Source organism: Bacillus sp. FSL E2-8900 (assembly GCF_037966225.1).
GTDB lineage: Bacteria > Bacillota > Bacilli > Bacillales > Bacillaceae_G > Bacillus_A > Bacillus_A cereus.
In genome coordinates this window covers 4,354,691-4,411,929 of sequence record NZ_CP150193.1, presented here as the reverse complement: position 1 = coordinate 4,411,929, position 57,239 = coordinate 4,354,691, and the positions used below count along the sequence as shown (strand labels likewise).

The window sequence follows — 57,239 nt, the reverse complement described above, 5'->3', positions numbered from 1 at the left end:
GAAAGAAACAGGAACTGGTCTAGGTTTAGTAGTTACAGAAAAAATTATTAAAGACCACAACGGTAAAATGAGTTTTGAAAGTGAAGTTGGGGTTGGAACGACGGTTGAAGTTATGTTACCACTGCATTAACTACAAAAAACATCACTTATTTGGAAGTGATGTTTTTGTGTTCTTCTTAGGTAGACGTTCTAAAAAAGAGGACGATAACGAAAAATAATATATTGATAGTGTAAAAAGAAAATAATGGATGTTTTACTATGAAAAATATATAATGGCTTTGTCTGTTATTTGTTGTAGTTCATTTATATTTCTATTTGTTGACCCGAATTTCGGGTCTTTTTTTATGAAATGAATTGCTATATATCAGTAATTAGAAAAATAGAATATACAGCACTTGCAGCATGAATATAAAGAGCGGTTGTATCCTCCCCAAAAAATAGGTTTCCAGCTGTAATACTGGTAGCACCAGTAAAGTCGGTGCTATCAGTAGGTTCGTTTTTCGGCACAACGAAAGCATTTACGTAGGTACATGTGCTTTCTCATTTATCTATTTTTCTGTGGTCGATTTATTGTGTATATAAATTTAAAAAATGATAGTGTTAGAGCCACCATTTCTCCTGCGGAAGCAAAATAACATCCACATCAAAATTCTCTTTAAACCAATCATACATCAATGTCTCTTTCACTAAATATTCAGAGGCAGAGTGTGACACACCAATTAGAGACATATTCGTTTCTTTTACATAATCCATAATGAGCGAGTATTTATGTCTGCCGTAATCATTGTCGATATGGCAATGGATTTCTCCTGTAATATATGCTTCAGCACCTTTTTCTTCTGCTTCCTTCATTAAAGATACAACATCGCCACATCCAGCGATAATTGAGATTTTTTTGATGGAATCATGTCGTTTACCTTCGAAGTCTGTGTAAGGAATTTGGAAGAGTTGTTTTAGATGTTTTTGGAGTGCTTCTGTTGATGTTTCATCTATTTCACAAATAAGGCCAACTGGTTCTTGTTCTGGACCTCCATATGCAAAGTCGTCCACTACAGTAGCGTTTAATGCTTTTGCAATTGAAATACTCGTTCCATGTGTTTGATGAAAATCCATTGGTACGTGACATGTATATATAGAAAGTTGTTTTTCTTTTATTCCTTGCAAATATTTTTCAGGAATTGGTAAGAAACCGCGGCCTGATCTTCCAAGCGGATCACCGCACTCCATTACAAGGGGATGGTGCATAAAGAGTAAATCACCGGGTGTGGATTGTGAAATGAATGTTTCAAGAACGTCATCTGTAGGGAATACAGCTAAAAATACTTTGTTTACATTTTCAGATCCGTGCATCATAAGGCCGTTAAATAAATCTACAAAATTTGCTTCGAAAAATTGTTGCCAAGGAAATTTGATAGGATCATATACGGCTGGGATAAATCGACTAAAGGCACTATCTTTTCCGTATTTTTCAATTTGGAATAAGTGATCGAGTGATTGCTCTATTTTTTTAAGGCTGGCATGTTTGATAATCCTCCTTAAGATGATTCTTGCTTTATGAGTTGTTTGTATTCTTCGTAGCAAAATAAGAAGCGGATAGGAAACAAATAAAACCTAGAATCCAGCTAATAGAAGGAGAATAGGGAAGTACATGCTGTAATAGCATTCCGCTAGAAATGAAGAAACTACTAAATACACCTAATAACATGGGATATCGTTGTAGTTTGAACACAGATAGTAAACATCCTTTCTCCTGCATGAACTACTCATAAAAGCTCGATTGCTGAAACTTTATCACATACATTGTATATTAGTCTTAATTTTCTGTATATAACTTTTAAGAAAAATGGTGATACAATATATGAATGATAAGAGAAGAGAGGATGAAGATTAACATATGTACGTTACTGTAACAGAAGCAGCATATAAAAAGATTATGGATACGATTCCAAGTGAAGCGAAATATATAAAGTTATTTTATGATAATGAAGGTTGCGGTTGTGTTATGAGCGGAATCATCGATTTAGTAGCTGTAGCAGAGAAAGATGAGCGCGATGTGGATATTGAATCAAGCACAATGAACTTTATCGCTGATCGTACAAAGCTTGTATTTATGGACGATAAGTTAACGGTTGATTGGCATGAAGGTGGAGGAACTTTTCAGTTGAAGAGCCCAAGCCAGTTTTATAATCCAAATATGAAATTACACGTTCGAGTATAGTAAAGGTGAGTCCAAAATGTATTTTGGACTCACTTTTTTTATTTTATAAGTCGCTATTATTGTCGATAAGTCGATATATTGAAAAAATCGCTGATATAAATGGAGTTGCGCTGATATATTTGGGAAATCGCCGATATAATTTCATTTACCAAAACGTTTTATATAATAAAAAGATTTTTTCACATAATGAAATGTACATGTGATTGAATTTTCTGTATAATCTTCTTTGCGGAGGGGATACGCATGAGAAGATGGGGAATTGAGTTATTAATTTTAAGTGTTGTTATTATTTGGGGGATTAACTATACAATTGCGAAGTATGGACTTTTAGAATTTACAGCAATTGAGTTTACTGCACTTCGTATGATGGCGGCGGCACCGCTTCTGTTACTCCTTACCTTTTGTATTGAAAAGTCGGTTTATATGGAGCGAACGGATATACCTAGATTAATTATCGTTAGCGTTGTAGGTATTGTACTGTATCAAACGTTATTTATGGAAACTGTCAAATATACATCCGCTACAAATGCCTCTTTACTCATTTCTATTTCACCTATTTTTACAACTGCATTTGCGATTTTCTTGAAACAAGAAAAGTTTTCTTCTCGAAAGTTAATCGGTTCTATGACTGCCTTTGTTGGTGCAGCCTTAGTTTTAGTAGCAGGACATTCACTTACTAGTTCTTTTTATGGCAATGGAATTGGACTTATTACATCAATATGCTGGGGGCTTTATCCTGTTTTAGCAGGACCATTAATTAAAAAATATTCAGCATTACGTGTTACTGCATGGTCTGCATTAGTGGGTGCGATTCCGCTATTATTGTTAAGTGGTCCACATGTATTTGTCATGCCATTTCACATTACTCACGGAATGACACTATTTGCTTTACTATATTCTATTTTCTTTGTAACAGTATTCGGTTTAGTAATGTGGTATGTTGGTGTTCAAAAAATTGGGGCGTCACATACGATGGTATATATGTATATAACGCCGCTTGTAGCTGTTTTATTTGCAGCTGTCTGGGCAAATGAATATGTATCGTTTCAACAGATCATCGGTGGAATTATCATTTTTGTCGGTCTATGGTTTGTGAAATCGGAGAAAGTAAAAGTTCATTCTATTGCAGGGGAACCTATATCAAAATAGGAAAACAGATCACCTATGATCTGCTTTCCTATTTTTTTATTTTTGGTAAGAAGATGAGAAACAAGATAGCAGTAATAAGTGGAATTAAGTTTAAAAATGGAATACGGAAGAGTGTAATAAGAATAATACCTGGAAGAAGAACACCGAGGACAGCGTAAAAAATGCTATGATTTTTCGTGTACCAATACAATGAAAGTCCAATAAGTGCAGGGATAATGAGGTGAATGAGAGCCATTAAAAAATAAATCATTAGACGCCCCCTTTATTTGTGTGCTTATTACATCATATCCGTATGTTCATAGATTGATATCATTTTTTTCATAAATGGACGAAAAAAGTTTGAAAAACCGTCACAAAATATGAGAATATGATGTTTGAAATCTTGTATAATATTATTTTCTAAAAACATTTAAACAACATAAACATACTGTTTATGTTGTTTTTAATTTGAATGAAATGAATGTAAGGAATATGAATTTGAAAGAAATTTTTTGTTGGATAGATAAGAACGAATGAAGAGAGGTACAGCATGATTAGTATGTCACTAAGATCATTTAAAATCCAATCGTATTATATACTAGGTATTTTGTTACTAGGTTGGATGTTAACACCGTTTTCAGCACACTTTTTAGGCGCTGGAATTGGGCTTATTGTAAGTATGTATTGCGTTTGGCTTTTAGGCAGAAGAATTGAGAAGCTTGGAGATAGTATTGTAAAGAAGACGAAAGCACCGACACTCGGTATGTTTAACCGTTTTGCAGCTGCCATTTTGGGTGCTATTATTATGTACGAAATTGAGCACCACATGGTTATGTGGGCATTTGCAGTAGGGATTATGGGTGGGTATTTCTTAATCGTTGTGAATTTAGGTTACTATAGCATGAAAGATGAGAAAGAACTAACAAAGAGCTAAAAAGATAAAAGACTTCTTTTTAGATGGAATAGATGATCCAGTCACGAATAGAAGCGGTCAGGGCCTTTTTTAGCCCCATACGATGTGAAACCCGAGAGATGTAGTGAGTAGGGATATAATGTATATATTCGAAGCTGTAATTTTATAATCTAGGTCACAGATGAAGAGATTAGCGTTTCACTTTATATAAGATATAGAAAGAAGCTTACGTTTTCACGTAAGCTTCTTTTTTATGTAAGTGTGTGTAACCGTTAAGCCGCATTGGGTTTTGTCGGTGAGTACGCGAAACTTTACGGTTACACGACACTTATTCATATGAGTAAAGGGTTATTTCAACAGAAGTTTTAATTTAAGCGATTGGACCGCCTAAGTTAATAATGTCTTCAGATACGCTGTCGAATTTTTTGAAGTTAGCTTTGAATTCATTTGCAAGTTCGATTGCTTTTGCTTTGTAAGCAGCTTTATCAGCCCAAGTTTGTTCAGGCATTAACACTTCGTCAGGTACACCTGGTACGTGAAGTGGAACTTCAAGACCGAAGATATCATGTTTAGCTGTTTCAGTTTTCGCAAGTTCACCGTTTAATGCAGCTTGAATCATTGCACGAGTGTAACCTAAGTTCATACGTTTACCAACGCCGTATTCGCCACCAGTCCAGCCAGTGTTTACTAAGAATACTTTCGCATCATGTTTCTCGATTTTTTCACCAAGCATTTCAGCGTAGCGAGATGCATCAAGTGGTAAGAATGGTGAACCGAAGCAAGTTGAGAATGTAGCTTGCGGAGAAGTAACGCCGCGCTCTGTTCCTGCTAGTTTACTAGTGTAACCACTTAAGAAATGATACATAGCTTGCTCTTTTGATAACTTACTGATTGGAGGCAATACGCCAGATGCATCAGCAGTTAAGAAAATAATTGTATTTGGGTGTCCAGCAACACTTGGCAGTACGATATTGTCGATCGCATGCATAGGGTATGCAGCACGAGTATTTTCTGTTAAAGTAGTATCGTTGTAGTCCGCGATACGCGTTTGGTCATTAATGATAACGTTTTCTAAAACAGATCCAAATGTGATTGCATCGAAAATTTGTGGTTCTTTCTCGTGAGAAAGGTTTACACATTTCGCGTAGCAACCGCCTTCAATATTGAATACACCGTTATCAGACCAACCGTGCTCATCATCACCGATTAATTTACGGTTTGGATCAGCAGATAATGTTGTTTTACCTGTTCCAGATAAACCGAAGAATAGTGCTACGTCGCCTTCTTCACCTACGTTTGCAGAGCAATGCATAGAAAGAATATCTTGTTCAGGTAGTAAGAAGTTCATAATAGAGAAGATTGATTTTTTCATTTCTCCAGCGTATTCTGTACCACCAATTAGTACAATACGTTTTTCGAATGAAACCATAATGAATGCTTCAGAGTTTGTACCGTCAACAGCTGGATCAGCTTTGAAGTTCGGTGCAGAAACAATTGTGAACCCTGACTCATGAGTTGTTAATTCTTCTTCAGTTGGACGAATGAATAATTGATGTACAAATAAATTGTGCCATGCATATTCATTAATAACTTGAATTGGTAGGCGGTAATTGCGGTCAGCGCCTGCAAATCCTTTGAAGACGAATAACTCTTCTTTTTCTTTTAAGTATTCTAAAACTTTAGTATATAATTTATTAAAATGTTCTTCAGAAATCGGTTGGTTCACAGCTCCCCAAGCAATTTTGTCAGCAACCGATGCTTCTTTCACAATAAATTTATCTTTAGGAGAACGTCCTGTATATTTTCCAGTTGAAGCAGAAACGGCACCAGTAGAAGTTAATTTCCCTTCATTTCGCATTAATACTTTTTCCACTAATTGCGGAACACTTAGTTGAATCTGTGCATTGCTTCCGTTCAATAATTCGTGTAAACCAATTTGGACATTCACAGTACTCATATTTATATACCATCCTTTTCATTTAATGAAATATTTCTCGTAATCCCCAACAAGAGTATAACACAATTATATAAATAATGTATACTATTTATTTCTTTTTGTTTGTGTGAATGCATTATTTCCCTATTAATATTTCATTTCAGGCGTATTGAGAAAAACTTTCAGGAAAATGTGAATATTAATTGACAAATGAATATCATTTCTTTAGTATAGGTTGGGACGGATACTCTCTTATCCCGAGCTGGCGGAGGGACAGGCCCGATGAAGCCCAGCAACCTCACTTGTATTGATAAATGCAGGTGAATAGGTGCTAAAACCTGTGCGAGGCTACAGGTCTCGAACGATAAGAGCGAAGGGCAAAAAGCAGTATGCAAGTAGCAAATTAAACCTTTCCTCTATGTAAAGTAGGAAAGGTTTTTCTGTATGCTTGTGTGGGAGAATAAATGTATGTCGCAGTTTGTGGCAAATTAAGGATGAGTTCCGTACAATATATACAATTACTGTAGGGAGGTTTACCACATGACAAAAAAACGTCATCTGTTCACATCTGAGTCTGTAACTGAAGGACATCCAGATAAAATTTGTGACCAAATTTCTGATTCAATTTTAGATGCGATCTTATCAAAAGACGCAAATGCACGTGTAGCTTGTGAAACAACTGTAACAACTGGTTTAGTATTGGTAGCGGGGGAAATTACGACTTCTACTTACGTAGATATTCCAAAAATCGTTCGTGAAACAATTCAAGGCATTGGTTACACACGCGCAAAATACGGATTCGATGCAGAAACTTGTGCAGTTTTAACATCTATCGATGAGCAATCTGCTGACATCGCTATGGGTGTTGACCAAGCGCTAGAAGCACGCGAAGGTCAAATGACTGACGCTGAGATTGAGGCAATTGGTGCAGGAGACCAAGGTTTAATGTTTGGTTTCGCATGTAATGAAACACAAGAGTTAATGCCACTTCCAATCTCGCTTGCTCACAAATTAGCTCGCCGTTTAACTGAAGTACGTAAAGATGATACATTATCATACCTACGTCCGGATGGAAAAACGCAAGTTACAGTTGAGTATGATGAAAATGGTAAACCAGTACGTGTTGATACTATCGTAATTTCTACACAACATCACCCAGATGTTACATGGGAAGAAATCGATCGCGACTTAAAAGAGCACGTAATTAAAGCTGTAGTACCAGCAGAATTAATGGATGGAGAAACGAAATTCTTCATTAACCCAACTGGCCGCTTCGTAATTGGTGGACCACAAGGTGATGCTGGTTTAACAGGACGTAAAATCATCGTTGATACTTACGGTGGATACGCTCGCCACGGTGGCGGTGCATTCTCTGGTAAAGATGCAACGAAAGTTGACCGTTCTGCAGCATATGCAGCTCGTTATGTTGCGAAAAACATCGTAGCAGCTGGTCTTGCTGAAAAAGCAGAAGTACAACTTGCATACGCAATCGGTGTAGCACAACCAGTATCAATTTCAGTTGATACATTCGGCACTGGTAAAGTATCTGAAGACGTATTAGTAGAACTAGTTCGTAACAACTTCGATCTTCGCCCAGCTGGTATTATTAAAATGCTAGATTTACGTCGCCCAATTTACAAACAAACAGCAGCTTACGGCCACTTCGGACGTACTGATGTAGATCTATCATGGGAACGTACAGACAAAGCAGCAGCTTTAAAAGAGCAAGCTGGTCTATAATATATGAAAAAAAGCTTTGCGCGGTGAGCGCAAAGCTTTTTTTATTTATAATTACGTTGGAATAAAGCGAAGAGTTCAATGTCATGCCAATTGCCATTGCGGAATATAGCTTCTTTACAAGTTCCTTCATGTTGAAAACCGAGTGATTTATATAATTTAATTGCTCTATCGTTAAAAGAAAATACTCGTAAAGAAAGGCGATGTAAATTTAATTCTAAAAATGCATAATCCAATAATAAGGTGAAAGCTTCCTTCCCATAACCTTGCCCCCAGTAATCCTTGTTACCAATATCAATAATACATTCAGCGTTTCGGTTATACGAATCAATATGAATTAAAGAAGTAATACCAATTGAAAGATGCGTAGATTTTTCTTCAATGATATAGCTCTTAGAGTCCGCAGAATGAATAAATTGCTGGCAAAGTTTTTCTGTGTCTTGAAGGGAATATTTATCAAGAGTGAGAGTAGTTGAACTCATAACGTCTATATCATTATGCCATTTATAATATGTTAGAATATCATCTTCGGAAAACTTTCGTAACTGGATACGGTTTGATTTAAACAATGTAAGTCCTCCTTTTGTATTTCCTTTTCACATGATTTACAAAGGATTGGTTTCTTCTGGAACATATGTAATCAACCTTTCATTTGACGTGCTTTACCTGCGCAAAATGCACTGCTTAGTAAAAATAGTGTCGCGAATATAATGCTTACTAATGTAGCGTATGGAATTGCGCCTTTTAAGGAAAAGCCGACAGTGATTGAAGCGATGAATAAGAGGATAAATGTTGTTGTTAATTTTTTATAAAGTTCCATACTATGTAGACCTCCAATTTATTTTTTAGTACAAGTTTTAAAATTGAATTCTATTATGTAGAAAATATAAAGAGTAGCTAAAGATGTGTAGTCTAGGAGTATAAGAAAGTGCACTTTCCTTTTTGTGGGTTAGTATACTTATATTGTATCATGGCGCATGATTGGCTTCATACATAATTGTGTAAAGGTATGTATGATAAAATGAAGAAAAGTCTTTAAGAAAGGAAAGATAAAAAATGAGTGTAACTGAACATAAAAAACAAGCTCCAAAAGAAGTGCGTTGCAAGATCGTGACGATTTCCGATACACGTACGGAAGAAACAGATAAGAGCGGACAACTATTACATGAATTGTTAAAAGAAGCGGGACATAAAGTAACTTCTTATGAAATTGTAAAAGATGATAAAGAAAGTATCCAGCAAGCAGTGTTAGCTGGTTATCATAAGGAAGATGTAGATGTTATATTAACAAATGGCGGTACTGGTATTACGAAACGCGATGTCACAATTGAAGCAGTATCAGCGTTATTAGATAAAGAAATTGTTGGATTTGGTGAGCTGTTCCGTATGATTAGTTATTTAGAAGATATCGGAAGCAGCGCAATGTTAAGTAGAGCGATTGGTGGTACAATTGGGCGCAAAGTAGTCTTCTCGATGCCAGGGTCTAGCGGAGCGGTTCGCCTTGCGATGAATAAATTAATTTTACCGGAATTAGGTCATATTACATTTGAGCTGCATCGCCAATGAGTAAGTATGCTGGAATTGTATTAGCAGGTGGTATGTCGAGTAGATTCGGTGAGCCGAAAGCGTTAGCAATTTGGAAGGGAACTACTTTTGTTGAGCATATTGTGAAAGTGATGGGAAATACTTTGCAAGACATTGTAGTAATTAGCCATACTGATATAAAAGAGCGAGTAGAGCAATTCGTACAAGTACCTGTTATAGAAGACATTCCGCACTATAAAGGAAATGGACCGCTTGCCGGCATTGTATCAGGTATGGAATACATAGAAGCAGATTGGTATGCTATTATGCCTTGCGATGCGCCAAATGTTTCGCATGAATGGTTTACCATTTTACTGGAGCAAACGAACAATGAATATGATGCGGTTGTACCTATTATTAATGGAAGAAAACAACCGCTACTTGCGGCGTATCATAACCGCGTGAAAGAAAAGATTTATGCTTTACTTCAGGAAGAAAAAAGAAGTATGGGGCAGCTTTTATCACAATGTAATGTGAAGTATGTTTCTGGAGAAGATGTACAAGCGAATGCGGATTGGTTTATAAATGTAAATACGAAAGAAGAATATGGGCAGGCTCAAAAAGACCTTTCAAATGAATGAAAGGTTTTTTTGATATACAGAATTGGGGAACAATTGCTGTATAAAGGTATGTGAGTAAGTTGATTTTAAGGGGAATTCTTAAAATCATTATACAGTTAAAATACTGTATAACCATATATTAATTTTTATGGGTTTTTATTACAAGTCTGTTTAGTTATGTTTATTTTTGATATAATTAATATAGAAATAAAACAATGCTTAACCTTATGTATCATTTATTAAACTAAAATTTATGACCATGTAATAAACTCCCTTCGTTTTTTTGAAGGGAGTTTTTCTATTTAAGCAAGCAACTCTGATGCGTTATGCTGAAGGACTTCTTCATATTGGTTAAGCAAGCCACGAAAGATCTCATCCCAGCTCTTTGATTTCGCAAAAGATGAAGCTGCTATTCCCATCTGCTCAAGTTTTTCTTCATTTTGTAATAAAAAATAAATGGATGATAGAAATGCATCTTCATTTTTAGGCGGACAAAGAACTCCCGTTTTTCCATCTGTAATAATATTTTTAACCCCGCCACTATTTGCACCAATAACAGGTGTACCGCATGCGAGTGATTCAAGTACGACATTTCCGAATGTTTCAGTAGCTGATGGAAATACCATTATGTTAGAACAAGCATATGCTTCAGCTAAATCTGCACTTTGTAAATAGCCAGTAAAAGTGATATTTGTTTTCGGAACAGCTTCACGTAAACTTGTTGCTAGAGGACCGTCTCCTGCTATAAGCCAATGAATGTCGCTTCGAGTATGTGCTGATTTAACGATAAGATTTTGCAACGTATCAATATCTTTCTCAGGAGCAATCCGTCCAACATAGGAAAGGACGTACTTCGCTGTAATATTATATTTTTTTCGGAATAGGTCTGTATTGTAAGATGGATGAAAGAGATTGCAATCTACACCACGTCCCCAAATAGAGAGGGCCTGAAAGCCTTTATGTTTTAATTGATGTAATGTTTCAGGAGAGGGTACAAAATTTTTTTGCATATGACTATGAAACCATTTTAAATAGTTCCACAGCATATTGGAGAGGAATTCGATTTTGTAATAACGTAAATAGGCATCGAAATCAGTATGATAAGAACCGACAACTGGGATGTTTAACTTTTTTGCATAATACAATCCACAAAGTCCCATGTTGAAAGGTGTGGCAATGTGAATAATGTCAGGTTTAAAGGAAAGTAGTTCCCGTTTAATGCGCGGAGTAGGAAAAGAAAAACGACATTCTGGATATAATATTGTTAACGGGATACTTCTCATCTTATTCACATTCGCTACAAAATTATCTTCAGCTGTATGCTGAGGGGCGAAAACAGAATAGGCGATCTGTTCTTTCTGAAAATATCGTGTTAATCGCTCTAACGTTTTCGCAACCCCGTTAACTTGTGGCGTAAAAGTATCGGTAAAAATGGCGACTCTCATCATATCACTCCTTTATGTGAAAAGTGGGATGAATTGATAAAAAGAGATGATGCCAGAGCAAGTGCCAAGGCACATACCGACGAATACATCTGACGGATAGTGAAGTCCTAAATAAATACGTGAAATACCAACGCATAATGCTAACGGTAATAGGAAAGCAAGTAAGCTTGGATTATAGCAAATAAATGGAATGAAGACAGAGAAAACGGCTGTTGTATGACCAGACGGGAAAGAGTGGTCTTTTAATGGATGGACTGGATATTTTGCATCCTGAATTGTTAAATAAGGACGTTTTCGTGGATACCATCTTTTTAATATTTGTACAGGAATATGGCTAATTGCTAAAGAAATAGCAGTTGCAATTGCAGCTTGATGCAAAGTTCCCTTTGCGAAAATTAAAAAGAAAAGTGTGAGTGCGATGGAGAAAGTCGCGCCACCGATATGAGTAATATTGCTGAAAAAGATATTTAATGTTTTTTGATCAAAGTAGCGGTTAATTCCTCTGAAAATGTAACATTCTATTTTATATAATCCACTGACCTTCATGAAAATTCTCCTCCCTCATCTACATATATATGGAGATATTAGCTTTTATTTTAATAAGATTTTGTTGAGGGAGTAATAATGTTTTGTAAAGAAAAAGTTAGATTTTATATAAAAAAAGCTACCAATCTTATGGCAGCGGAAATTTACTTCTGTAATGATTTATAATATTGACCTTTTTCAACGTATTGCGTGCGAATACGCTCCATATCTTTACGGTCTTCTTCTGTTAATTCACGAATCACTTTCGCGGGACGACCGAAAGCTAACGTGTTCGGCGGAATTTTCTTTCCTTGTGAAACGAGGCTTCCAGCGCCGATAAAAGCTCCTTCGCCAATTTCAGCACCATCTAATATAATAGATCCCATTCCAATTAAAGCATCTTTCTTAATATGGCAACTATGTAAAATGACTTGATGCCCAATTGTTACGTCGTTTTCTAAAATAAGAGGATACTGCGGGCTTTGGTGAAGTGTACATTGGTCCTGTACATTTACTCGGTCTCCAATGATTGTCGGTGACACATCACCACGGATGACTGTATTAAACCAAATACTTGATTCCTCGCCAACGGAAACATCGCCTGTAATCGTAACATAGTCAGCGATAAAAGCACTACTCGCAATTTTCGGTTTTTTTTCTTTGTAAGGATATATCATGTAAAGTCTTCCTTTCCTAGAGACTAGTTTTAGTGTATCAAATTATGAGAAAGAGTGAAATGGAGGAGAGCCGTATGTGGAATTATGAAGCGGAGGAAGCAAAAGCTGTCATTGTTATTGTGCACGGCGCAATGGAATATCACGGACGTTACGAAGCAGTTGCGGAAATGTGGAATCATATCGGCTACCACGTCGTGATGGGGGATCTTCCGTCACATGGAACGACTTCAAGAAATAGAGGACATATTGATTCATTTGATGAATACATAGAGGAAGTTAAATTATGGGTGAAAGAAGCAAGAAAGTATAGGTTACCTATTTTTCTATTCGGTCATAGTATGGGTGGTCTTATTGTCATTCGTATGATGCAAGAAACGAAGAGAGAAGATGTAGAAGGTGTTATTTTGAGTTCGCCTTGTTTAGGGGTAGTGACTGGACCCTCTGCTCCGCTTCAATTTGCTTCAAAAATATTAAATGTTGTGGCTCCAAAATTGCAATTTGCAACGAATCTTACGGTGGAAATGTCAACACGTAACCATGAAGTAAGAGATGCAATGGAGAATGATTCTTTGTTCTTGCGCAAAGTATCAGTACGTTGGTATAGTGAATTGATCAAGTCTATCGAAATTGCTCATAAAAAAATAGATGATTTTCCAGATGTTCCGCTCTTGCTAATGCAAGCTTGTGAGGATAAACTTGTAGATAAAACACGTGTCCGCACTTGGTTTGATAATGTTAAAATAAGTGATAAGGCTTTTAAAGAATGGCCGAATTGTTATCACGAGCTATTAAATGAGTATGAGCGTGATGAAATTTTGAGTTATATTCAGTCATTTACTGAAATGCATGTCAATAATATAGTAAAAACAAACAAATAAATCATTATTTGTACATTTAATAGAGGAGATGAAGGAAGAAGTGAACGTACCGAGTAATCCCATAACGCTCATGGCGAAAGTATACCGTGATGTGTTTCCGGTTGTACACCATGAGCTAGCGATGTGGAAAGAGCGTGCCTACCATATTCCGAATGATGAGCTTCATAGTCAGGCAATCGCAAGTATTGAGCATAAAACGTTTCATTGTGAGGGCGGTGGCATTTTAGCTCTGCTAGCAAATGAGCACCGAGAAGAATGTATTCGTTTTATCGTAGCGTATCAAACGATCAGCGACTATTTAGATAATTTATGTGATCGCAGTACATCACTTGATCCAAATGATTTTGCCGCACTGCATGAATCGATGTTAATGGCATTATCACCTGAAGTAGAAGGTGGCGGTAATTATTATCGTTATCGTGATGATCAAGATGATGGTGGTTATTTAGATGAACTTGTTGAAACATGCCAAGATGTTTTAAAGAAAACGAAGCACTATGACAAAATTGCTCCTGTTCTTCATGAACTTGCTTGTTATTATTGTGATTTGCAAATTCATAAACACGTGAAATTAGAAGAAAGAGAGCCGCGCCTGAAAAATTGGTTTGAAGCACATAAAGAAAACTTACCTGAGATGAGTTGGTTTGAATTTTCAGCATGTGCCGGTTCTACACTTGGAATTTTCTGTCTTGTCGCATATGCATTTCATGATGAGTTACATGATGAAGATATTGCGAAAATTAGACAAGGGTACTTCCCTTACGTACAAGGACTTCATATCTTACTTGATTATTTCATTGATCAAGAAGAAGACCGTATAGGCGGAGATTTGAATTTCTGTAGTTATTACGAAAACGAGCAAGCGATATTAGATCGGATGAAACACTTTGTAGAAGAAGCGGAGAAGAGCATTGGTGATTTGCCTCATGCGAAGTTTCATCGTCTCATAAGCCGAGGGTTACTTGGTATTTATTTATCAGATCAAAAAGTATCAGCACAAAAGAATATGCACAAAATGGCACGGCGCATTGTAAAGTACGGAGGCCTCACTTCACGCTTCTTCTATTGGAACGGGAAGATGTACCGAAAAAAAACAGCGCAGTGATGAAGAAAACCACTCATGTAGAGTGGTTTTCTTTTCATTATGATCGTATTTTTGAAAATACATATATAAGAAGTTCAATCGCAAAAATCACTAAAACAGATAGCCCGAATAAAGGCATGACAGCGCCTAGTATAACCATCATGATAAAGAAAACGATTATGCTTTTCTTATCTCTTTGCTTTGGTGGTGCTGCTAATTTTCCTTTCGGCTTCCTTGCTAACCACATTTTTATTCCGTAATAAATGAGAAGTAGTAGAGATAATGTCGTTAGTAAGCATAATATTTTATTTGGCCATCCGAATAAATGTCCTTCATGAAGTGGGATACCGTAAGTGAACCATTGTGCAAGTAATCCATAATCACGATAGTCCGTTTTGGAAATGAGTTCCCCGCTATATTGGTCAAAGTAAGCTGTTATCTCTTCATTTGGTGCAACATGCATACCTGTAATACCAGAACCGCTCGATTTCGAAACAGTGAATACACCTTTTGGATCAGCTGGTAGTGAAATAACATATGGCTTCTTTATTTCAATTCCTTTTTGTAATTCATGGACAGAAATTGCTTTCGGTTCATTTGAATTCGATTCAGGAGGAGCTTCTTTTCTTGTTGCCCACGGCAATTCTTTTACCTTTGATTCAGGCGGTGCCATGTACAATTTTGGATATCCGAGTGATTCATTTGACGATGCAATTTTATAAATTTGGTTCCCCATAAATCCTGACCATGGCAAGCCAGATGCGACTAGCAGAAAGAGAGGAATTGTAAATATAATACCGATAATAGAATGACGTCTTTTGGCTTTTTCTCGCTTATTGGATGATGGTGTGTTTTTGAATTGGCGTATACTCATGTACAATCCGGTTATGATTAAAAAGATTGTCCAGCATGCCGCGAGTTCTACAGTATAGTTTACGACAGTGCCACCAACTAAAAGAGAACTATGTAATTCCCTCATTATATTGGCAAACGTTTCACTTGCATTTTGATCTCCAACAATTTGATTATTACTATCTAAATACACATATTTTTGTTGTCCAGTATACTCATTTGCAATCGTAAGTCTCGTATTATAATCCCCATTAAACTCACTAATTTTCGCCACGCTATAATGTGGATATTTTTTCTCTGTTAAGGAAATAGAATCAGACATCGAAATAGATTCTGTTTGAGCACTCTTCCCAAAATATAAATCTTTATAGATGAAATCTTCAACTTCCTCCCGAAATAAATACCCAATTCCGCTCAGTGACAACGTAATAAGAAGCGGCGTAATAAAAAGACCAGCATAAAAATGCCAACGCCAAAAAATGTAATGAAGCGAACGATTTACTTTCATACTTTCAGTTCCCCTAACCTTCCCTATATGAATAACTACTTATTTAATATAGCGAGATTAAGTGTGATTACTTTGAAAGAATTGTGAAGAAAGTTAAAAGTTTGTGGGATTTTTATTAAACATAAAACACATTTTAGAAGGAGTGTTTTCTATGTTTATGAAGATCTCTTTATATTTGATAAGTACATCCTAACAACCGCTTTCGCAAGACATTGAGAAGAATCAACAAAATTCTCACTAGCCACAACATTCAAATCAGTACATGCGATAATTGCGGTATCTACTTCATCCTTCAACTGCACAACGAGCGCGCTCCATAATTTGTGAGCTTTTTCAACTTCTCCGCTTTTAATATACGTAATAATTTGATTAATCATCGTTTGCCATTTTTCATAATGAATGTATTCTATATTCCGTTTTGCAATCCCGTCTTGATAAATACCAGCTTGAACTGTCGCTTCTGTTGCGAGAAGAGCGACTCTTTTTGTATTTTTAGGAATTGCTTGTAACGTCTCATTGACTATATTTAAAATCGGAATGGACAGAGAATGCTGTAATTCCTCGAAATAAAGATGCGCCGTATTGCACGGCATAGCGATAAAGCTTACGCCAGTACTTTCAAGTTTTTGTGCTCCTTCAATAATCGCTTTTTTCATCGTTTCGTGATCAATAGGCCGATCCATGTAAAACGGTGTTGGGCACGAATAAATCATCATATGAGGAAAGTCCATATCATGCTTTGCTCCGTATATTGTTTGGCACATTGCTACAACTGTATCGACAAATGGTCCAGTTGATTTTGGTCCCATTCCTGCTAGTATTCCAATCATTGTTTCGTCTCCTTTAAGAATGTTTACATCCATTATATAGGAGAATAAAAAAAGACGTGCAATGAGTGCACGTCTTTTTTTGTTATGTTTTGTCGAACAATCGATATATCCGAGAAATCGTTGATATATTGTAAGTTATGATAGATATATCGAAAAAATCGTTGATATATCCCGAGTTACGATAGATATAATTGAAAAATCGTTGATATATTACCCCGCATTAACGGGCAGTAAAACTTCCACCTTAAAATTCGGCTGGAGCAAAGAAGTTAGTTGGGAGATAAACTGCCCATAAATGCCCGATTGGTTCAACTAATAATCAGTGGGGATTCCCCCCACTGATTAAAGTTTCACTTTATCGTTTCTCAATCGCCACAATAAATGGCGGGTTATTTTGCTGGTTAATGAAGCCATATCGCAGTACGTGAGCTTGTTTTTGGTCTAGTTCTTCTGCAAATTTGAGAACAGCGTCGCGTTCTACTTGTCCTTCTGGGTGTCCGTGGTAAATGACGAGGACGATGATACCTTCAGGTGCCATTACTTCTAGTAATTGTTCAATTGCCGAAATTGTTGAGTTCGGTTTTGTAACGATATGCTTGTCACCGCCAGGAAGGTAACCTAAGTTGAAGATAGCGCCTGTTACTTTTCCTTTTGCGTCTTCTGGTAGTACGGATAGAAGTGTATCGTGACTATCGTGAACTAAAACAGTACGTTCAAAAAGTTCTTTTTCTTTTAGACGAGTTGTTGAGCTTTCAATCGCTTCTTTTTGAATATCAAATCCAAATACTTTTCCGCTATCCCCAACAATTTCAGCTAGGAAGCAAGTGTCATGACCATTTCCAAGTGTTGCATCTACAGCGTAGTCGCCTTCTTTAACAGCCGTTTGCAGCAGTGTGCGAGCAAACGGTAATACACGTTCTAATTTCATTGTTGTTTCTCCTCATTTGCATATTTTCCTTGCCAGCTTCCGCGGCGTACAAATTCTGCATCGATGGAATTTAATACTTCCCATTTATTTAAGCTCCACATTGGACCAATCATTAAATCAGGTGGGCCGTCACCTGTGATGCGGTGCACAATTACGTCTTCTGGAATAATTTCAAGTTGGTCAACAACGAGGCTTACGTAATCCTCAAGAGAAAGGAATTCGAGTTGTCCTTTTTCATATTGCTTCACCATTGGCGTTCCTTTTAATAAATGAAGTAAGTGGATTTTAATTCCTTGTACGTCAAGTTTCGCTACTTCACGAGCTGTTTCCATCATCATGTCGTAATCTTCAAGAGGAAGACCGTTAATAATATGAGAGCAAACTCGAATGCCATGCTTACGTAATTTATTTACACCTTCAACGTAAGAAGGATAATCATGAGCGCGATTAATAAGGTTTGCAGTACGTTCATGAACGGTCTGTAGTCCGAGTTCAACCCAAAGGTACGTGCGTTTATTTAAGTCCGCTAAATATTCAACAACATCGTCCGGTAAACAATCTGGACGAGTTGCGATAGAAAGACCGACAACGTCTTTTTCTGCTAGAAGCGGTTCGAATTTTTCTTTTAACACTTCAAGTGGTGCATGTGTATTTGTGTACGCTTGGAAATAAGCGATACATTTTCCGTCTTTCCACTTTGAGCGCATTTTTTCTTTCATTTCATGATATTGCGTTATAACATCATCGCGGCGATCGCCAGCGAAGTCACCAGATCCAGCAGCACTGCAAAATGTACAACCGCCATAAGCAACTGTACCGTCACGGTTCGGACAATCGAAGCCAGCATCTAATGAAACTTTAAAGATTTTTTCACCAAATTCATTTCGTAAATGGTAATTCCATGTATGATAACGTTTATTGTCGTTTGTATATGGAAAAGGGTTTTGAACCTTCATTACTTTCCCTCCTAAGCCGAGTCAAAATAACACAAAATCCATTATAACATACTCATAAGGTTCATAAGGAAGGGACAAACTAAAGGGGAATTGAAGCAAGGAGGGACAATTATGGCAGAGCGTCAATCACTTGAATCGTATATTACACAAGCGGAACAAGCGGTGGAATATGCGAAAGAACAATTAGAACAAGGCATGAGACAAGAGCATTATAATACGATGGAGTATTCGGATGCGCAGTTGCAATTAGAACAAGCATATAACGATTTACAAACGATGCAACAACATGCGAATGATGAGCAACGTGAGCAGTTAAATAGAGCGCGTATGGCAATTCGCCAATTGCAACATCAAATGATTATTACACCGCACTAATAAGGAGTGAATGTAATGGCGAAACGTTCAGATCAAAATAACCCAGAACAAAAAACACAAAATGGACATAACGCTGAATTTTCGAATGAACTTGATCCGATTGTTCAAGTGAAACAGCGTAACAGTAAAAAAGGACAACCTCAAAGATCAAAGCAATCAGAGTAAACCAGGTCGCAATATGACCTGGTTTTGTTTTGTTATATGACAATAATGTAAGATTCCTGTAAGGTTTGCCGATAGTTGTAAGCTTACTTTTCCAGTAGAGTAAGGGAGGATTAAATTTTGGACAAGGAGCTGCTTTATGGGGAACAATATTACAAACAAACGAATTGATGAGTTAGATTACATTCGTGGCTTCGCATTACTGGGGATTATTTTAGTAAATATTTTAGCACTACTTCATATTAAAATTCCAGATCCTAATACAGTAGATGCTAGCTATCAAAGGTTTCTATACTTATTTGTAGAAGGTCGTTTCTTCTCGATTTTCTCATTCTTATTTGGAGTGGGATTCTATATCTTCATTACAAGAGCGATTGCGAAAGGGAAAAATGGCTATGTTTTATTTTTACGTCGCTTAGTAGCATTATTTATTTTTGGTTTAATTCATCAAATGTTTCAGCCTGGAGAAGCACTAGCGTTATACGCAATTTGCGGGTTAATCGTTTTACCGTTTTATAAAGCGAAAAAAGAATTGAACCTAGCACTAGGACTTATTTTGACAATTGCCTTCAGTGTAATGGGAGTTAAAGAACTATTACCACTTGGCTTAATTTTATTAGGGCTTGCCGCAGGGCAATATCGTGTATTTGAAAATCTTGCGCAAAATATAAAGAAAGTCGCTATTTTTACAGGTATTATGTTTGTTTTAAGTGTCATAGCTGTATGGTATCAATATGGGCACGTTCCTGCTGAACCATTTATAAATGGGATAATGGAAACTGAAGATGGAACAATGGATGCTGCAAGCCATTTTCTGAAAATTGGTATTACTGTTGGACCAATTATTTCAGCTTTCTATGTAGGAGCATTAATTTTATTACTTCAGTTAAAACCAGTTCAAACATTATTAGCACCATTGAAATACTACGGTCGTATGGCTTTAACAAATTATATCGGACAAACGGCAATGATTTTAATTGCCGGTAGTGTATTTAACTTTGCAGGTAACTTAACATACATGCAGACGCTATATGTATGTATCGCAATTTATGCAATTCAAATTGTGTTTAGTGTAATTTGGATGAAAATCTTTAAAATGGGTCCATTAGAATGGATTTGGCGTGTTATTACGTACTGGACGGTAACACCTTTAAAGAAATAAAGAGAGAAGTGGGCTGTTCTTTTTGTGGAACAGCCTATTTTTATTTTCAGCTTTTGTAGTTGCGCCGATATATTTTGAAAATCGCCGATATAATTTCATTTACCGATTTACTATGCCGAAATGTGAACTAGTATTAACAGCCAAGCTTACAAGTACACCTTTTTTATATTACAAAAGTGTAAGGTAAATGTAATGTTAACAAATAGCAGTTCACTTCCAAAAGGCGCAAAATAGGTAATGGAAAAACAAGCGTAGGAGGATATATATGACGAAACCAGTTGTAGACGTGAAAAACGTTCAAAAAGTGTACGGTAAAAAAGGTGAGAACCAATCACATGCGTTAAAAGGTGTGTCATTCTCAATTCAAGAGGGCGAGTTTGTTGGAATTATGGGACCATCTGGTTCTGGTAAAACGACATTATTAAATGTAATTTCAACGTTAGATAAAGCAACGGGCGGCGTTGTTGAAATTGCAGGAACGGATATTACAAAAATGAAGCAAGGTGAGCTTTCAGATTTCCGTTCACAAAAGTTAGGATTTATCTTCCAAGATTTTAATTTGTTAGAAAACTTATCTATTTATGAAAACATTGCACTTCCACTTTCCTTGCAAGGTGTTCCATCACGTAACATTGGACCAAAAGTCGAGAAAGTAGCGGATATGTTAGGAATTACAGAAATACTTCAAAAGTACCCATCTGAAGTATCTGGTGGGCAAAAGCAACGTTCGGCAGCAGCGCGTGCTTTAGTGCATGAGCCGGCAATTATTTTAGGGGACGAGCCAACAGGAGCGCTTGATTCTAAAAATGCAACGAGTTTACTTGATGCGATGACAAACTTAAATAAAGATCAAGGCGTATCTATTATGATGGTTACACATGATCCATACAGTGCAAGTTACTGTCAGCGTATTTTATTCATTCAAGATGGTGAGCTATATAAAGAAATTCACCGCGGTGGTAAGCGTGAAGAGTTCTACAAAGAAATTTTAGATGTACTTGCAGACTTAGGTACACAAAAAGCGTAAGAAAGGAGGTTCCAGTATGTTATTTAAACTTTCCATGTCAGGGCTGAAAAGTAAGCTGAAGGATTATATCGTCTTACTTGTCGGTCTTGACATGTCGATTTCAATTTTTTACATGTTTCAAACGTTAGCACTAAATGAATCATTTCTTGAATCTAATTCAGTGATTAAATCAATCGGATTTGTATTCCAAGCAGGTTCATTTTTACTAGCAATCATAACGTTCTTCTATATTTTATATGCGAACTCTTTCTTACTATCTCTTCGTCAAAAAGAGTTTGGTATGTATATGATGTTAGGAGCAAAAAAGCATAAAGTTACATTACTTATGTTTATTGAAACAATCGTATTAGGCGCTGCGTCTCTTGCAATCGGTATTACAGTTGGTGTAGGACTTGCAGAAGGTATCGGTCAATTATTAATGAAACAATTAGAATTTGCTGGTGAAGGCTATAAAGCATTTTATCTGCCATCTATGACTGTTACTTGTATCTTCTTCTTTGCATTATTTGTACTATCAGCAATTATGAACAGTATTAAGTTATCACGTATTTCTGTATTGCAACTTGTACATGCAGATGCACAAACAGAACGTGTTGCGGTAAAAGGAAAAATGACAGGCTTAGTTGCATTCCTTGCGGTTATTTTATTAGGCATTGGCTATGCATCAATGATTTACATGGAAAAACTAAGAGAAATGGGAATCCTTATTGCATTAATTACAACGACAGCTGGTACTTACATGCTATTTGGCTCACTTCTCCCAGTCATTATTAAAAAGTTAAAAAGTAATAAAAAGCGTAGTGAAAAAGGACTTAACGCTTTTACATTTGCACAATTAAATTTCCGTATTAATAGCTTAACGAAAGTACTTGCGACAGTAGCGATGTTAGTTGCTCTTGGAGCTGGTGCAATTTCAGGTGGTATGGCATTTAAAAATAACGTTATAAAAATGGTAGATGGTTTAGTAATCTATGATTCAGTAGTTCATAATCCAACAGCTGAAGAAAAGAAAATTTTAGACGGTATTACATTTAAAGAGAAAAGCGAATATCGTTACAAAGTAGATGATAAATACGTTTACTATGTAAAAGAAGATTTAGAGAAAAATCGTCCTTTCGTAAAAGATATGACAAATATGAAGTCGATGAAGGATTTAGTAAATACGAAGAAGGCTTCACAGGAATTACCAGTAGGCGCAGTTTCTAGAGAAATGAATGAAAAAGATGCGAACGCTAAAGAACTTCCAGAAGAATGGGTCGATGCTTTTAGCACAATTCATCCATATTATATATACGAAGATCATGCAATTAAAATTGTAGATCAAAAAATGTATGATGGGATAAATGGTAAAGAAGGTATAGCATTTATCGGAAAAGCAGATGATTTCTTAGCATATACAAAAGAATGGAAAAAACTTGACGAGTTGCAGCTAGATAAATATAAAAATGTAAAAGCTGAAAGATTAAATAGTAAATATCAAACTTACGACATGTTATACGGCGTTGCGAGTGGAACAGTGTTTATGGGATTCTTCCTTGGAATTGCGTTCTTAGCAATGATGGCAAGCTGTCTTATGTTTAAAATTCTTTCTGGTGCATCAAAAGATATTACGCGTTATCAAATGCTCCGTAAAATTGGTGTGCGCCGTGAGTTATTAACAAAATCAATTTATAAAGAGTTATTCTTAGTATTCTTATTCCCAGCAATTGTGGGTATCGCTCACGTATTAGTTGGTATGAATATTTTCGGATTTATTTTAATCGATCCGTACTTCCGTATTTGGGTACCAATCGTAATTTTCGTAGTTATTTATGCGATTTATTACTTCATTACAGTTCAATTGTATAAAGGAATTGTTCTTCCGAAAGAAGATTAATAATAAAAACCGAGCAAAAACGCTCGGTTTTTATTATTTTCAGAAAAAACACTTTAATGTTACTGAAATATATAATATAATGCAAGTAAGTAACGTAATATAAAAGTAGAAGTAGCTGTATAAGGAAAGGAGGAATCCAATCTGTAGAAAGAAGCTGAACTTTTATCCCCACATTTTTTACCGCAACGTATTTATACAATCGTAAGTTTCCACATTGAAAGTTTTCAGAACCACCTGAGTATATTGTGAAAATAATGGATAACACATGGAAATCTCATAGCATGATAAGGTAAAATGGACAACATAATGAGAAAATTACCGTTCATAAGATGAGGAGAATACATGTATGGAAGTTGTAGAGGCATTAAAAGATATAAGCCAAATTGAGGCTATGAAAAAATATTTAAAAGAGCACTCCCAGCGAGATTATCTTTTATTTGTTATTGGAATTAACACAGGATTAAAAATTACAGAACTACTTAGCATGAAATTTGAAGATGTATTAAATGAAGATGGGACTGTTAAAGAGTTTTATACTCTTCCTGTGAAAGATGAAAAATTTAAACAAGATATTTATTTAAATACAAAAGTAAAAGAAGCGCTTTTAGATTACGTACAATCTATTGGCGTTAAAAGAGAAAATTACGTATTTCAATCTAATAAAACGCCAAATTCAATTACGCGCCAACAAGCGTATCGTGTAATTCATAATGCTGCAGAAGCAGTTGGAGTTGTTGGTAAGATCGGAACGAATTCAATGCGAAAAACGTTCGGATTTCATGCGTACAAAAGAGGGATAGCGATTGCGCTGTTGCAAAAACATTTTCATCACGCGACTCCATCAGAGACGCTAAAGTATTTAGGTATTTCAAAGGATGAGACCTTTAAAACGGAGATTGATGTCGATTTATAAAAGCCGTAACTAAAAAAATTAGGAGGCGGAAAATATGAATATTAGAGAGAGTGAACTGCCGGGTATTGGATGTAAGTTTGAAGTGATTACAAAAGGTAATGAAAAGATGGTTATCGTTATTCATGATGATGGCCGAAGAGAAATGTACCATTTTGATGCTGATCATGAGGAGAGTATTTCAAGCGTCTCGCTTCGTGATTCCGAAGCGAGACAAATTGCAGCTATATTGGGCGGAATGGTATATAGACCACAAGCTTTAGATACGATTGAAATGGCCTTTGAAGGATTATCAATTGAGTGGTTTAAGGTGGAAAATAATGCACCAGTCGTACAAAAAACAATTGGTAGTTTACATGTCCGAAACACATATAACGTAACGATTATTGCCATTTTGAAAAAGAATATGAAGAAGTTCTTTAATCCAGGCCCAGATTCTATCATTGAAGCTGGCGATATGCTCGTACTATCAGGCGAAAGACATGAAGTAAAAAGAATTATTAATGAGTTGCTTTCAGTAGGAGGGGATTCATAATCGATGGATACTTTAATCTTTGAAGTTGGGACTGCGTTAGTATTAGTCGCTTTTGCAGCTATTCTCGCTGCAAAGTTAAAGTTCTCGATTATTCCGTTTCTCATTATACTCGGTATGCTAGTGGGGCCACATGCGCCAGATTTAGGGCTTATCGATTTAAGATTTATTGAAAGCGGAGAAGTTATTTCCTTCCTCGGCCGTGTTGGCGTTATATTCCTCTTATTCTATTTAGGCTTAGAATTCTCAATTAAAAAATTAATTAAATCAGGAAAATCAATTGCCTTTGGGGGAACTGTTCATATATCGCTTAATTTTATATTAGGTTTAATTTACGGATATATAATGGGTTTCCCCTTATTAGAAACATTAATTATTGCTGGGATTATAACAATTTCATCGAGTGCAATTGTTGCGAAAGTAATTGTTGATTTAAGAAGATCTGGTAATAAAGAGACGGAGCTAATTTTAGGAATCATTATGTTTGATGATATCTTTTTAGCCGTATATTTATCAGTCGTTTCAGGATTAGTACTCGGAGGGGCAACGTCACTTGTAGGGGCTCTTACATCTATTTTAATCGCAGTAGGGTATATGCTACTATTCTTTGTAGTTGCTAGAAAAGCTACACGATTTTTAAATAAAATGTTAGATATTTCGTCCAATGAAATTTTTATTATCGTAATATTCGCTATTTTGTTCTTTGTAGCAGGATTTTCAGAAACGATTCATGTCGCGGAGGCGATTGGAGCATTATTATTGGGGCTCGTCTTTTCTGAAACAGAGCATAGTGATCGAATTGAACAGCTCGTTGTTCCGTTTCGTGATTTCTTTGGAGCTATATTCTTTTTCAGCTTCGGTTTAAGTATAGACCCATTTTCACTTGGAGGAGCAGTGTGGTTGGCATTAGGAGCAGTTTTCATTACTCTGATCGGTAATTTTACTGCTGGAATGGTTGCGGGGCGTAAAGCTGGGTTATCGCATAAGGCTTCTACGAATATCGGTTTAACACTTGTATCACGCGGAGAATTTTCCATTATCGTCGCGAATATTGGAATCGCGGGCGGCTTAATGGCAGCGATTAAACCGTTCTCCGCTTTATATGTTTTAATATTGGCATCGTTAGGACCATTATTAACGAAAGAGTCTGGGAGAATATACTCGCTACTAGATAAGGTGTTTAAATGGAGTGCTAAAGAACGTGCGAAGCGAGAAAAGGAAGTTGGATAGTATAAAGAGGCTGCATGAAGTTCATGCAGTCTCTTTATACATTGTTACTGTTGTCATTTTTTGTCGGTAAGTCGATATATTTTAATAATCGCTGATATAATCCAAGAAGCAATCAGTATAATTTCATTGATCGCAAAACCATTATCTGAATTTCATCAACTATTAATCAGTTGCCTTCCTATTTAAAAACGACTACAATTTTACTGTTATATATATGAACGAAAAAAATAGAATAGGAGGGGAAACTATGCCAAGGAAAGTATGGCTATTAGTAGCTGGGATGATTATTAATGTCACGGGTGCTTCTTTTTTATGGCCTTTTAATACAATTTATTTGCATGATCACCTAGGAAAATCTTTATCTGTGGCCGGAATGGTATTAATGATCAATTCGCTTACTGGTGTAATCGGAAACTTGCTCGGCGGTGTTTTATTTGATAAATGGGGCGGTTATAAATCAACTTTAGTAGGGATTGTGATTACACTTGTATCGATTTTAGGTCTTGTGTTCTTCCACGGTTGGCCGTTATATGTTGTGTGGCTAGCGTTAATCGGCTTCGGTTCTGGAATGGTCTTCCCATCGATGTATGCGATGGTTGGTACGGTTTGGCCAGAAGGCGGAAGACGGGCATTTAATGCGATGTACGTTGGACAAAATGTTGGTATTGCGATCGGAACAGCATGTGGTGGATTAGTTGCATCGTATCGTTTTGATTATATTTTCTTAGCGAACTTTATTTTATACTTTGTTTTCTTCTTAATTGCTTTTATTGGATTCCGCGGTATGGAAGACAAGAAAGAGCCAGGAGTGCAAAAAGAAGTCGAAACGAAAAAAGGGTGGTCACTTACACCTGGATTTAAAGCACTTCTTATCGTGTGTGTAGCATATGCTTTATGCTGGGTTACATACGTACAGTGGCAAGGAGCGATTGCAACACATATGCAAGAATTGAATATTAGCCTTCGTCACTATAGTTTATTATGGACGATAAACGGAGCGATGATTGTTTGTGCGCAGCCACTTGTTAGTATGCTAATTCGTTGGATGAAGCGTTCTTTAAAACAGCAAATTATGATTGGGATTTTCATTTTTGCGGCGTCATTCATTGTGTTAAGCCAAGCGCAGCAATTTACGATGTTCCTCGTTGCGATGGTAACATTAACAATAGGTGAGTTATTTGTATGGCCTGCGGTTCCAACGATTGCAAATATACTTGCACCAAAAGATAAATTAGGGTTTTATCAAGGGGTTGTAAATAGTGCGGCGACTGTAGGGAAAATGTTCGGGCCGGTCGTTGGCGGAGCAATTGTGGATTTATACAATATGGAAGTATTGTTTATAGCAATCATGGTAATGCTTGTAGTAGCGCTTATAGCAACGAGCATTTATGATAAACGAGTAAAAGTAGAAGAAACAGTTGAAGAAAAAATTGCAGTTTAGTTTGACGGAACATGTAACATGTTTTAGAATATATTTAAATAAAACAACCTTTAGAACAAGGGAGATAGCTCGGTTGTCTTAAGATGAATTCGTTAGTTATTAAGAGTAACGATTAACCGAGAAGTCCTCGCTTTAAGTAAGCTCTTAAGAGATACTAAGTGAAGGATAGTTCACTTAACTTATATGTGTAATAACAGTGAGAAGGAGTAGTAGTAATAGAAGCTGGTTTAGAGAGTTGACGGTCGGTGCAAGTCAATCCACGTTTCGTTATGAACTCGCCTTTGAGTTGCAGTTGTGAAACTAATAGTAGCAATTGCCGTTAATCCACGTTACGGATCTAAGCGAATGTATATTTGTACATTAATTTAGGGTGGTACCGCGGGAATCTATAACCTCTCGTCCCTTTCTAGGGATGAGAGGTTTTTTGTATTTTGGGCGGTGAAAATAAATAGAATTTCAAGGAGGGTATCTCATGAGCTTTAATCATCAAGAAATTGAGAAGAAGTGGCAAGGGTACTGGGAAGAGAATAAAACATTCCGTACGCCAGATGAGACAGAAAAACCAAAATTTTATGCACTAGATATGTTCCCATATCCATCAGGTGCAGGCTTACACGTAGGACATCCAGAAGGTTATACAGCGACAGATATTTTATCTCGTATGAAGCGTATGCAAGGATATAACGTTCTTCATCCAATGGGATGGGATGCATTTGGTCTTCCAGCAGAGCAATATGCACTTGATACTGGAAACAGCCCAGCTGAATTTACAGAGCATAATATTAATACGTTCCGTAACCAAATTAAATCATTAGGTTTCTCTTACGATTGGGACCGTGAAGTAAATACAACAGATCCAAACTACTATAAGTGGACGCAATGGATCTTCCTAAAACTATTTGAAAAAGGCTTAGCTTACGTTGATGAAGTACCTGTAAACTGGTGCCCAGCACTTGGTACAGTACTTGCAAACGAAGAAATCATTGACGGTAAGAGTGAGCGTGGTGGACATCCAGTTGAGCGTCGTCCGATGAGACAGTGGATGTTAAAAATTACAGCTTACGGAGATCGTCTATTAGAAGATCTAGATGAGCTTGATTGGCCTGAAAGCTTAAAAGATATGCAACGTAACTGGATCGGTCGTTCTGAAGGTGCAGAAGTACACTTCAACATCGATGGTACAGACGAGAAATTCACAGTTTTCACAACGCGCCCTGATACATTATTTGGTGCAACATACTGTGTACTAGCTCCAGAACATGCACTTGTTGCAGAAATTACAACAGCAGAACAAAAAGAAGCGGTAGAAGCTTACATTAACGCTGTAAAAATGAAGAGTGACCTAGAGCGTACAGAACTTGCGAAAGAGAAAACTGGTGTATTCACTGGTGCTTACGCAGTTAACCCAGTAAACGGTGAGAAATTACCAATCTGGATTGCTGATTATGTTCTTGCAACTTACGGAACAGGTGCTGTAATGGCAGTTCCAGCTCACGATGAGCGTGACTATGAATTCGCATCAGTATTTAATCTTCCAATGAAGGAAGTTGTAAAAGGCGGAGATATTACGAAAGAAGTGTACACAGGTGATGGTGCACACGTAAACTCAGCATTCCTTGATGGATTAAATAAAGAAGAAGCAATCGCAAAAATGATTGAATGGCTTGAAGTAACGAGCGCAGGAAATCAAAAAGTAACGTACCGTCTACGTGACTGGTTATTCAGCCGTCAACGTTACTGGGGTGAGCCAATTCCAGTAATTCACTGGGAAGATGGTACAATGACAGCTGTGAAAGAAGAGGAATTACCATTAGTTCTTCCGAAAACAGAAAACATCCGTCCTTCAGGTACAGGTGAATCACCACTTGCTAACATTGACGAGTGGGTAAATGTTGTTGATCCTGAGACTGGTAAAAAAGGTCGTCGTGAAACAAATACAATGCCGCAATGGGCTGGTAGCTGTTGGTATTACCTACGTTACATCGATCCAAACAATAGCGAAGCACTTGTAGATCCTGAAAAAGTAAAACAATGGCTTCCAGTTGATATTTATATCGGCGGGGCGGAGCACGCTGTACTTCACTTACTATATGCTCGTTTCTGGCATAAAGTATTATACGATATCGGTGTAGTTCCAACGAAAGAACCGTTCCAACAATTATTCAACCAAGGTATGATTCTAGGTGAAAACAACGAGAAAATGAGTAAATCAAAAGGTAACGTTGTAAACCCTGATGATATCGTAGCAAGCCACGGTGCAGATACACTTCGTCTATACGAAATGTTCATGGGACCATTAGATGCTTCAATTGCTTGGTCTGAAAATGGTCTTGACGGAGCTCGTCGTTTCCTAGACCGCGTATGGCGTCTATTCGTTCAAGATAACGGTGAATTAAGTGAGAAAATTACTGACGCACCAAATAAAGAGCTTGAAAAAGCTTACCATCAAACAGTGAAGAAAGTAACAGAAGACTATGCAGAGCTTCGCTTCAACACAGCGATTTCTCAAATGATGGTATTCATCAACGATGCATATAAAGCTGAAACACTTCCAAGAGAATATGTAGAAGGTTTCGTAAAAATGATTGCACCAGTTGCACCTCATATTGGGGAAGAGCTATGGAGCAAACTTGGATACAATGAAACAATCACATATGCAAGCTGGCCAACATTTGATGAGTCTAAACTTGTAGAAGATGAAGTTGAAATCGTTGTTCAAGTTATGGGTAAAGTTCGCGCAAAACTAACAATGAGTAAAGACGCATCAAAAGAAGAAATGGAACAACTTGCACTTGAAGCAATTCAAGACCAAATTGAAGGGAAAACAGTTCGTAAAGTAATTGTTGTTCCTGGAAAACTTGTTAATGTTGTTGCAAATTAATTTATTCTAAATAAAAGCTCAGAGTATGTATACTCTGAGCTTTTTTGTGTAGAAAATAATCTCTGGATCACCCTAGTCTAAGTTTTCAATTATTCCAATACGTACAAATAAAAGAGCGGAATTCCAATGCAGACAAACACCTATTTTTCTATAGGAAATATGATAAAAAAGGTAGGCTAAATTGAGTAGAAGAGGTGAAAGGAATGAAAGGGATGGACAATAATGCACCACATGGCTTTTTCGGAGGTGGATCGGATAGTTATGAACAAATGATGTTAATGGGAGGCGGACAACAAGGATATGGCGGAATTCCGAGCTGGATGGGTGGAGCAGCAGGAGGATTTCCAACATCGGTAGCGGGCATGCAAACTGGAATGCCTACATCAATGGGAGGCTTTTCAACATCAGGGGCTGGAATTCCTACAGTAACAGGGAGCTTTCCGACATCAGTAGCTGGCGTGCAAACAGGGATTCCAGTAGGAGCACCAACTACATTTCCTTCTTTCGTTGGAGGAGTGCAGACAGGATTTCCGGTACCAGGAGTAGGTGTTATAGCTGGAGGGATAGGCGGGTATCCGCAAGTTGTTCACGGTCATCATGAACATCACCACCATCATGGACACCATCATCACCAAGGCCATCACGGCCATCATGGACACCATCATCATCAAGGTCACCAAGGCCATCACCACCATCAAGGTCACCATGGACACCATCATCATCAAGGTCACCAAGGTCATCACCACCATCAAGGTCACCATGGACACCATCATCATCAAGGTCACCAAGGTCATCAACAACAAGTACATCACCATGGACACCACCACATTCATCCGCAAGCTGTTCTTTATCAAACTTACCAAGGCCAACATGGTCACCATGGACATCACCACCAAGGCCAATATCATGGACACCAAGGTCACCACCATCACCAAGGTCATCAAGGCCAACACGGTCATCATGGGCACCAAGGCCAACATCATGGACACCAAGGTCAACAGCACCAACACCAACAATATCAGCAATATCAACAACAGCAACAATCTTCTCCTTGGACAGGTGGAATTGGAGCAGGAGGAGCAGGGGCAGCAGCAGGAGCAGCTAGTATTAGTGGAGCAGCAGGACACGCAGGGCACGTGGGTCATTAATGATTGGCAGAAAAAAAGCCATAATAAAAAACTGCTAGGAAATCCTAGCAGTTTTTTTCAGCTTCTTGACGCTGACGTTCAATTTCAGCACGAAGTTGTGGTTCCGGTGCTTGCCAGCCTTCTGGCTTTAGAATCTTACCGTCGCCTTCACGGAATCGAGGCTTCCCATCAGGGAATAGTTTTGCCATGTTGGCGTTGTTTACAATTTCGAATCCTTTATCAGGACGTACGCCCATTTCGGCAAACGTGCCGAATGCAAAGTAGATAAGATCAATTAGTGCATCGTATTGATCTTCAACAGTCGTTGCCTCAAGAAATTCTTCTAGTTCTTCCTGCATAAAACTTGCACGGATTTTTGCACGCTCTTCTGTTAATTTTGTTGGAGTATTTGTTACAGGATGTCCGAATACTTCATGCATTTTTGCAACAAGTTCATATCCTTTATCTAAACCTTTTTCGTTTGTCATGTTGTTTCATCCTTTCTTACGTTATGCCGAAGTTTATTGTAACATAAGGTGATTATGAAATGAAAAGAACATCTTATAGAAATAAGATGTCCGCTCGTTATTCTTCTTTCTTAATTAAAATAGATAAAATAAGATCAATACCGAATATACCAACGAGTAACATTGGTATAACGACAAGTAAATAACGTGTGAAGGAAACATTTTTTAAGTATGTATGAGCAAATAAAAAGACGGCGAGAAATAAAATACCATTTAAAATAGGCTTTACTAATTTTTTAGACATAAGCTCCCCCATAAATATCTTCTCTCTCTATCTAAAATAAAAACTCCTCTCTCCGTTGTATCATGCTGGAGAGAGGAGTTCAATCATTTCTCATTCAATTACACCAGAATTTGTAATGTCTACGGTATATTTTATAGTAACGGGAACATCTTTGTACATTTGTTTCCACTCTTCTAATTTGAATGGACGATAATGTTGCTTATATTTAGCTCCTAGCCCAAGAGGGTCGACATCTAGAGATTTAAAATGCTTAATTAATTTCTTACCTTGTGTCTCCAATTGTTTTTGAACGACCTTCTCAATCTTTTTTGTATTCTTAGCATTCTCTAAGTTAATCTGTTTCGATACTTCTTGAATACGAGCCTCAAGTTTAACATGTATGGAAAAGGAAGGCTTACCATTTTTTATTTTTATATCGTATGTTGGAACAGAACGAATATTATTAATCATTACGTACCCAGGATCTGCTTTAAATTCATGTGAATCTAACTTATGTTTTTCTAAAAGTCCTTTGAATATAAACATATCTTTTTCTGCAATTTTACCAACATATTTATCCTTTTTAAAAAGACCAATTCCCGTTATTTTTATTTTATCACCATGTTTCTTTAAAATTGGAATATAGTAGTCTTGCCCTTCTTGATAATAACGGAATGCTCCTATATGCAGATTATCTGTTGGTAAAGGACCGGTCTCCATATTATGTTCTAGCATTTTTTTTATATAAATTGCAACGTTGGATGAAGTCGTGTACTTTCCTTTTAAAAGTTCAGTACCATTACCTTCAAGTAAAGCAACATATAAGGCATTCCCGATGTTTACATCACGAATTAATGTATCGAAGGAAGCAACCATTCCTTTCTTAGCAATTCGGGTGGTAAATAGAGCAACCCGCATTTGCCCGCTAGCAAATGGTTGAGAAGACTCTAAAGATGTGTCAGCTTTTACTTGTTTTACCGCATTTGCTGTTCCTTCAAAAACTTGAACTTTGTTTCCTTTTTGCTGAATAGGACAAACAAATGTTACCTTTATTTTATTATCTTTTGCTACATCGAAGACAGTTCCTTGGATAAGGTGTACGTCATCGATAATATTTTTTTGTAAACATCCAGTTAGACTAAAGAGTGCTATACAAGAGATAAGTATTAATTTTCTTTTGATTTTTTCCATTTTCTTTTCACCCACACAATAATAAATAGAATTGGGATGTATACATAAATGAGCCAAAAGCTTCCTTTTGATGCATTACTAATAAAATTATTAATATCGTGTCTGTTTGTTAGAAGTTGTGAAACAATGAGGGTGATAAACATAAAAGCGATTAAAACACCTCTTTGTTTTACACGGAATATTTCGTGCGTTGCTCTCGTTGCCGCCCACAAAGGTAGAATAAAACTTGTAATGATAACGAGGGCATAAGCTGAAATTGCGATATATTCTAGCCTTTCTATGAATGGTAATTGAACAACTTGGGTCATAGAAAGTTGGGCCCATATCGTTTTTAGCAATTGTTTTTCACTAAAAAACGAAAAGGCTAAAAGAGTGCTAAATAAATATAGAAGATTTGAAAATAGTGCTCCAAGCTGAGCGTATTTATGAGATTGCATAGGCTTTTTCACAAATGGATACACCATGAGGTAAATCTCAAAACCAGTCATACTGTAGATTGACACTTGAGCGGATTTTAAAATGTCTGAAAAAGAATGTGTGAATATAGGCAGTAAATTCTCCCAATGTGAATATTTCAAAACGAATAAGCTTAAAAATAAATATCCCAATGTACCACCAACAGAGATGACGCAAATACCGGTAATGACACGAAATCCAGAAGAGACAATGTAATAGCTAACTAAGCATAAAAAGAGTGTTAACATCCACGTGGAAGCAGTTGGGAACATCCATACTTGAATAATTTCAACATACGTTCGAATGACCGAAATACTGACGATTAAAAAATAAGCTGCAAAGATGATATTAAAGATATTCCCTATCCACTTTCCAAACGTTTGTCGTTGTAAATCAATTAAATTTCCATTTGTTTCTTTTAATAAAAAATACATCATCCATATAAGGAGATGGATACAGAGTCCTGTGATTAGAACGCCGATCCAGCCGTCGTATCCAGCGGCCTTTGCGGTGATTCGAGCAAATCCGAGAACGCCAGCTCCAAACTGTGCACCGTGAATTAAGAAGAAAACAAAGATAGGAGATATTTGATATTTTTCTTGAACTTTACTCATCAATGCACCTCATCTCTTAATCATCAAAGTCTGATCTATGTTTTGTTGAAATTCCTTTAGCAGCTTTTTTTACATGTTGTGGTCTTGCTTGTACATCTCTTGTATCGATCATTGTTAACGGGAAACGAATCCAAGAGTCTTTAACAGATTGTTGTCTTGTCGGATAAAACAAAGCGTACGGTTTACGTAAGGAAGTAAGTCTAAATAGATGGGTAAATAAAAAGATAAACCCAAGAGAGATACCGAAAAGCCCCCCTATTTCCGCGAATGCTAGAAACGGGAAACGTAGTAATCGAACAGCATTACCCATTTTATAAATAGGTGTAATAAAAGAAGCGAGTGCTGATAGTGCAACGATAATTAATAAAATATTACTCGTTAACCCAGCTTGTACAGATGCTTGCCCGATTACGATACCGCCTACAATACCGAGTGTTTGCCCAACTTTCATCGGTAACCTCGCCCCGGCTTCTCTTAATAAATCGATTGCGAGTTCTAGAAAGAGCGCTTCAATTAAAGGTGGGAATGGTACTTGTGCCCTTGATAAAATCAAAGTTTCAAGTAAATCACTCGGAATAAGTTCATAATGATAATTTAAAACTGCAACGTATAACGGTGTAGCACATATCGAGAATAGAACGGCGATAAGGCGTAAAATCCTTGAAAATGTAGCGTACATCCAGGAGACGTTATAGTCTTCTGGTGAAATGAAAAAATCGAAATAGGATACAGGTGTTAGTAAAACACTTGGAGAACCATCAACAAAAATAGCGATTTTTCCATCAATTAGTGCTTTTGTAACTCTATCAGTACGTTCTGTATTGATATAGAGAGGGAAAATCGATTTTTCACCCATTAATTCTTGTAAATAAGCACTATCATTAATTTGATCATATTCAAGAGCGCGTAATGACTCGTCGAGAAAATCTATATTCTCTTTTTCAGCGAGGTTGTCTAAATACATCATGACAACTTTTGTTTTTGAAAACTCGCCAATAATCATTTCTTTTGTTTGTAAATCTAAAACAGGAAGACGTTTTCGAACTAAATTAATGTTTGTATCAATATCCTCTACGAAACCTTCTTGCGGACCAATAACAGTTGATTCGTTTAAAGGAGGGGTTGGTGCACGATAATTATCAATTGCAATGTTTGCAAGCATACATTTTTGATCTTGCTGATTCAATTGAATAATCGCATGCCCCTTTAAAACCATATCCTCAATTTTCTGTAAGTCGTTTGTAATTGTAATGCCGCTCATTGGAATATGTTCTTTCAGCTCTTCTAGTGAAGCATTAGGTCGTTCCAAAAGAGTAGGCATTAAATATTTTTGTAATTTCTCTCCATCAAGCGAAGGACGATAGTAAGAAATCCAATAAGGCATCGTTTCATCGTCGGATGTATGATAATTCACAAAATCACTAGATTTTTTCAGCTTCTCTATTAAATTTTGTAAAGAATGGATACGGTCTTTTTCTGGTTTCGTAAAATCATAAATACTATTACCTTTAGAGTTTTGTTGCTTACTTTGAGAAGGTTCATCTTGCTTAGCGTTTTGTTGTTTATCTTGAGACGAATCACCTTGTTTAGCACCTTGTTGTTTATCTTGAGAGGAATCCTCTTGTTTAGTACTTTGTTGCTTATCTTGAGAGGAATCCTCCTGTTTAGAGTTTTGTTGCTTATCCTGAGAAGAGTCCTCTTGTTTAGCACTTTGTTGTTTATCTTGAGAGGAATCCTCCTGTTTAGAACTTTGCTGCTTATCCTGAGAAGAATCATCTTGTTTAGAACTTTGCTGCTTATCCTGAGAGGAATCCTCTTGTTTAGCACTTTGTTGCTTATCTTGAGAGGAATCCTCCTGTTTAGCGCTTTGTTGCTTATCCTGAGAGGAATCTTTTTGCTCGTTATTTTTACCTTTATTATGTTTCATACTTCTAGTCTGTTCTTTGTTATCATCCTCTGCATTGTTAGAATGCTGCTCCTGATTATCTGTTTCGTTTGCTTCTAGTTTATTTGATTTTTTTTTCTTACGTAGCCAATTCCAAATCATGTGTATGCCCTCTTTAATCTTGTAATATAGTGCTATTTTGTGGCTAATTTTGTATATTATTCATTTATTTATGAAAAGAAGAAGGAGATTAGTTTGCATAGAAAAAAATCTTTAGTAAGCAGTTCATACTATAACGGGGAGAGGAAGAGTCTGTGCAAATTGTAAAAAAGGAGAAGTTTGTTTTAAAAGAGTTTACGTTTGAAAATGGCAGGGAAATTCCTGTTCAAATGGGATACGAGACATATGGCACTTTAAATAGAGAAAGGTCAAATGTGATTTTGGTTTGTCATTATTTTAGTGCAACAAGTCATGCGGCAGGAAAATATACAGTGCATGATGAGGAGTCTGGTTGGTGGGATGGGCTCATTGGAGCTGGAAAAGCAATTGATACAAATAAGTATTTTGTTATATGTACAGATAATCTTTGTAATGTGCAGGTGAGAAATCCATATGTGATTACAACAGGACCGAAATCGATTAATCCAGAAACTGGAGAAGAATATGCTATGGATTTTCCGGTTTTTACATTTCTTGATGTAGCTCGTATGCAATATGAGTTAATAAAAGGTATGGGAATTTCAAGGTTACACGCTGTAATTGGACCGTCGGCAGGGGGAATGATTGCACAACAATGGGCGGTTCACTATCCACATATGGTAGAGCGGATGATTGGCGTTATTACGAACCCACAAAATCCAATTGTTACGTCAGTAAATGTAGCGCAAAATGCGATTGAAGCAATTCAACTGGATCCAAGTTGGAAAGATGGAAAATATGGAGAAGAGCAGCCGATAAAGGGGCTTCATTTAGCAAATAGAATGATGTTTATGAACGCGTTTGATGAGTATTTTTATGAAATGGCATTTCCTCGTAACAGTATAGAGGTAGAACCTTATGAAAAGTTTTCTACACTAACATCATTTGAAAAAGAAATAAATAAAGCGACATATACAAGTATAGAGTTAGTAGATGCAAATTCATGGATGTATACTGCAAAGGCAGTTTTATTGCATGATATTGCACATGGGTTTTCTTCACTAGAAGAATCTCTTTCTAACATAGAAGCGAATGTACTTATGATTCCATGTAAACAAGATTTGCTTCAGCCGTCTCGTTACAACTATAAAATGGTAGATATTTTGCAAAAACAAGGGAAGTATGCGGAAGTGTATGAGATAGAAAGTATAAATGGGCATATGGCGGGAGCATTTGATATTCATTTATTTGAAAAGAAAGTTTATGAATTTTTAAATCGGAAAGTATCTAGTTTTGTTTAGAAGACAAATGATGGGGAAAAGGTGCAATGTTTGTAGTAGGCACCTTTTTTCACATGATTTGTAGACGGAAAATATATGTGGCAATTGCTATACCGAAGAATGCGATACTAAGCAATAGAAATAAGAATGACATTTCTTGGGGTGATTTTATTTTTTTAGTATTTTTCATACTAAGAGTAATAATTGCAGCGATTAAGAAAATGATGCCCATTATGAAAAGGGAAAGTGTCATTTTCATTGGCTCCTTTCATAAGACAAGTATATTGAGGATACAATGCAAGAGTTATGTTTGTAAAGAATAAGTTTTGCGAGAAAATTGAGAAATAGTTTTTCGATTCTTTGCGTTCTTTCTTTTGCGTGCTAAAATTGGTAGAGAATGTTTGTGAAAAAGAAACTAAAGGTTTTATTGTATATAAGGAGGAACTACATATGACAGAAGTTAAAACAATTACTACAGAAGAGGTACAAGAGCGTTTAGAAAATGGAGAAACGTTATTTCTAGTAGACGTAAGAGAAGATGAAGAAGTAGCGGCAGGAAAGATTCCAGAAGCTGTACATATTAAAATGGGCGATATCCCACATAAAGTAGATTTCTTTAATAAAGAGAATGAATATATCTTTATTTGTCGTTCAGGAATGCGCAGTGAAAATGTATGTCATTATTTAAATGAGCAAGGGTTTAAAACAGTGAACATGGTTGGCGGTATGCTTCAATATGAAGGTGAAACGAAATAGTTAATAGTTAAAAACTTGAAACGAGTCTGTTTCAAGTTTTTTTCTTTTGCATACAGTATAAAAAAGGAGGAGGGGGAAATGGGAATTAATTTGCGTAAAGTGAAAATTATTAATAATACAGGCGCTGTTAATGTCGGTGACTGTTATGATATCTCGCCTTTAGCTGTGGCAAAAGTATATGCAGGTGCTGGAGGATCGAGTGCGGCTATTTTTTTAAATGGAAAAAGGCAGCCAGAAGCGGTGATTAGAACATCGGTATTTCTTCCGCCTTTGGCAACAAGTACACGTACGTTAGGTTCATAAAGGAAAGGTAGAGTGTAATTATGCCTGCGCATATAAAAGAATTTGTTATTGTTAATAATACTGGAAATATATTTACCGGTGATAATTTGAGTGATACTTCATTTACTGCTTCGAAATCATATAGTGGTTCGATGGGATGCACTTGGATTGATGTTGTTACAGTAATAGGGACGGAGACAAAGCTTTGTTTACAACCAGGAGATTCTGTCACAACAACATATACAAGAGGCACTCCTGCTGGTACTGTAACAGGAACAAATATGGGGCAAAGTGTAAATGCATCGGGTATAGCACAAGCTGTCCCTAATACAGATAATATGGATTCAATTGCAGGACTCCCTTAAGGCATTAAGGGAGTTTTTATTATTTAAAATAAAAATAGTCTTGGAAATTATTTTTGTAAATAGATTAAGAAGAGGCTTATTTATTATGAAAAAGACGGTTTGTAGGTGGTGAAAGTGTGAAGAATCGTGATAATAATCGGAAGCAAAATTCGTTAAGCTCTAATTTTAGAATTCCACCCGAACTTATTGGGCCTACTTTCCCCCCTGTTCCAACTGGATTTACAGGTATAGGGATTACTGGTCCAACTGGTCCACAAGGCCCAACAGGACCTCAAGGACCAAGAGGATTACAAGGTCCGATGGGGGAGATGGGCCCGACAGGACCTCAAGGTGTGCAAGGGATACAAGGATCAGTTGGGCCAATAGGTGCAACTGGACCAGAAGGACAGCAGGGGCCACAAGGATTGAGAGGACCACAAGGAGAAACTGGAGCGACAGGACCTCAAGGTGTGCAAGGGTTACAAGGTCCGATTGGTCCAACGGGAGCGACTGGGGCACAAGGTATACAGGGGATACAGGGATTACAGGGGCCAATTGGAGCGACGGGACCTGAGGGACCTCAAGGAATTCAAGGCGTCCAAGGGTTACCGGGTGCAACTGGTCCACAAGGAATACAAGGAGCACAAGGGATACAAGGACCGAGTGGAAATACAGGTGCAACCGGAGCGACTGGAGCAACTGGTCAAGGAATAACAGGACCGACTGGAATAACAGGTCCAACTGGAATAACTGGACCATCTGGAGGACCTCCTGGTCCGACAGGGCCAACTGGTGCGACAGGTCCGGGTGGCGGACCGAGTGGAAGTACAGGTGCGACTGGAGCAACGGGGAGTACTGGGGCTACAGGAAGTACAGGGGTAACAGGAGCAACGGGAACTACAGGTCCGACTGGAAGTACGGGAGCACAGGGCTTGCAAGGAATACAAGGAATTCAAGGGCCAATTGGCCCAACAGGTTCAGAAGGACCGCAGGGGATTCAAGGTATTCCTGGTCCGACGGGAGTAACTGGTGAACAAGGAATTCAAGGAGTTCAAGGTATTCAAGGGATAACGGGAGCAACAGGAGATCAAGGTCCGCAAGGGATACAGGGGGCTATAGGTCCTCAAGGGGCCACAGGAGCAACAGGAGATCAAGGTCCACAAGGAATACAAGGAGTACCAGGGCCATCAGGAGCAACAGGACCACAAGGAGTTCAAGGGATACAAGGTCCAATGGGCGATATAGGACCAACAGGTCCAGAAGGCCCAGAGGGACTTCAGGGCCCGCAAGGAATACAAGGAGTACCGGGGCCAGCTGGAGCAACGGGTCCAGAGGGGCCACAGGGGATACAAGGAATTCAAGGACCGGTAGGAGCAACAGGCTCACAAGGTCCCCAAGGAATTCAGGGAATTCAAGGTGTGCAAGGGATAACGGGAGCAACAGGAGTACAAGGAGCAACTGGAATTCAAGGTATACAAGGAGAAATAGGAGCAACGGGTCCAGAGGGTCCCCAAGGAGTGCAAGGTGCTCAAGGGGCGATTGGTCCAACAGGTCCAATGGGCGCACAAGGAGTGCAAGGAATACAAGGGATTCAAGGCCCAACAGGTGCACAAGGAGTGCAAGGTGCTCAAGGAATACAAGGAATTCAAGGTCCGACGGGTGCAACAGGAGATACGGGAGCAACTGGGGCGACAGGAGAAGGCACTACAGGCCCAACAGGAGTAACTGGTCCGACAGGGGTAACAGGACCATCTGGAGGACCAGCAGGACCGACCGGCCCAACGGGGCCATCAGGTCCGGCGGGAGTGACTGGTCCATCTGGTGGACCACCTGGCCCGACAGGAGCAACTGGGGCGACAGGAGTAACAGGGGATACCGGGGCGACGGGCTCAACTGGAGTGACAGGAGCGACAGGAGAAACGGGAGCAACCGGAGTGACGGGTTTACAAGGTCCGCAAGGAATCCAAGGTGTGCAGGGAGAGATAGGTCCGACGGGTCCCCAAGGTGTTCAAGGTCCCCAAGGAATTCAAGGAGTAACGGGGGCCACTGGAGATCAAGGTCCGCAAGGGATTCAAGGCCCACAAGGTGACATAGGTCCAACAGGCCCACAAGGAATTCAAGGCCCACAAGGTTCTCAAGGAATCCAAGGAGCGACAGGGGGAACAGGAGCACAAGGCCCACAGGGAATCCAAGGTCCGCAAGGTGACATAGGTCCGACTGGGCCACAAGGTCCAACTGGAATCCAAGGGATACAAGGAGAGATAGGTCCAACAGGTCCAGAAGGCCCAGAGGGACTTCAGGGCCCGCAAGGAATACAAGGTGTGCCAGGGCCAGTTGGAGCAACAGGTCCTGAGGGTCCTCAAGGGATACAAGGCATTCAAGGACCGGTAGGAGCAACAGGCCCACAAGGTCCACAAGGAATACAGGGAATACAAGGTGTGCAAGGGATAACGGGAGCAACAGGAGCACAAGGAGCAACTGGAATTCAAGGGATACAAGGGGAAATAGGAGCAACAGGTCCAGAGGGGCCCCAAGGAGTGCAAGGTATACAAGGGGCGATTGGTCCAACAGGTCCGATGGGCGCACAAGGAGTGCAAGGTATACAAGGGATTCAAGGAGCAACAGGAGCACAAGGAGTGCAGGGACCACAAGGAATTCAAGGAGTGCAAGGTCCGACGGGAGCAACAGGAGAAACGGGATCAACCGGAGCGACGGGAGAAGGATCAACCGGTCCAACAGGAGTAACCGGTCCAACAGGGGTGACAGGCCCGTCAGGAGGCCCAGCAGGACCGACCGGCCCAACGGGGCCATCAGGTCCGGCAGGAGTGACAGGTCCATCAGGTGGACCACCTGGCCCGACAGGAGCAACAGGTGCGACAGGAGTAACAGGAGATACCGGGGCGACAGGCTCAACTGGAGTGACAGGAGCAACAGGAGCAACGGGATCAACCGGAGTGACGGGTTTACAGGGTCCACAAGGAATCCAAGGTGTTCAAGGAGAGATAGGTCCAACCGGTCCACAGGGTATTCAAGGTCCACAAGGAATACAAGGAGTAACGGGGGCAACTGGAGCACAAGGTCCCCAAGGAATTCAAGGCCCACAAGGCGACATAGGTCCAACCGGCCCACAAGGAATTCAAGGTCCACAAGGTCCTCAAGGAATCCAAGGAACGACGGGGGCAACCGGAGCACAAGGCCCACAGGGAATCCAAGGTCCGCAAGGTGACATAGGTCCGACCGGCCCACAAGGCCCACAAGGAATTCAAGGCCCGCAAGGAATTCAAGGTCCAACGGGAGCTACAGGAGTAACCGGAGCGACAGGTCCACAAGGGATTCAAGGTCCACAAGGAATTCAAGGCCCGCAAGGAATTCAAGGTCCAACGGGAGTTACAGGAGCAACCGGAGCGACAGGTCCACAAGGAATTCAAGGCCCGCAAGGAATTCAAGGTCCAACGGGAGCTACAGGAGCAACCGGAGCGACAGGTCCACAAGGAATTCAAGGCTCGCAAGGAATTCAAGGTCCAACGGGAGCTACAGGAGCAACCGGTTCACAAGGTCCAACTGGAGATACAGGTCCAACCGGAGCTGGAGCCACTGGAGCGACCGGGGCGACTGGAGTTAGTACAACTGCAACGTATGCGTTTGCGAATAATACATCAGGAACCGCTATTTCCGTTTTATTAGGGGGTACGAACGTACCGTTACCGAACAATCAAAATATTGGCCCAGGAATAACCGTTAGTGGTGGAAATACTGTATTTACAGTTGCGAATGCAGGAAACTATTATATAGCCTATACAATTAATTTAACGGCAGGTTTACTTGTAAGTTCTCGTATAACTGTAAATGGCAGTCCGCTTGCGGGAACGATAAATGCCCCGACAGTGGCTACTGGTTCATTTAGTGCAACAATAATCGCTAACTTGCCTGCTGGAGCTGCTGTTAGCTTACAGTTATTTGGAGTAGTTGCAGTAGCTACATTATCTACAGCAACGCCAGGGGCTACCCTAACTATTATTAGATTAAGTTAATAAGCAGAAAACCTTGAAACTTTTATGTTTCAAGGTTTTTTTATCTTTGTATTTGTAAGTAAACCTCGTTAACCAGGGGAGTGGCTCCCCTCTAATTATTTAAAGTTTCACTTTATTCTCTTGAGCAAAAACATCGCAGTTCGAAAATATATTATAATAGAATGAAAAGAAAGAAATTTGGCAGAAAGGGAGGGTGGCGATGCAGGAGATGGTTAAAGATTTTTTTGGACGCCCACTTCAAGATTTACGTATATCTGTCATTGATCGTTGCAATTTTAGATGTACATATTGTATGCCAGCGGAAATATTTGGGCCAGATTATGCTTTTTTGAAAGATGAGTTTTTACTAACCTTTGATGAAATTGAGCGTTTGGCAAAATTATTTGTTAACATCGGTGTACGAAAAATTAGAATTACTGGCGGTGAGCCACTACTTCGTAAAGATTTAACAAAACTTATTGCACGTCTTGTGAAAATTGATGGGCTAATAGATATAGGGTTAACGACAAATGCTGTACATTTAACGAAACAAGCGAAGGCATTAAAAGAAGCTGGATTACATAGAGTGAATGTTAGTTTAGATGCAATAGATGACGACATATTTAAGAATATTAATGGTCGAAATATTAATACAAAACCGGTAATTAAGGGAATTATAGCAGCTAAAGAGGCGGGGCTGGAAGTAAAGGTAAATATGGTTGTAAAAAAAGGGATGAACGATCATCAAGTACTTCCGATGGCTGCGTATTTTAAAGAGCAAGGAATCACGCTTCGGTTTATTGAGTTTATGGATGTTGGTAGTACAAATGGGTGGAATTTTGATCAAGTCGTTACAAAACGAGAATTGATTGAGATGATTCATAAGATGTATCCACTTGAGCCAGCCGAAGCGCATTACTTTGGTGAAGTTGCGAAGCGATATCGGTACGTTGGAACAAATGTTGAAGTTGGTTTTATTACATCTGTTTCTGAGTCATTTTGTGTCTCTTGTACGAGGGCGAGAATTTCGGCAGATGGAAAGTTTTATACGTGCTTATTTGCGACAGAGGGTTTGGATGTAAGAGAACTTCTTAGAGGAAATCTTTCGGATGAGGAGTTATTAAGTGTTATACAAGATGTATGGATGAATAGAAAAGATAGGTATTCGGATGAACGAACAGAAGAAAGTGCAAAAAATCGTCCGAAAATCGAAATGTCTTATATAGGAGGATAAGAAAGGGGGCTATCGCATGCAGGAGCGATATTCAAGACAAATATTATTTTCTGGTGTTGGAGAAGAAGGACAGAGAAAAATAAGAGAGAAGCATGTGCTTATTATTGGTGCTGGTGCTCTCGGTGCGGCAAATGCAGAAGCGATTGTTAGAGCAGGTGTTGGAAAAGTAACGATTGCTGACCGTGATTATGTAGAATGGAGTAATTTACAAAGACAACAACTATATACAGAAGAAGATGCAAAGCAGTATAAACCGAAGGCGGTAGCGGCAGCAGAGCATTTAAGAGCGATTAATTCTGAGGTGGAAATAACTCCTGTTGTGACGGATGTAACGGTGCAAGAAATGGAAGAATTAGTGAATGATGTAGATTTAATATTAGATGCGACAGATAATTTTGAAACGCGTCTTCTTATTAATGATATTTCACAAAAGTATAATATTCCGTGGATATATGGTGGGTGTGTCGGAAGCTACGGAGTAACGTATACAATTTTACCAGGGAAAACACCGTGTTTTCGCTGTTTAATGGAGCATCCAGCGAGTGGTGCAACATGTGACACAGCTGGTATTATACAACCGGCAGTACAATTAGTAGTTGCGCATCAAATTACGGAAGCGCTGAAAATATTAGTAGAAGACTTTGGTGCGCTTCGTGAAACGATGTTATCGTTTGATCTTTGGAATAATCAACAGATGGCATTTAAAGTGAATAGGCAGAAAAAAGATACTTGTTTATCTTGCGGAAGGTTACGTACATATCCGAGTTTAACATTTGAAGGACAAACGAAAACAGAAGTGTTATGTGGGCGGAATACAGTACAAATTCGCCCGGGTGTGCGGAAGAATTTTAATTTAGAAGAAATTAAAAAACGCTTACAAAGAAGCGTAGAGATAAAGGCGACACCTTATTTATTATCATTTCCGGTAGAAGAATATCGTTTTGTTTTATTTACAGATGGCAGGGCGTTCATTCATGGGACGAATGATATGAATGTAGCGAAAAGTTTATATGCAAGATATATAGGTTGAACCTAAAGGAAACCCTTTAGGCTCAACGGAGAGAGGATTATGAATTTCTCGTATAATCTCCACTTTTTCCACCTGTTTTTTCAAGTAAGTACGTTTCGCCGATAATCATACCTTTATCGACAGCTTTACACATATCATACACAGTAAGAGCGGTAGCGGAAGCAGCTGTTAAGGCTTCCATTTCAACACCGGTGCTACCTTCTGTTTTAACTTTTACTTCAATGAGTAAACGATATTGTTCTTCTGATTGTTTCCAATCGAAAGAAACGTCAACACCTTTTAATAATAAAGGATGGCACATTGGGATAATATCAGAAGTACGTTTCGCGGCCATAATGCCTGCGATTTGCGCAACTGCTAATACGTCACCTTTCCCAATTTCATTGTGAGAGATTTTATCGTAAATTTCTTTCGTAACGACAATGCTAGAGCACGCAATTGCTGTTCGAACGGTTGCTTTTTTGTCGCTTATATCAACCATTTTTGCGCGTCCTTGGTCATTGAAATGTGTAAATGAAGACATGGAATTCCTCCTTGAAGTAATTTCTATTGAATATATAAAGTTTAATCGAGATAAAAAAAATTGCAAATATGAGGTGAGAAACGATGGTAGAAAAACGAATTCCAATTCAAGTTGCTAAGGCAGTAGAACGGGTAATGAAATATGCGAAGCATGGTGAAGTAGAAGAAATTTCTATTACGGAAAGTTACGGGAGAATTCTCGGGGAAGATGTTGTCTCAGATCATGACGTTCCTCATTTTGATCGTTCCCCTTACGATGGTTTCGCCATTCGAGCAGAAGATACGAAAGAAGCAACTCAAGAGAATCCAGTTGAATTTGAAGTAATAGGAGAAATCGGGGCGGGTTCCGTTTTTTTAGAGGAAGTAGGAGCTTTTGAAGCAATTCGCATTATGACAGGAGCAGCTATTCCAGAAGATTGCAATGCAGTCGTAATGCTAGAGCTGACAGAAGGGTTTGAGAAGAACGGGAAAACATATATGAAGTTAAAACGCCCTTTTAATAACGGTGACAATGTGTCGTTTAAAGGAGAAGATATAAAACAAAATCAAGTTCTCGTTAAGAAAGGTGTTGCAATTAATCCAGGTGTTGCGGCCTTACTAGCAACGTTTGGATATAGCACGGTGAAAGTTGTAAAACAGCCTGTTGTCGGTATTGTAACGACAGGAAGTGAATTATTAGAAGTACATGAGCCGTTAGAACCGGGGAAAATTAGAAATAGTAACTCGTATATGATCGCAGCTCAAATTATGAAAGCTGGCGGGAAAGTTCGTTATTATGGTCAACTCGCGGATGAGTTAGATGCATGTTTTACAGCTGTTCAATCAGCGATCGATGAGGTCGACATTTTAATTACAACAGGCGGTGTATCAGTAGGAGATTATGACTACTTACCAGCTATTTATGAAAGATTACAGGCAAATGTACTCTTTAATAAGATAGCCATGAGGCCCGGAAGTGTAACGACAGTAGCTGAAGTTGATGGAAAGTTACTCTTTGGTTTATCAGGAAATCCGTCTGCTTGTTATGTAGGCTTTGAATTATTTGTGCATCCAATTATAAAAACGTATTTGTATGCGAAGGAACCTCACGTATATAGAGCGGATGCTATTTTACAAAAAGATTTTCCGAAGCCAAATCCATTTACTCGTTTCGTAAGAGCGAACGTAACAATTGTGGATGGGGCGTTACAAGCGATGCCGGTTGGTTTAGATAAATCGAGTGCGGTATCTTCACTTGCAGATGCGAATGCTTTTATCGTGTTACCCGGAGGAACGAGAGGATTTGAGACCGGAATGAAAGTATCCGTATTATTGTTAGAGCACTCTGAGGGATGTGAGTGGCCATGGGCGAAGCCCCTTCAATCTTACAAATAGTAGGGTATCAAAATAGCGGAAAAACGACACTTGTAGAGAAAATTGTGCATGCATTAGCCGAAAGCGAAATGAAAGTTGCTACAATTAAACATCACGGGCACGGAGGTTTTCCAGAAGTAGCGCAAAAAGATAGCGAAAGACACCGTAAAGCTGGTGCTGTCGTAAGTAGTGTAGAAGGTGCTGGATTACTTTCACTTTCTTCACTAAGAAAGAAATGGTCCTTGCAAGAAATTATTCGCTTATATGAGTTTTTTAAAGTGGATACAATTTTAATAGAGGGCTATAAAAAAGAGAACTACCCGAAAGTAGTGTTACTTCGTTCTGCGGAAGATGCTGAGCTTTTACATAAAGTAGAAAATATAGTGGCGGTTATTACGTGGTATGATGTCCCAGTAAATATACGAGAAGAATATAAAGTATTTCATATAACAGAAGAAGAGTTGTACATAGACTGGTTTTTACAAACGGTTAGGAGTGCGAAATGACAAATACATATTATGAAGTAATTGATACAGAAATCTCGATTGAAGAGGTAACGAAGAAAGTAATTCGACGTGAATGCGGTGCTGTTACAACATTTATTGGAACGGTTAGAGAGTTTACGAAAGGGCGTCGTACATTATACTTAGAATATGTCGCTTATAAAACGATGGCAGAAAAGATGCTAGAGAAAATCGGCCTGGAAGTGAAAGAGAAATGGCCGGGTACATATGTTGCGATTACACATCGCATCGGTACGTTGCAAATTTCTGATATAGCGGTTGTTGTTGCTGTTTCAACACCACACCGTAAAGCGGCTTATGAAGCGAACGAATATATTATGGAACGCATAAAACAAATTGTTCCGATTTGGAAAAAGGAGTTTTGGGAAGATGGTGACTCATGGATTGGTGATCAATTAGAAAAAACACCATATCCGGCGGGAGAGCCTGGGAAGGAGCTATAAGTATGATTCGAGTATTGTTATTTGCGCACTTGCAAGAAGAAGCAGGGACAAGTGAATTACAAATAGAGAAAGAAAATATTACGGTTGCACAGTTAAAAGATGTTGTTGCGAACGAATATAATGTACCAGTTTCAGAGCCAATTATGGTTGCGATTAATGAAGAATATGCAAATGAAGATGACAAGGTCCAATCTGGTGATGTTGTTGCACTAATCCCACCAGTGAGCGGTGGTTAATATTGGATTCATTAAAACGACTTTCCTATATAGGGAAAGTCGTTTTTTTATGGCAGTTTTGAGAACACTAATCTATAGAACAAGGAGGGAATTATGAAAAAAATATGTGTAGTTATGACAATGCTATGTGCGTCTTTTTTCTCTTCTCCAAGTGATTCTTTCGCGAAAGAATCAAGAGAACAGCTTTTAGAGAGTGCATTATCAAATAGGTACTATTCAGTTATTAGACAAGTGACAGAAGATCAATATGAATGTGCTTCAGTCATAAATATAAAGCGTCTCGGCAAGAAAGATGAATTTGTTCCTAGGTATGAAGTGAAGCTACAATTTCTTACATTTCAAGGAGCGCATAATCCCCCGAACGATAAAGTTACGCTTACTTTGGAAGACCATTTAGATCACGTAAAGATAAAGAAAGTGGAGCGAGAAAAGAATGTTTCTGACGCTATTGCAGAAAAAGTTTGTGAACGGGAAAAAGAAAAAATAAAAGCTCACTCTAATGACTTAGAGTGATAACCTATGCATTTAGTAAAGAAAGGTAATGAGTGATGGATATATTTTTAGCGATTTTACCAGCTATATTTTGGGGAAGTATTGTGCTATTTAATGTAAAACTGGGCGGGGGACCGTATAGTCAAACGCTCGGAACAACGTTTGGAGCACTTATTTTCTCAATTGTTGTTTATATTTTTATGAAGCCAGTATTAACACCTACCGTTATCGGAGTTGGAGTTGTGTCAGGTTTATTTTGGGCGCTTGGTCAGGCAAATCAATTGAAAAGTATTGATTTAATGGGTGTTTCGAGGACGATGCCAATTTCAACAGGACTTCAATTAGTCGCGACGACTTTATTTGGCGTTATCGTATTTCATGAATGGTCCACGACAATATCGGTCGTCCTTGGGATTTTAGCGCTCGTTTGTATTATTATCGGTGTTATTTTAACATCGCTTCAAAGTGAAGAAGAAAAGAATGCAGAGCAAGCAGCAAACTTTAAAAGAGGTATCGTAATTTTATTAATTTCAACAGTCGGCTATTTAGTTTACGTAGTAGTGATTAGACTATTTAACGTAGATGGTTGGTCAGCTTTGTTGCCACAAGCAGTTGGTATGGTGTTAGGTGGGATTTTGCTTACCTTTAAACATCATCCATTTAATAAATATGCAATTCGAAATATTATTCCAGGATTAATTTGGGCAGCTGGAAATATGTTTTTATTCATTTCGCAGCCGCGTGTTGGAGTAGCAACAAGTTTCTCGCTATCGCAAATGGGAATTATTATTTCCACGCTTGGTGGGATCCTTATATTAGGTGAAAAGAAAACGAAACGTCAATTAACGGGTATCGTTGTCGGTATTGTTTTTATTATCGCAGCCGGAATTATGTTAGGTATAGCCAAAAGTTAAAGGAGGTATGGAAATGTATAGTGATTTAGCAGGGAAAGTTGTCGTTATTACAGGATCAGCAACTGGTCTCGGAAGAGCGATGGGAGTGAGGTTTGCTAAGGAAAAAGCGAAAGTGGTTATTAATTATCGCTCACGAGAATCAGAAGCGAATGATGTGTTAGAAGAAATTAAAAAGGTAGGCGGCGAAGCGATTGCTGTAAAAGGTGATGTAACCGTCGAATCGGATGTTGTGAATCTCATTCAATCTGCTGTGAAAGAGTTTGGTACGCTTGACGTTATGATTAATAATGCAGGGATAGAAAACGCGGTACCGTCGCATGAAATGCCGCTTGAAGATTGGAATAGGGTAATTAATACAAATTTAACAGGTGCTTTTTTAGGAAGTCGTGAAGCGATTAAATATTTTGTAGAACATGATATTAAAGGATCAGTCATTAATATGTCTAGTGTTCATGAGAAAATTCCGTGGCCACTATTTGTGCACTATGCAGCAAGTAAGGGTGGTATTAAACTGATGACAGAAACGTTAGCGCTAGAGTATGCGCCAAAAGGTATTCGAGTAAATAATATAGGACCAGGTGCAATTAATACGCCAATCAATGCAGAAAAGTTTGCTGATCCTAAAAAACGTGCTGACGTAGAAAGTATGATACCTATGGGCTACATTGGAAAACCTGAAGAAATCGCAGCAGTAGCAACTTGGCTTGCTTCATCAGAGGCGAGTTACGTAACCGGAATTACGCTATTTGCAGATGGTGGAATGACGTTATATCCATCGTTTCAAGCTGGGCGTGGGTAATATAAAAGGACGAAGAGATAAAACTCTTCGTCCTTTTTTAAAAAAAAAAAAATAGCGGCCAGCTATTTTAAATTTAGTGATTAATTGTATCTTGAAGAAATTCTGTTGCTTGATGTTCAGAAACATTTTGTACGAGTGCAACTTCACTGATCATCATTTTTCGGGCGTTATCTAGCATTTGTTTTTCACTCGCATTTAAAGTTCTCTCTTTATTGCGGCGAAGTAAATCCCGAACAACTTCTGCGCTATCTTGTAAATTGCCGTTTTTCATTTTTTCCATATTCATTGTATATCTTTGTTTCCATGAGAGTGATGTGTCTGACTCCCCGTTTTGAAATTCAAGAAGTATATCATCTAACGTACCTCGATCAACGATATAACGAATACCTGATTTTTTTAATTGATCCATCGGAAGCATTACTTGCATATCTTTACTAATGATGCGTATCACACAATATTGACGTGAAGTACCTAATATTTCTTTCTCTTCAATTGCTTCGATGATTCCTGCACCGTGCATTGGATAAACGATTTTATCACCAATTTGAAACAAATCATCCACCTCCATATGTGGTAACCACTTTTAATGATAACATACGTATGTAAAAATGTCAAATTTTATATAATAACATAATATTTATATTCGAGTCAATAAGATAAAGTGCTTTTTTTGTATTTTTTCGGGTTTTATTTATAGTGATTTTTTTAGAAAAATAGTACAGGTGAAGAAAGAAGGCATATCCACTTATTTTTAAGCATAAAATGTAAAAGCGCTAATACAATATACCTAAATCCGTTCTTTGCAAAGGAGGGAGAGAAGGTGGGGCGCACAATAAAAATTGATATTACAAATAAAGTTGTAGCTAAATTTAGACCAAATTATTTGGAATTATATACGAGTAAATTTATGATAGGTAAGTTTTATGTCTATACTGAAGATAAAAAATATGTGTTAGAAGACGGATATATATATGAGAATGGAAAGTTTTATCGCATCATAGATACGCACCGTGGCAATAATCAAGCGGCGGAGGGCTGCGATCTAGGATGGTGTTAACATGATTCGTGTGAAAGTTTTTGATGAAAGTCACGAAAAAGACTTAGAAGACGCTGTGAATGTGTTTTTGAAAAAGATTGATGATAGCAACTTTGTAGATATTAAGTATCAAGTTGGTGTTTCTATTAACGACGATGAAAACCAAATTTATTGTTTTTCAGCAATGATCGTTTATAAAGCATAAAAAAGAGCTGGCTCACCCAGCTCTTTTTTATGTTTTATGTTGGGACAACATGTGTCGGTAATACGTTCATAATAGATTGGGTTGTGCCTAATTTCTTTGTCGTTAAAAGAGGCTCCCCTGTTTCATGGTTTTGGGCATCTTTACACATACCAAGGTGATAACGATCACCTAAAAATGGATCAATATAAAAACCGTTTTTGAATACTTTATCATTTGGATGTTTTTCATGATGAATATCAGAGCAGTTAATGCAATAGAACATCGCTTTCATCCCCTTTTTATTTTTGTTTGAAAAAAGTGAGTCGGTAGTCATTTCGCTCCTGAGGAAATGTTGAGGAGAAGAGAAATAACTACCTACTCAAATGGTGGGCATATTCCTTCTGACTTTGTCATATCTCGCGTATTGTCCCTTGAGGGAAGGAGGAGAGACGAAGTACGCATGATATAAGTAAGGCGCTTCTTTCAATATGAATGATGGAGTTTCATGTTGAGAGAAGTTTTTATTTTGTATTGCCTTTGTGAGTATATTATGAGGAAATGCTAAGAGGGTGTTTGTCCTGTTGAAAAAATGTTGAGAATTTCTCAACAGTAAAAGGATTAGCGTTGACATGAAACTAAAAGGTGTTATATTATCAAAGTATAACCAAAAGGTGTTATGTTATAACGCCGAGTAAAGGAGAATGAAAATGGAACAACAAAATACATTAAATGATATTAAACAAACAATCGTTTTTAACGCGTCTATTCAAAAGGTATGGAGTGTAGTATCAACTGCAGAAGGGATTGCGTCATGGTTTATGCCAAATGATTTTGTATTAGAGGTAGGACATGAATTTCATGTGCAATCACCATTTGGGCCATCACCATGTAAAGTATTAGAAATTGATGAACCAAACCATTTATCTTTCTCATGGGATACAGATGGCTGGGTTGTTTCATTTGATTTGAAAGACTTAGGAGATAACAAAACAGAATTTACGTTAATTCACGGCGGCTGGAAACATCCTGATGAAATTCTTCCGAAAGCAAATGCGAAGAGCTCTATTATTCGCGATAGAATGAGCGGTGGTTGGGTAGCGATTGTAAATGAAAAACTGAAAAAGGTTGTCGAAGGCTAAGTGTCCTCGTCAGCAGCGAAATATGATGTATTTCAAGCAATTGCTGATCCAACCCGCCGAGAAGTAATACGGTTATTAAGTGACAAAGAGTTACCGATTTCCAAAATAACGGATCATTTTCCGATGAGTCGTACTGCGGTTGTAAAGCACCTTCATATTCTTTCAGAAGCGAATTTAGTAAGTGGAAGAAAAAGCGGAAGAGAGAAGATATATCGTTTGCATCCAGAACCATTAGAAGAATTACAACAATGGCTCTCGTATTATGAACGTTTTTGGGATAATAAATTATCCATGCTGAAACATATTGTGGAGAATGAAAAATAAAAAAGGATGACCAAAATGGTCATCCTTTTTATTGTTGCTCACTTGTTTGTGTAGCTGGCTTTAATAAGAGCCAAGCGATAATTAATGTAAATACTGCTAATACGAAAGTGCTCATATAAATGACGTGTACGCTTGATGCTAATGCAGATTGCGATTCGGTTACTACGTTTGCTGTAGTACCGCCATGTCCACCAGATACAAGATCAAGATTTTTAATACCACGTGCGTGAATCATCGTATTGAAGATTGTACCGAATATTGCAGCACCTAACGTTTGACTAAATGTATTAATAAATGTGTTTAAACCAACAGCTGTTCCGCGTGTATGAGCTGGTACGGCTGCTTGAATTGTTACCATGTAAATCGGTGTCACAAGCCCCATGCCTAAGCCGAATAATCCGACTGCTACATAAATAAGGAACGATGGTGAATTTGTTGATAGTGTAAATAATAAGAACGTAGCGACTGATAAAATGCTAGCTCCAAGTAAAATGATTTGTTTCGTTTTTAATTTGCCTACTAAGTTACCAGAGAAAATAGCGCCAAATGTCCACATAACAGGAATTGGCATTAAAATAAGTCCAGCTTCTGTAGCGTTTTTCCCTAATACACCTTGGCTCCAAATTGGAAGGTACATTGTAATACTAATAATCATTGCGCCAGCAATAAGAGTTAATATATTTATCGTAGATAATGTACGGTTAGAGAAAAGTGATAGCGGAATTAATGGTTCCGGAGATTTCTTCTCGATGAATAAGAAAATAATAAATGAAATAGCGGCAAAGATTAATAGGCCGATAATTGTCATGTCTCCCCAGTTTTGCTTACTGCTACCTGTTAATAATGCATATAGTAGAGCGATTGTACTTAATGAGAAGACTGTTGCACCAAGATAATCGATATGATGCTTAGCAGGTTTAATAGATTCTTTGTAGTAAATTGCAATCATTAAGCAAGCGATAATTCCGAATGGAACGTTTAGGAAGAAAATATAGCGCCAAGAAAGGGAATCAACTAAAAATCCACCTACTAACGGTCCGATAACACCGGATACACCCCAAACGGCACTCATCCAACCTTGTGCTTTCGCGCGGTCTTTCGCTTCGCTATATAAGTCGCCAATAATCGTCATTGTGATTGGCATAACAGCACCAGCACCGATACCTTGAAGCGCGCGGAAGAAGATTAATTGTTCCATCGATGTAACGACTCCGCAAAGTGCAGAACCGACTAAAAAGATTGTAGCTCCGATCAGTAAAACTTTTTTACGGCCAAATAAATCAGCGAGCTTTCCGTATATTGGAGTCGAAACAGCTGTTGCAAGCATATAAATTGCATATACCCAACTAACAAGTTCGACGCCTGACAAATCACTCGTTATACGAGGGATTGCTGTACTAACAATCGTTCCTTCTACCGCAGAAAGAAACGTCATTAACATTAAAGACATCATGACTTTTTTTCTCATTTGTTTTTCCCCTTACCCTTTTTTAAATATTCAACAATATAAAATATAAAGGTACTAAGGTATATAAAGCAACAAAAAAGCAATGGGAAGTTAAGTGGAGCCTATATTTGTCGTTTCTTGTCGGTAAGTCGATATATTTGGGAAATCGCCGATATAAGTTGCAGAATCGCTCATATAATTTCATGTACCTATAAAAAAAGAAACAGGAATCCCTGTTTCTTTTTTTTAATACTGCATTTTCGCGTTTTCTCCAGCTGTCGTTCCGGCAATTCTACCAGTAACAAGGGCTGATGTAATATTATAGCCACCAGTATAACCATGAATATCAAGAACTTCTCCGCAGAAATATAAGCCGTTCGTAAATTTAGAAGACATTTCTTTCGGATTAATTTCTTTCACGGATACACCGCCGCCAGTAACGAATGCTTTTTCAATTGACTGCGTACCATTTACATTCACAGTAAACTCTTTAAAGTCTTTCACAAGTGCACGAATCTTTTCGTGAGAAACTTGTCCAGCTTGTTCGCTGCCGTCAATTTCATTTTTTTCTAATAAGAATAGGAAGTAACGTTCAGGAACATAACCTTTTAAAACGTTTTTAATTCCTTTTTTTGGATCTTCTTTCATTTGTTTCAGCATGCGCTGAAACAGTTGCTCACTATTTTCCTCTGGCAATGCATCAATACTCATTTGTATTGTATTCGTTTTAAACTTTTTCAGTGCTTTCACGACGAATTGGCTACAGCGAAGAGCAGCAGGTCCAGATAGGCCGAAATGAGTGAAGAGCATGTCCATTTTGTGAGAAATGATAGCTTTTCCTTTCGGGTTTAATACACTTAAGTTTATATCACGTAAAGCAAGACCTTGTAATGAGCGGTCACGTATAAACGGCTCGTTTGAAAGGATAGGTACTTCTGTTGGGAATAATTCTGTGATTGTATGACCCGCTTTTTCAGCCCAAGCATATCCGTCTCCAGTAGATCCAGTTTGAGGAACTGATTTTCCGCCAACAGCGATAACGACGTGATTTGTTTCTAACACTTCGCCTGTTTGCAGTATAACTGCTTTTGTTTGACCATTTTCATATTCAATCGTTTCAACAGGCGTATTTGTACGAATTTTTACACCTAAGTCTTTTAATCGTGTTAAAAGTGCGTCTACAACAGATTGTGCTTTGTTTGACACAGGGAACATGCGACCGTGGTCTTCTTCTTTCAATTTAACACCGAGATTTTCGAAGAATGTAATAATATCTTCATTATTAAAAATAGAAAAAGCGCTGTATAAGAAGCGACCGTTTCCTGGTATATGTTTAACAATTTCATCAAGTGGTAGACGGTTCGTTACGTTACAGCGTCCGCCACCAGAAATTGCAAGTTTACGCCCAAGTTTATTTCCTTTATCAAGAAGTAAGACATTTGCGCCTTCTTCTGCAGCACCAATTGCAGCCATTAGCCCAGAAGGACCGCCGCCGATGACAATAACATCATAATGCATAATATATCGACCTCATTTTCTACATTTCCTGCCTAAAAGAATAGCATGTTTTCCCTTAAAAGAAAAATAGAGTGAAGTACTGCTTAATGAGAGAATTGTGGTACAATACAAAAGTTAGAGTTCAGCACTATCCTGCCATTTGTAGGCGATAAGACTAAAACCTCAAGATTTAGGAGAAGTAAATAGGGAGTCTGTTAGCCTGTAAATGCTCGAATGGTTCAACTAATAAGGAGTAGGAGAGAAGTCTCCAACTAATTATAGTTTCACTTTATGTAGATGTAGGAGGATTTTTGTATGTCCGATTCGAAATTTCTGCGCGGAACGCTTATTGTTACGCTAGGGACATTTTTAGTAAAGTTCTTAGGCATGATTTACGTCTTTCCGTTTCATGCATTAGTAGGAACAGAAGGCGGAACGCTCTATACATATGGATACATTCCATATACGATCTTTTTAAGTATCGCAACGGCAGGTGTGCCACTTGCTGTTTCAAAATTTGTTTCCAAATATAATGCGCTTGGCGATTATAAAACGAGCCGGAGAATGTTCCGCTCGGGAATGGTTATGATGATAGTAACAGGAGTTCTTTCGTTCCTAGTACTGTACATGACGGCGCCATTGTTTGCAGAAGCGATGCTTGGTAAACAAAGTATACACAATAATGTAGGAGAAGTTACGACGATCATTCGTCTTGTAAGTTTCGCGCTTATTGTTGTACCAGCAGCGAGTTTAATTCGTGGTTATTTCCAAGGTCACCAGTCTATGGGACCAACTACCGTTTCACAAATTATTGAACAAATTATTCGTATCGTCTTTTTATTAGCAGGTAGTTTTATCGTTATTAAAGTACTTGGCG

The 57,239-nt window shown here is 38.1% G+C and carries 62 protein-coding genes, 1 riboswitch and 1 other annotated feature (2 of these 64 running past the window's edge); of the genes, 39 read left to right on the top strand and 23 right to left on the bottom strand.

Annotation, left to right across the window (positions count from 1 at the left end; genetic code table 11):
• Positions 1-130, top strand: the final stretch of a protein-coding gene (locus tag NST90_RS22600; RefSeq protein WP_001032627.1) for an ATP-binding protein. 1,091 nt of this gene lie to the left of the window's left edge; the window shows 130 of its 1,221 coding nt (coding positions 1,092-1,221); its start codon lies beyond the left edge, outside the window; its stop codon occupies positions 128-130.
• A gap of 470 nt (positions 131-600) precedes the next feature.
• Here NST90_RS22600 and NST90_RS22595 read toward each other — a convergent pair whose 3' ends face one another.
• Positions 601-1,350 (bottom strand): Nif3-like dinuclear metal center hexameric protein, encoded by a 750-nt coding sequence (locus NST90_RS22595; protein WP_046393040.1) that lies wholly within the window; start codon positions 1,348-1,350, stop codon positions 601-603.
• A gap of 544 nt (positions 1,351-1,894) precedes the next feature.
• On the opposite strand from NST90_RS22595, the gene NST90_RS22590 reads away from it, so the two are divergent.
• Together NST90_RS22590 and NST90_RS22585 are read left to right on the top strand one after the other, a co-directional pair.
• Positions 1,895-2,218 (top strand): iron-sulfur cluster biosynthesis family protein, encoded by a 324-nt coding sequence (locus NST90_RS22590; protein ID WP_000289570.1) that lies wholly within the window; start codon positions 1,895-1,897, stop codon positions 2,216-2,218.
• A gap of 243 nt (positions 2,219-2,461) precedes the next feature.
• Entirely contained in the window at positions 2,462-3,367 is a 906-nt protein-coding gene (locus tag NST90_RS22585) for an EamA family transporter (protein ID WP_001255411.1), read from the top strand.
• A 28-nt stretch (positions 3,368-3,395) separates the two neighbouring features.
• Here the strand turns inward: NST90_RS22585 and NST90_RS22580 are convergent, their stop codons facing one another.
• Positions 3,396-3,617 carry a hypothetical protein gene (locus NST90_RS22580; protein WP_000639042.1) on the bottom strand — a complete coding sequence of 74 codons (222 nt, stop codon included), beginning with the start codon at positions 3,615-3,617 and terminating at the stop codon, positions 3,396-3,398.
• 279 nt (positions 3,618-3,896) lie between these two features.
• Between NST90_RS22580 and NST90_RS22575 the strand changes: the two genes are divergently transcribed.
• Positions 3,897-4,280, top strand: a complete 384-nt coding sequence (locus NST90_RS22575; protein ID WP_000624926.1) for an ATP synthase subunit I — start codon at positions 3,897-3,899, stop codon at positions 4,278-4,280.
• 349 nt (positions 4,281-4,629) lie between these two features.
• Here NST90_RS22575 and pckA read toward each other — a convergent pair whose 3' ends face one another.
• Positions 4,630-6,216: a phosphoenolpyruvate carboxykinase (ATP) gene (gene pckA / locus NST90_RS22570; protein ID WP_000108815.1), complete on the bottom strand. Its 1,587-nt coding sequence runs from the start codon at positions 6,214-6,216 to the stop codon at positions 4,630-4,632.
• Positions 6,217-6,444: 228 nt separating this feature from the next.
• Positions 6,445-6,566: riboswitch (SAM riboswitch) on the top strand.
• 169 nt (positions 6,567-6,735) lie between these two features.
• On the opposite strand from pckA, the gene metK reads away from it, so the two are divergent.
• A complete protein-coding gene (gene metK / locus NST90_RS22565) occupies positions 6,736-7,935 on the top strand; it encodes a methionine adenosyltransferase (protein WP_000163123.1) in 1,200 nt (399 codons plus the stop codon).
• 41 nt (positions 7,936-7,976) lie between these two features.
• Here metK and NST90_RS22560 read toward each other — a convergent pair whose 3' ends face one another.
• Positions 7,977-8,501: a GNAT family protein gene (locus tag NST90_RS22560; RefSeq protein WP_000477130.1), complete on the bottom strand. Its 525-nt coding sequence runs from the start codon at positions 8,499-8,501 to the stop codon at positions 7,977-7,979.
• Between the two features lie 71 nt (positions 8,502-8,572).
• A complete protein-coding gene (locus tag NST90_RS22555; protein WP_000424797.1) occupies positions 8,573-8,752 on the bottom strand; it encodes a hypothetical protein in 180 nt (59 codons plus the stop codon).
• A gap of 236 nt (positions 8,753-8,988) precedes the next feature.
• Here NST90_RS22555 and NST90_RS22550 point away from each other — a divergent pair, with 236 nt between their 5' ends.
• A complete protein-coding gene (locus tag NST90_RS22550) occupies positions 8,989-9,498 on the top strand; it encodes a molybdenum cofactor biosynthesis protein B (RefSeq protein WP_000117123.1) in 510 nt (169 codons plus the stop codon).
• Positions 9,495-10,097 (top strand): molybdenum cofactor guanylyltransferase, encoded by a 603-nt coding sequence (locus NST90_RS22545; RefSeq protein WP_000049595.1) that lies wholly within the window; start codon positions 9,495-9,497, stop codon positions 10,095-10,097. The genes NST90_RS22550 and NST90_RS22545 overlap by 4 nt, the downstream gene beginning before the upstream one ends.
• A 281-nt stretch (positions 10,098-10,378) precedes the next feature.
• On the opposite strand, the gene NST90_RS22540 is transcribed toward NST90_RS22545, so the two are convergent.
• From NST90_RS22540 to NST90_RS22530, 3 genes are all read right to left on the bottom strand, one after another.
• On the bottom strand, positions 10,379-11,521 hold the full coding sequence (locus NST90_RS22540; RefSeq protein WP_001261646.1) for a glycosyltransferase family 1 protein: 1,143 nt from the start codon (positions 11,519-11,521) through the stop codon (positions 10,379-10,381).
• Positions 11,522-11,533: 12 nt separating this feature from the next.
• Positions 11,534-12,067: a phosphatase PAP2 family protein gene (locus tag NST90_RS22535; protein ID WP_000868592.1), complete on the bottom strand. Its 534-nt coding sequence runs from the start codon at positions 12,065-12,067 to the stop codon at positions 11,534-11,536.
• Between the two features lie 143 nt (positions 12,068-12,210).
• On the bottom strand, positions 12,211-12,723 hold the full coding sequence (locus NST90_RS22530) for a gamma carbonic anhydrase family protein (protein WP_000640186.1): 513 nt from the start codon (positions 12,721-12,723) through the stop codon (positions 12,211-12,213).
• Between the two features lie 74 nt (positions 12,724-12,797).
• Between NST90_RS22530 and NST90_RS22525 the strand changes: the two genes are divergently transcribed.
• On the top strand, positions 12,798-13,601 hold the full coding sequence (locus tag NST90_RS22525) for an alpha/beta hydrolase (protein ID WP_000267425.1): 804 nt from the start codon (positions 12,798-12,800) through the stop codon (positions 13,599-13,601).
• A gap of 40 nt (positions 13,602-13,641) precedes the next feature.
• A complete protein-coding gene (locus tag NST90_RS22520; protein WP_001102461.1) occupies positions 13,642-14,706 on the top strand; it encodes a tetraprenyl-beta-curcumene synthase family protein in 1,065 nt (354 codons plus the stop codon).
• Positions 14,707-14,743: 37 nt separating this feature from the next.
• Here the strand turns inward: NST90_RS22520 and NST90_RS22515 are convergent, their stop codons facing one another.
• The 4 genes from NST90_RS22515 to NST90_RS22500 all read right to left on the bottom strand — a co-directional run bounded on the left by NST90_RS22515 (position 14,744) and on the right by NST90_RS22500 (position 18,759).
• On the bottom strand, positions 14,744-16,045 hold the full coding sequence (locus tag NST90_RS22515) for a PepSY domain-containing protein (protein ID WP_044307042.1): 1,302 nt from the start codon (positions 16,043-16,045) through the stop codon (positions 14,744-14,746).
• A 155-nt stretch (positions 16,046-16,200) separates the two neighbouring features.
• On the bottom strand, positions 16,201-16,875 hold the full coding sequence (locus tag NST90_RS22510) for an amino acid racemase (protein ID WP_044307043.1): 675 nt from the start codon (positions 16,873-16,875) through the stop codon (positions 16,201-16,203).
• A 355-nt stretch (positions 16,876-17,230) separates the two neighbouring features.
• Positions 17,231-17,803, bottom strand: a complete 573-nt coding sequence (locus tag NST90_RS22505; RefSeq protein ID WP_000764497.1) for a class I SAM-dependent methyltransferase — start codon at positions 17,801-17,803, stop codon at positions 17,231-17,233.
• Positions 17,800-18,759 carry a TIGR01212 family radical SAM protein gene (locus NST90_RS22500; protein WP_000868034.1) on the bottom strand — a complete coding sequence of 320 codons (960 nt, stop codon included), beginning with the start codon at positions 18,757-18,759 and terminating at the stop codon, positions 17,800-17,802. The genes NST90_RS22505 and NST90_RS22500 overlap by 4 nt, the downstream gene beginning before the upstream one ends.
• A 111-nt stretch (positions 18,760-18,870) precedes the next feature.
• Between NST90_RS22500 and NST90_RS22495 the strand changes: the two genes are divergently transcribed.
• The 11 genes from NST90_RS22495 to NST90_RS22445 all read left to right on the top strand — a co-directional run bounded on the left by NST90_RS22495 (position 18,871) and on the right by NST90_RS22445 (position 31,503).
• Positions 18,871-19,134 carry a YtzC family protein gene (locus NST90_RS22495; protein ID WP_000840871.1) on the top strand — a complete coding sequence of 88 codons (264 nt, stop codon included), beginning with the start codon at positions 18,871-18,873 and terminating at the stop codon, positions 19,132-19,134.
• A gap of 15 nt (positions 19,135-19,149) precedes the next feature.
• Positions 19,150-19,299: a hypothetical protein gene (locus NST90_RS22490; RefSeq protein ID WP_001129341.1), complete on the top strand. Its 150-nt coding sequence runs from the start codon at positions 19,150-19,152 to the stop codon at positions 19,297-19,299.
• A 136-nt stretch (positions 19,300-19,435) separates the two neighbouring features.
• Positions 19,436-20,458, top strand: coding sequence for a DUF418 domain-containing protein (locus NST90_RS22485; RefSeq protein ID WP_088867944.1), 1,023 nt, complete (start codon positions 19,436-19,438; stop codon positions 20,456-20,458).
• A gap of 265 nt (positions 20,459-20,723) precedes the next feature.
• Positions 20,724-21,485 (top strand): ABC transporter ATP-binding protein, encoded by a 762-nt coding sequence (locus NST90_RS22480; protein ID WP_098756958.1) that lies wholly within the window; start codon positions 20,724-20,726, stop codon positions 21,483-21,485.
• 16 nt (positions 21,486-21,501) lie between these two features.
• Positions 21,502-23,361, top strand: a complete 1,860-nt coding sequence (locus NST90_RS22475) for an ABC transporter permease (RefSeq protein WP_283748104.1) — start codon at positions 21,502-21,504, stop codon at positions 23,359-23,361.
• Positions 23,362-23,707: 346 nt separating this feature from the next.
• Positions 23,708-24,274: a tyrosine-type recombinase/integrase gene (locus NST90_RS22470; protein ID WP_000454210.1), complete on the top strand. Its 567-nt coding sequence runs from the start codon at positions 23,708-23,710 to the stop codon at positions 24,272-24,274.
• Between the two features lie 34 nt (positions 24,275-24,308).
• Positions 24,309-24,806 carry a cation:proton antiporter regulatory subunit gene (locus NST90_RS22465; RefSeq protein WP_001026053.1) on the top strand — a complete coding sequence of 166 codons (498 nt, stop codon included), beginning with the start codon at positions 24,309-24,311 and terminating at the stop codon, positions 24,804-24,806.
• Between the two features lie 3 nt (positions 24,807-24,809).
• Positions 24,810-26,033, top strand: a complete 1,224-nt coding sequence (locus tag NST90_RS22460; protein WP_000380167.1) for a cation:proton antiporter — start codon at positions 24,810-24,812, stop codon at positions 26,031-26,033.
• Positions 26,034-26,280: 247 nt separating this feature from the next.
• The gene (locus NST90_RS22455; protein WP_001137561.1) at positions 26,281-27,474 is read left to right on the top strand and encodes an MFS transporter; all 1,194 of its coding nucleotides are present in this window, start codon (positions 26,281-26,283) and stop codon (positions 27,472-27,474) included.
• Between the two features lie 187 nt (positions 27,475-27,661).
• Positions 27,662-27,881 (top strand) — a binding site (T-box leader).
• 65 nt (positions 27,882-27,946) lie between these two features.
• Positions 27,947-30,355 (top strand): leucine--tRNA ligase, encoded by a 2,409-nt coding sequence (leuS, locus tag NST90_RS22450; RefSeq protein ID WP_000009466.1) that lies wholly within the window; start codon positions 27,947-27,949, stop codon positions 30,353-30,355.
• 203 nt (positions 30,356-30,558) lie between these two features.
• Entirely contained in the window at positions 30,559-31,503 is a 945-nt protein-coding gene (locus NST90_RS22445; RefSeq protein ID WP_283748103.1) for a hypothetical protein, read from the top strand.
• Between the two features lie 44 nt (positions 31,504-31,547).
• On the opposite strand, the gene NST90_RS22440 is transcribed toward NST90_RS22445, so the two are convergent.
• From NST90_RS22440 to NST90_RS22420, 5 genes are all read right to left on the bottom strand, one after another.
• The gene (locus tag NST90_RS22440; RefSeq protein ID WP_000180554.1) at positions 31,548-31,970 is read right to left on the bottom strand and encodes a hypothetical protein; all 423 of its coding nucleotides are present in this window, start codon (positions 31,968-31,970) and stop codon (positions 31,548-31,550) included.
• A 97-nt stretch (positions 31,971-32,067) separates the two neighbouring features.
• Positions 32,068-32,253 (bottom strand): hypothetical protein, encoded by a 186-nt coding sequence (locus NST90_RS22435; protein WP_000038775.1) that lies wholly within the window; start codon positions 32,251-32,253, stop codon positions 32,068-32,070.
• A 90-nt stretch (positions 32,254-32,343) separates the two neighbouring features.
• Complete coding sequence (locus NST90_RS22430) at positions 32,344-33,423, bottom strand: Ger(x)C family spore germination protein (protein WP_000411372.1); 1,080 nt, start codon at positions 33,421-33,423, stop codon at positions 32,344-32,346.
• Positions 33,399-34,493 carry a spore germination protein gene (locus NST90_RS22425; protein ID WP_025710018.1) on the bottom strand — a complete coding sequence of 365 codons (1,095 nt, stop codon included), beginning with the start codon at positions 34,491-34,493 and terminating at the stop codon, positions 33,399-33,401. The genes NST90_RS22430 and NST90_RS22425 overlap by 25 nt, the downstream gene beginning before the upstream one ends.
• 16 nt (positions 34,494-34,509) lie before the next feature.
• Positions 34,510-36,540, bottom strand: a complete 2,031-nt coding sequence (locus NST90_RS22420) for a spore germination protein (RefSeq protein WP_080342276.1) — start codon at positions 36,538-36,540, stop codon at positions 34,510-34,512.
• A gap of 152 nt (positions 36,541-36,692) precedes the next feature.
• Here NST90_RS22420 and NST90_RS22415 point away from each other — a divergent pair, with 152 nt between their 5' ends.
• Entirely contained in the window at positions 36,693-37,817 is a 1,125-nt protein-coding gene (locus NST90_RS22415) for a homoserine O-acetyltransferase (protein WP_001167623.1), read from the top strand.
• Between the two features lie 49 nt (positions 37,818-37,866).
• Here NST90_RS22415 and NST90_RS22410 read toward each other — a convergent pair whose 3' ends face one another.
• A complete protein-coding gene (locus tag NST90_RS22410) occupies positions 37,867-38,049 on the bottom strand; it encodes a hypothetical protein (RefSeq protein ID WP_000175905.1) in 183 nt (60 codons plus the stop codon).
• A gap of 197 nt (positions 38,050-38,246) precedes the next feature.
• Between NST90_RS22410 and NST90_RS22405 the strand changes: the two genes are divergently transcribed.
• The 6 genes from NST90_RS22405 to NST90_RS22380 all read left to right on the top strand — a co-directional run bounded on the left by NST90_RS22405 (position 38,247) and on the right by NST90_RS22380 (position 45,452).
• Positions 38,247-38,552: a rhodanese-like domain-containing protein gene (locus tag NST90_RS22405; RefSeq protein ID WP_000141207.1), complete on the top strand. Its 306-nt coding sequence runs from the start codon at positions 38,247-38,249 to the stop codon at positions 38,550-38,552.
• A gap of 78 nt (positions 38,553-38,630) precedes the next feature.
• Positions 38,631-38,855: a spore germination protein gene (locus tag NST90_RS22400; protein WP_000512463.1), complete on the top strand. Its 225-nt coding sequence runs from the start codon at positions 38,631-38,633 to the stop codon at positions 38,853-38,855.
• Positions 38,856-38,875: 20 nt separating this feature from the next.
• Positions 38,876-39,199: a hypothetical protein gene (locus NST90_RS22395; RefSeq protein ID WP_001110852.1), complete on the top strand. Its 324-nt coding sequence runs from the start codon at positions 38,876-38,878 to the stop codon at positions 39,197-39,199.
• Positions 39,200-39,315: 116 nt separating this feature from the next.
• Positions 39,316-43,209: a BclA-related collagen-like exosporium protein gene (locus NST90_RS22390; RefSeq protein ID WP_000796081.1), complete on the top strand. Its 3,894-nt coding sequence runs from the start codon at positions 39,316-39,318 to the stop codon at positions 43,207-43,209.
• Positions 43,210-43,408: 199 nt separating this feature from the next.
• The gene (gene moaA, locus NST90_RS22385; RefSeq protein WP_001157114.1) at positions 43,409-44,422 is read left to right on the top strand and encodes a GTP 3',8-cyclase MoaA; all 1,014 of its coding nucleotides are present in this window, start codon (positions 43,409-43,411) and stop codon (positions 44,420-44,422) included.
• Between the two features lie 16 nt (positions 44,423-44,438).
• Positions 44,439-45,452 (top strand): molybdopterin-synthase adenylyltransferase MoeB, encoded by a 1,014-nt coding sequence (locus NST90_RS22380; RefSeq protein WP_001158105.1) that lies wholly within the window; start codon positions 44,439-44,441, stop codon positions 45,450-45,452.
• Between the two features lie 37 nt (positions 45,453-45,489).
• Here NST90_RS22380 and moaC read toward each other — a convergent pair whose 3' ends face one another.
• Complete coding sequence (gene moaC / locus NST90_RS22375) at positions 45,490-45,975, bottom strand: cyclic pyranopterin monophosphate synthase MoaC (protein WP_000094146.1); 486 nt, start codon at positions 45,973-45,975, stop codon at positions 45,490-45,492.
• An 83-nt stretch (positions 45,976-46,058) separates the two neighbouring features.
• Here moaC and moeA point away from each other — a divergent pair, with 83 nt between their 5' ends.
• From moeA to NST90_RS22340, 7 genes are all read left to right on the top strand, one after another.
• Positions 46,059-47,348, top strand: a complete 1,290-nt coding sequence (moeA, locus tag NST90_RS22370) for a molybdopterin molybdotransferase MoeA (protein WP_000229713.1) — start codon at positions 46,059-46,061, stop codon at positions 47,346-47,348.
• Positions 47,318-47,833, top strand: coding sequence for a molybdopterin-guanine dinucleotide biosynthesis protein B (gene mobB / locus NST90_RS22365; RefSeq protein ID WP_000503325.1), 516 nt, complete (start codon positions 47,318-47,320; stop codon positions 47,831-47,833). The genes moeA and mobB overlap by 31 nt, the downstream gene beginning before the upstream one ends.
• Positions 47,830-48,294, top strand: coding sequence for a molybdopterin synthase catalytic subunit MoaE (moaE, locus tag NST90_RS22360; protein ID WP_000185943.1), 465 nt, complete (start codon positions 47,830-47,832; stop codon positions 48,292-48,294). The genes mobB and moaE overlap by 4 nt, the downstream gene beginning before the upstream one ends.
• A gap of 2 nt (positions 48,295-48,296) precedes the next feature.
• On the top strand, positions 48,297-48,530 hold the full coding sequence (moaD, locus tag NST90_RS22355) for a molybdopterin converting factor subunit 1 (protein ID WP_000621777.1): 234 nt from the start codon (positions 48,297-48,299) through the stop codon (positions 48,528-48,530).
• 93 nt (positions 48,531-48,623) lie between these two features.
• On the top strand, positions 48,624-49,043 hold the full coding sequence (locus NST90_RS22350) for a DUF3888 domain-containing protein (protein WP_000717684.1): 420 nt from the start codon (positions 48,624-48,626) through the stop codon (positions 49,041-49,043).
• Between the two features lie 35 nt (positions 49,044-49,078).
• Positions 49,079-49,936 carry a glucose uptake protein GlcU gene (glcU, locus tag NST90_RS22345; RefSeq protein WP_000350861.1) on the top strand — a complete coding sequence of 286 codons (858 nt, stop codon included), beginning with the start codon at positions 49,079-49,081 and terminating at the stop codon, positions 49,934-49,936.
• Between the two features lie 13 nt (positions 49,937-49,949).
• On the top strand, positions 49,950-50,735 hold the full coding sequence (locus tag NST90_RS22340) for a glucose 1-dehydrogenase (protein ID WP_000286673.1): 786 nt from the start codon (positions 49,950-49,952) through the stop codon (positions 50,733-50,735).
• A 73-nt stretch (positions 50,736-50,808) separates the two neighbouring features.
• Here NST90_RS22340 and NST90_RS22335 read toward each other — a convergent pair whose 3' ends face one another.
• On the bottom strand, positions 50,809-51,303 hold the full coding sequence (locus NST90_RS22335) for a CarD family transcriptional regulator (protein WP_000451445.1): 495 nt from the start codon (positions 51,301-51,303) through the stop codon (positions 50,809-50,811).
• A 252-nt stretch (positions 51,304-51,555) separates the two neighbouring features.
• On the opposite strand from NST90_RS22335, the gene NST90_RS22330 reads away from it, so the two are divergent.
• Positions 51,556-51,792, top strand: a complete 237-nt coding sequence (locus NST90_RS22330; protein ID WP_000533804.1) for a DUF2553 family protein — start codon at positions 51,556-51,558, stop codon at positions 51,790-51,792.
• Position 51,793: 1 nt separating this feature from the next.
• Entirely contained in the window at positions 51,794-51,976 is a 183-nt protein-coding gene (locus tag NST90_RS22325; protein WP_000621751.1) for a sporulation protein Cse60, read from the top strand.
• Between the two features lie 34 nt (positions 51,977-52,010).
• Here the strand turns inward: NST90_RS22325 and NST90_RS22320 are convergent, their stop codons facing one another.
• Positions 52,011-52,238: a DUF3973 domain-containing protein gene (locus NST90_RS22320; protein ID WP_000498989.1), complete on the bottom strand. Its 228-nt coding sequence runs from the start codon at positions 52,236-52,238 to the stop codon at positions 52,011-52,013.
• 424 nt (positions 52,239-52,662) lie between these two features.
• Here NST90_RS22320 and NST90_RS22315 point away from each other — a divergent pair, with 424 nt between their 5' ends.
• The gene (locus NST90_RS22315; protein ID WP_000437765.1) at positions 52,663-53,094 is read left to right on the top strand and encodes an SRPBCC domain-containing protein; all 432 of its coding nucleotides are present in this window, start codon (positions 52,663-52,665) and stop codon (positions 53,092-53,094) included.
• Positions 53,095-53,418, top strand: coding sequence for a metalloregulator ArsR/SmtB family transcription factor (locus NST90_RS22310; protein WP_006924901.1), 324 nt, complete (start codon positions 53,095-53,097; stop codon positions 53,416-53,418).
• A gap of 28 nt (positions 53,419-53,446) precedes the next feature.
• Here the strand turns inward: NST90_RS22310 and NST90_RS22305 are convergent, their stop codons facing one another.
• A complete protein-coding gene (locus NST90_RS22305) occupies positions 53,447-54,886 on the bottom strand; it encodes an MDR family MFS transporter (RefSeq protein ID WP_006924902.1) in 1,440 nt (479 codons plus the stop codon).
• Positions 54,887-55,111: 225 nt separating this feature from the next.
• Positions 55,112-56,383 carry an NAD(P)/FAD-dependent oxidoreductase gene (locus NST90_RS22300; protein ID WP_000558859.1) on the bottom strand — a complete coding sequence of 424 codons (1,272 nt, stop codon included), beginning with the start codon at positions 56,381-56,383 and terminating at the stop codon, positions 55,112-55,114.
• Between the two features lie 294 nt (positions 56,384-56,677).
• On the opposite strand from NST90_RS22300, the gene NST90_RS22295 reads away from it, so the two are divergent.
• A protein-coding gene (locus NST90_RS22295; protein ID WP_001284028.1) for a polysaccharide biosynthesis protein crosses the window boundary here: on the top strand, positions 56,678-57,239 show its beginning. Its footprint extends 1,091 nt past the window's final position; 562 of the gene's 1,653 nt are visible here — the first part of the coding sequence; its start codon is at positions 56,678-56,680; the stop codon falls past the right edge of the window.

Bases quoted from the DNA above. Each gene is read 5' to 3' on its own strand.
- NST90_RS22595 (WP_046393040.1), bottom strand. From the start codon at position 1,350: ATGCACGGATCTGAAAATGTAAACAAAGTATTTTTAGCTGTATTCCCT.
- NST90_RS22590 (WP_000289570.1), top strand. From the start codon at position 1,895: ATGTACGTTACTGTAACAGAAGCAGCATATAAAAAGATTATGGATACG.
- NST90_RS22585 (WP_001255411.1), top strand. From the start codon at position 2,462: ATGAGAAGATGGGGAATTGAGTTATTAATTTTAAGTGTTGTTATTATT.
- NST90_RS22580 (WP_000639042.1), bottom strand. From the start codon at position 3,617: ATGATTTATTTTTTAATGGCTCTCATTCACCTCATTATCCCTGCACTT.
- NST90_RS22575 (WP_000624926.1), top strand. From the start codon at position 3,897: ATGATTAGTATGTCACTAAGATCATTTAAAATCCAATCGTATTATATA.
- pckA (WP_000108815.1), bottom strand. From the start codon at position 6,216: ATGAGTACTGTGAATGTCCAAATTGGTTTACACGAATTATTGAACGGA.
- metK (WP_000163123.1), top strand. From the start codon at position 6,736: ATGACAAAAAAACGTCATCTGTTCACATCTGAGTCTGTAACTGAAGGA.
- NST90_RS22555 (WP_000424797.1), bottom strand. From the start codon at position 8,752: ATGGAACTTTATAAAAAATTAACAACAACATTTATCCTCTTATTCATC.
- NST90_RS22550 (WP_000117123.1), top strand. From the start codon at position 8,989: ATGAGTGTAACTGAACATAAAAAACAAGCTCCAAAAGAAGTGCGTTGC.
- NST90_RS22545 (WP_000049595.1), top strand. From the start codon at position 9,495: ATGAGTAAGTATGCTGGAATTGTATTAGCAGGTGGTATGTCGAGTAGA.
- NST90_RS22540 (WP_001261646.1), bottom strand. From the start codon at position 11,521: ATGAGAGTCGCCATTTTTACCGATACTTTTACGCCACAAGTTAACGGG.
- NST90_RS22535 (WP_000868592.1), bottom strand. From the start codon at position 12,067: ATGAAGGTCAGTGGATTATATAAAATAGAATGTTACATTTTCAGAGGA.
- NST90_RS22530 (WP_000640186.1), bottom strand. From the start codon at position 12,723: ATGATATATCCTTACAAAGAAAAAAAACCGAAAATTGCGAGTAGTGCT.
- NST90_RS22525 (WP_000267425.1), top strand. From the start codon at position 12,798: ATGTGGAATTATGAAGCGGAGGAAGCAAAAGCTGTCATTGTTATTGTG.
- NST90_RS22515 (WP_044307042.1), bottom strand. From the start codon at position 16,045: ATGAAAGTAAATCGTTCGCTTCATTACATTTTTTGGCGTTGGCATTTT.
- NST90_RS22510 (WP_044307043.1), bottom strand. From the start codon at position 16,875: ATGATTGGAATACTAGCAGGAATGGGACCAAAATCAACTGGACCATTT.
- NST90_RS22505 (WP_000764497.1), bottom strand. From the start codon at position 17,803: ATGAAATTAGAACGTGTATTACCGTTTGCTCGCACACTGCTGCAAACG.
- NST90_RS22500 (WP_000868034.1), bottom strand. From the start codon at position 18,759: ATGAAGGTTCAAAACCCTTTTCCATATACAAACGACAATAAACGTTAT.
- NST90_RS22495 (WP_000840871.1), top strand. From the start codon at position 18,871: ATGGCAGAGCGTCAATCACTTGAATCGTATATTACACAAGCGGAACAA.
- NST90_RS22490 (WP_001129341.1), top strand. From the start codon at position 19,150: ATGGCGAAACGTTCAGATCAAAATAACCCAGAACAAAAAACACAAAAT.
- NST90_RS22485 (WP_088867944.1), top strand. From the start codon at position 19,436: ATGGGGAACAATATTACAAACAAACGAATTGATGAGTTAGATTACATT.
- NST90_RS22480 (WP_098756958.1), top strand. From the start codon at position 20,724: ATGACGAAACCAGTTGTAGACGTGAAAAACGTTCAAAAAGTGTACGGT.
- NST90_RS22475 (WP_283748104.1), top strand. From the start codon at position 21,502: ATGTTATTTAAACTTTCCATGTCAGGGCTGAAAAGTAAGCTGAAGGAT.
- NST90_RS22470 (WP_000454210.1), top strand. From the start codon at position 23,708: ATGGAAGTTGTAGAGGCATTAAAAGATATAAGCCAAATTGAGGCTATG.
- NST90_RS22465 (WP_001026053.1), top strand. From the start codon at position 24,309: ATGAATATTAGAGAGAGTGAACTGCCGGGTATTGGATGTAAGTTTGAA.
- NST90_RS22460 (WP_000380167.1), top strand. From the start codon at position 24,810: ATGGATACTTTAATCTTTGAAGTTGGGACTGCGTTAGTATTAGTCGCT.
- NST90_RS22455 (WP_001137561.1), top strand. From the start codon at position 26,281: ATGCCAAGGAAAGTATGGCTATTAGTAGCTGGGATGATTATTAATGTC.
- leuS (WP_000009466.1), top strand. From the start codon at position 27,947: ATGAGCTTTAATCATCAAGAAATTGAGAAGAAGTGGCAAGGGTACTGG.
- NST90_RS22445 (WP_283748103.1), top strand. From the start codon at position 30,559: ATGAAAGGGATGGACAATAATGCACCACATGGCTTTTTCGGAGGTGGA.
- NST90_RS22440 (WP_000180554.1), bottom strand. From the start codon at position 31,970: ATGACAAACGAAAAAGGTTTAGATAAAGGATATGAACTTGTTGCAAAA.
- NST90_RS22435 (WP_000038775.1), bottom strand. From the start codon at position 32,253: ATGTCTAAAAAATTAGTAAAGCCTATTTTAAATGGTATTTTATTTCTC.
- NST90_RS22430 (WP_000411372.1), bottom strand. From the start codon at position 33,423: ATGGAAAAAATCAAAAGAAAATTAATACTTATCTCTTGTATAGCACTC.
- NST90_RS22425 (WP_025710018.1), bottom strand. From the start codon at position 34,493: ATGAGTAAAGTTCAAGAAAAATATCAAATATCTCCTATCTTTGTTTTC.
- NST90_RS22420 (WP_080342276.1), bottom strand. From the start codon at position 36,540: ATGATTTGGAATTGGCTACGTAAGAAAAAAAAATCAAATAAACTAGAA.
- NST90_RS22410 (WP_000175905.1), bottom strand. From the start codon at position 38,049: ATGACACTTTCCCTTTTCATAATGGGCATCATTTTCTTAATCGCTGCA.
- NST90_RS22405 (WP_000141207.1), top strand. From the start codon at position 38,247: ATGACAGAAGTTAAAACAATTACTACAGAAGAGGTACAAGAGCGTTTA.
- NST90_RS22400 (WP_000512463.1), top strand. From the start codon at position 38,631: ATGGGAATTAATTTGCGTAAAGTGAAAATTATTAATAATACAGGCGCT.
- NST90_RS22395 (WP_001110852.1), top strand. From the start codon at position 38,876: ATGCCTGCGCATATAAAAGAATTTGTTATTGTTAATAATACTGGAAAT.
- moaA (WP_001157114.1), top strand. From the start codon at position 43,409: ATGCAGGAGATGGTTAAAGATTTTTTTGGACGCCCACTTCAAGATTTA.
- NST90_RS22380 (WP_001158105.1), top strand. From the start codon at position 44,439: ATGCAGGAGCGATATTCAAGACAAATATTATTTTCTGGTGTTGGAGAA.
- moaC (WP_000094146.1), bottom strand. From the start codon at position 45,975: ATGTCTTCATTTACACATTTCAATGACCAAGGACGCGCAAAAATGGTT.
- moeA (WP_000229713.1), top strand. From the start codon at position 46,059: ATGGTAGAAAAACGAATTCCAATTCAAGTTGCTAAGGCAGTAGAACGG.
- mobB (WP_000503325.1), top strand. From the start codon at position 47,318: ATGGGCGAAGCCCCTTCAATCTTACAAATAGTAGGGTATCAAAATAGC.
- moaE (WP_000185943.1), top strand. From the start codon at position 47,830: ATGACAAATACATATTATGAAGTAATTGATACAGAAATCTCGATTGAA.
- moaD (WP_000621777.1), top strand. From the start codon at position 48,297: ATGATTCGAGTATTGTTATTTGCGCACTTGCAAGAAGAAGCAGGGACA.
- NST90_RS22350 (WP_000717684.1), top strand. From the start codon at position 48,624: ATGAAAAAAATATGTGTAGTTATGACAATGCTATGTGCGTCTTTTTTC.
- glcU (WP_000350861.1), top strand. From the start codon at position 49,079: ATGGATATATTTTTAGCGATTTTACCAGCTATATTTTGGGGAAGTATT.
- NST90_RS22340 (WP_000286673.1), top strand. From the start codon at position 49,950: ATGTATAGTGATTTAGCAGGGAAAGTTGTCGTTATTACAGGATCAGCA.
- NST90_RS22335 (WP_000451445.1), bottom strand. From the start codon at position 51,303: ATGGAGGTGGATGATTTGTTTCAAATTGGTGATAAAATCGTTTATCCA.
- NST90_RS22325 (WP_000621751.1), top strand. From the start codon at position 51,794: ATGATTCGTGTGAAAGTTTTTGATGAAAGTCACGAAAAAGACTTAGAA.
- NST90_RS22320 (WP_000498989.1), bottom strand. From the start codon at position 52,238: ATGTTCTATTGCATTAACTGCTCTGATATTCATCATGAAAAACATCCA.
- NST90_RS22315 (WP_000437765.1), top strand. From the start codon at position 52,663: ATGGAACAACAAAATACATTAAATGATATTAAACAAACAATCGTTTTT.
- NST90_RS22305 (WP_006924902.1), bottom strand. From the start codon at position 54,886: ATGAGAAAAAAAGTCATGATGTCTTTAATGTTAATGACGTTTCTTTCT.
- NST90_RS22300 (WP_000558859.1), bottom strand. From the start codon at position 56,383: ATGCATTATGATGTTATTGTCATCGGCGGCGGTCCTTCTGGGCTAATG.